The organism is Roseibium sediminicola, from assembly GCF_023156505.1.
GTDB classification, from domain to species: domain Bacteria; phylum Pseudomonadota; class Alphaproteobacteria; order Rhizobiales; family Stappiaceae; genus Roseibium; species Roseibium sediminicola.
Genome location: NZ_JALNMJ010000005.1, coordinates 1 through 55,031, shown reverse-complemented (window position 1 = coordinate 55,031; position 55,031 = coordinate 1). Strand labels below are relative to the sequence as shown.

56 protein-coding genes and 1 tRNA gene (1 of these 57 running past the window's edge) are annotated in these 55,031 nt (G+C 60.8%); 28 read left to right on the top strand and 29 right to left on the bottom strand.

The window, feature by feature from the left end:
- From M0H32_RS09055 to M0H32_RS09040, 4 genes are all read right to left on the bottom strand, one after another.
- Positions 1-878: the 5' portion of an ammonium transporter gene (locus M0H32_RS09055; RefSeq protein WP_248153254.1), read on the bottom strand. Its footprint begins 463 nt before the window's first position; only the first 878 of its 1,341 coding nucleotides appear in the window; the start codon lies at positions 876-878; its stop codon lies beyond the left edge, outside the window.
- 20 nt (positions 879-898) lie between these two features.
- Entirely contained in the window at positions 899-1,237 is a 339-nt protein-coding gene (locus M0H32_RS09050) for a P-II family nitrogen regulator (protein ID WP_248153253.1), read from the bottom strand.
- 508 nt (positions 1,238-1,745) lie between these two features.
- Positions 1,746-2,297 (bottom strand): DUF924 family protein, encoded by a 552-nt coding sequence (locus M0H32_RS09045; RefSeq protein ID WP_248153252.1) that lies wholly within the window; start codon positions 2,295-2,297, stop codon positions 1,746-1,748.
- 30 nt (positions 2,298-2,327) lie between these two features.
- A complete protein-coding gene (locus tag M0H32_RS09040; RefSeq protein ID WP_248153251.1) occupies positions 2,328-3,110 on the bottom strand; it encodes a substrate-binding periplasmic protein in 783 nt (260 codons plus the stop codon).
- A 265-nt stretch (positions 3,111-3,375) separates the two neighbouring features.
- Between M0H32_RS09040 and M0H32_RS09035 the strand changes: the two genes are divergently transcribed.
- Positions 3,376-3,633, top strand: coding sequence for a sulfurtransferase TusA family protein (locus M0H32_RS09035; RefSeq protein WP_425607307.1), 258 nt, complete (start codon positions 3,376-3,378; stop codon positions 3,631-3,633).
- A gap of 5 nt (positions 3,634-3,638) precedes the next feature.
- On the opposite strand, the gene M0H32_RS09030 is transcribed toward M0H32_RS09035, so the two are convergent.
- Positions 3,639-3,938: a 4a-hydroxytetrahydrobiopterin dehydratase gene (locus tag M0H32_RS09030; RefSeq protein ID WP_248153250.1), complete on the bottom strand. Its 300-nt coding sequence runs from the start codon at positions 3,936-3,938 to the stop codon at positions 3,639-3,641.
- A 153-nt stretch (positions 3,939-4,091) separates the two neighbouring features.
- On the opposite strand from M0H32_RS09030, the gene M0H32_RS09025 reads away from it, so the two are divergent.
- Together M0H32_RS09025 and M0H32_RS09020 are read left to right on the top strand one after the other, a co-directional pair.
- Positions 4,092-4,550 carry a low molecular weight protein-tyrosine-phosphatase gene (locus M0H32_RS09025; protein WP_248153249.1) on the top strand — a complete coding sequence of 153 codons (459 nt, stop codon included), beginning with the start codon at positions 4,092-4,094 and terminating at the stop codon, positions 4,548-4,550.
- Positions 4,551-4,640: 90 nt separating this feature from the next.
- Positions 4,641-4,901, top strand: a complete 261-nt coding sequence (locus tag M0H32_RS09020) for a hypothetical protein (protein WP_248153248.1) — start codon at positions 4,641-4,643, stop codon at positions 4,899-4,901.
- Positions 4,902-4,913: 12 nt separating this feature from the next.
- Here M0H32_RS09020 and M0H32_RS09015 read toward each other — a convergent pair whose 3' ends face one another.
- On the bottom strand, positions 4,914-5,693 hold the full coding sequence (locus M0H32_RS09015) for a phosphatase PAP2 family protein (RefSeq protein WP_248153247.1): 780 nt from the start codon (positions 5,691-5,693) through the stop codon (positions 4,914-4,916).
- 237 nt (positions 5,694-5,930) lie between these two features.
- Here M0H32_RS09015 and M0H32_RS09010 point away from each other — a divergent pair, with 237 nt between their 5' ends.
- Positions 5,931-6,548 (top strand): 2-hydroxychromene-2-carboxylate isomerase, encoded by a 618-nt coding sequence (locus M0H32_RS09010; protein ID WP_248153545.1) that lies wholly within the window; start codon positions 5,931-5,933, stop codon positions 6,546-6,548.
- A gap of 8 nt (positions 6,549-6,556) precedes the next feature.
- On the opposite strand, the gene M0H32_RS09005 is transcribed toward M0H32_RS09010, so the two are convergent.
- Positions 6,557-7,705 carry a hybrid sensor histidine kinase/response regulator gene (locus M0H32_RS09005; RefSeq protein WP_248153246.1) on the bottom strand — a complete coding sequence of 383 codons (1,149 nt, stop codon included), beginning with the start codon at positions 7,703-7,705 and terminating at the stop codon, positions 6,557-6,559.
- 190 nt (positions 7,706-7,895) lie between these two features.
- Between M0H32_RS09005 and M0H32_RS09000 the strand changes: the two genes are divergently transcribed.
- Positions 7,896-8,870, top strand: coding sequence for an AEC family transporter (locus M0H32_RS09000; RefSeq protein WP_248153245.1), 975 nt, complete (start codon positions 7,896-7,898; stop codon positions 8,868-8,870).
- Positions 8,871-8,886: 16 nt separating this feature from the next.
- Here M0H32_RS09000 and gluQRS read toward each other — a convergent pair whose 3' ends face one another.
- Positions 8,887-9,771 carry a tRNA glutamyl-Q(34) synthetase GluQRS gene (gene gluQRS / locus M0H32_RS08995; RefSeq protein ID WP_248153244.1) on the bottom strand — a complete coding sequence of 295 codons (885 nt, stop codon included), beginning with the start codon at positions 9,769-9,771 and terminating at the stop codon, positions 8,887-8,889.
- Positions 9,772-9,895: 124 nt separating this feature from the next.
- Between gluQRS and M0H32_RS08990 the strand changes: the two genes are divergently transcribed.
- The gene (locus M0H32_RS08990) at positions 9,896-10,537 is read left to right on the top strand and encodes a DNA-3-methyladenine glycosylase family protein (RefSeq protein WP_248153242.1); all 642 of its coding nucleotides are present in this window, start codon (positions 9,896-9,898) and stop codon (positions 10,535-10,537) included.
- Positions 10,538-10,546: 9 nt separating this feature from the next.
- Here the strand turns inward: M0H32_RS08990 and M0H32_RS08985 are convergent, their stop codons facing one another.
- Positions 10,547-11,320 carry an alpha/beta hydrolase gene (locus M0H32_RS08985; RefSeq protein ID WP_248153241.1) on the bottom strand — a complete coding sequence of 258 codons (774 nt, stop codon included), beginning with the start codon at positions 11,318-11,320 and terminating at the stop codon, positions 10,547-10,549.
- Positions 11,321-11,403: 83 nt separating this feature from the next.
- On the opposite strand from M0H32_RS08985, the gene M0H32_RS08980 reads away from it, so the two are divergent.
- On the top strand, positions 11,404-12,582 hold the full coding sequence (locus M0H32_RS08980; RefSeq protein ID WP_248153239.1) for a glycosyltransferase family 4 protein: 1,179 nt from the start codon (positions 11,404-11,406) through the stop codon (positions 12,580-12,582).
- On the opposite strand, the gene M0H32_RS08975 is transcribed toward M0H32_RS08980, so the two are convergent.
- Positions 12,579-14,543, bottom strand: coding sequence for a methyl-accepting chemotaxis protein (locus M0H32_RS08975; protein WP_248153238.1), 1,965 nt, complete (start codon positions 14,541-14,543; stop codon positions 12,579-12,581). The genes M0H32_RS08980 and M0H32_RS08975 overlap by 4 nt on opposite strands.
- Before the next feature lie 283 nt (positions 14,544-14,826).
- Between M0H32_RS08975 and M0H32_RS08970 the strand changes: the two genes are divergently transcribed.
- A complete protein-coding gene (locus M0H32_RS08970; RefSeq protein ID WP_248153237.1) occupies positions 14,827-15,510 on the top strand; it encodes a DUF922 domain-containing protein in 684 nt (227 codons plus the stop codon).
- A 4-nt stretch (positions 15,511-15,514) separates the two neighbouring features.
- Here the strand turns inward: M0H32_RS08970 and thpR are convergent, their stop codons facing one another.
- The 3 genes from thpR to M0H32_RS08955 all read right to left on the bottom strand — a co-directional run bounded on the left by thpR (position 15,515) and on the right by M0H32_RS08955 (position 18,275).
- Positions 15,515-16,051: an RNA 2',3'-cyclic phosphodiesterase gene (thpR, locus tag M0H32_RS08965; protein WP_248153236.1), complete on the bottom strand. Its 537-nt coding sequence runs from the start codon at positions 16,049-16,051 to the stop codon at positions 15,515-15,517.
- Between the two features lie 203 nt (positions 16,052-16,254).
- Complete coding sequence (locus tag M0H32_RS08960; protein ID WP_248153235.1) at positions 16,255-17,307, bottom strand: NADP(H)-dependent aldo-keto reductase; 1,053 nt, start codon at positions 17,305-17,307, stop codon at positions 16,255-16,257.
- Positions 17,308-17,636: 329 nt separating this feature from the next.
- The gene (locus M0H32_RS08955) at positions 17,637-18,275 is read right to left on the bottom strand and encodes an arylesterase (protein WP_248153234.1); all 639 of its coding nucleotides are present in this window, start codon (positions 18,273-18,275) and stop codon (positions 17,637-17,639) included.
- A 124-nt stretch (positions 18,276-18,399) separates the two neighbouring features.
- On the opposite strand from M0H32_RS08955, the gene M0H32_RS08950 reads away from it, so the two are divergent.
- The 4 genes from M0H32_RS08950 to M0H32_RS08935 all read left to right on the top strand — a co-directional run bounded on the left by M0H32_RS08950 (position 18,400) and on the right by M0H32_RS08935 (position 23,577).
- Positions 18,400-19,104, top strand: coding sequence for an ABC transporter ATP-binding protein (locus M0H32_RS08950; protein ID WP_248153232.1), 705 nt, complete (start codon positions 18,400-18,402; stop codon positions 19,102-19,104).
- Complete coding sequence (locus tag M0H32_RS08945) at positions 19,101-21,683, top strand: ABC transporter permease (RefSeq protein ID WP_248153231.1); 2,583 nt, start codon at positions 19,101-19,103, stop codon at positions 21,681-21,683. The genes M0H32_RS08950 and M0H32_RS08945 overlap by 4 nt, the downstream gene beginning before the upstream one ends.
- Before the next feature lie 166 nt (positions 21,684-21,849).
- Positions 21,850-22,623 (top strand): hypothetical protein, encoded by a 774-nt coding sequence (locus M0H32_RS08940; RefSeq protein WP_248153230.1) that lies wholly within the window; start codon positions 21,850-21,852, stop codon positions 22,621-22,623.
- Between the two features lie 171 nt (positions 22,624-22,794).
- Positions 22,795-23,577 (top strand): Bax inhibitor-1/YccA family protein, encoded by a 783-nt coding sequence (locus M0H32_RS08935; protein ID WP_248153229.1) that lies wholly within the window; start codon positions 22,795-22,797, stop codon positions 23,575-23,577.
- A 297-nt stretch (positions 23,578-23,874) separates the two neighbouring features.
- Here the strand turns inward: M0H32_RS08935 and M0H32_RS08930 are convergent, their stop codons facing one another.
- Entirely contained in the window at positions 23,875-24,264 is a 390-nt protein-coding gene (locus M0H32_RS08930) for a DUF2794 domain-containing protein (protein ID WP_248153228.1), read from the bottom strand.
- 526 nt (positions 24,265-24,790) lie between these two features.
- On the opposite strand from M0H32_RS08930, the gene M0H32_RS08925 reads away from it, so the two are divergent.
- A complete protein-coding gene (locus tag M0H32_RS08925; RefSeq protein WP_248153227.1) occupies positions 24,791-25,327 on the top strand; it encodes a GNAT family N-acetyltransferase in 537 nt (178 codons plus the stop codon).
- A 13-nt stretch (positions 25,328-25,340) separates the two neighbouring features.
- Here the strand turns inward: M0H32_RS08925 and M0H32_RS08920 are convergent, their stop codons facing one another.
- Entirely contained in the window at positions 25,341-25,919 is a 579-nt protein-coding gene (locus M0H32_RS08920; RefSeq protein ID WP_248153226.1) for a hypothetical protein, read from the bottom strand.
- A 134-nt stretch (positions 25,920-26,053) separates the two neighbouring features.
- On the opposite strand from M0H32_RS08920, the gene ppa reads away from it, so the two are divergent.
- Positions 26,054-26,593: an inorganic diphosphatase gene (gene ppa, locus M0H32_RS08915; protein WP_248153225.1), complete on the top strand. Its 540-nt coding sequence runs from the start codon at positions 26,054-26,056 to the stop codon at positions 26,591-26,593.
- Positions 26,594-26,631: 38 nt separating this feature from the next.
- On the opposite strand, the gene M0H32_RS08910 is transcribed toward ppa, so the two are convergent.
- Genes M0H32_RS08910 through M0H32_RS08895 form a run of 4 tightly spaced genes read right to left on the bottom strand, consistent with a single transcriptional unit; the run spans position 26,632 to position 28,465 of the window.
- Positions 26,632-27,066 carry a metallopeptidase family protein gene (locus M0H32_RS08910; RefSeq protein WP_248153223.1) on the bottom strand — a complete coding sequence of 145 codons (435 nt, stop codon included), beginning with the start codon at positions 27,064-27,066 and terminating at the stop codon, positions 26,632-26,634.
- 30 nt (positions 27,067-27,096) lie between these two features.
- On the bottom strand, positions 27,097-27,351 hold the full coding sequence (locus M0H32_RS08905; protein WP_248153222.1) for a hypothetical protein: 255 nt from the start codon (positions 27,349-27,351) through the stop codon (positions 27,097-27,099).
- Positions 27,348-27,872, bottom strand: a complete 525-nt coding sequence (locus tag M0H32_RS08900) for a disulfide bond formation protein B (protein WP_248153220.1) — start codon at positions 27,870-27,872, stop codon at positions 27,348-27,350. Before M0H32_RS08900 ends, M0H32_RS08905 begins: the two co-directional genes overlap by 4 nt.
- Before the next feature lie 14 nt (positions 27,873-27,886).
- The gene (locus tag M0H32_RS08895) at positions 27,887-28,465 is read right to left on the bottom strand and encodes a YqaA family protein (protein WP_248153219.1); all 579 of its coding nucleotides are present in this window, start codon (positions 28,463-28,465) and stop codon (positions 27,887-27,889) included.
- 208 nt (positions 28,466-28,673) lie between these two features.
- Between M0H32_RS08895 and M0H32_RS08890 the strand changes: the two genes are divergently transcribed.
- Positions 28,674-29,354, top strand: a complete 681-nt coding sequence (locus M0H32_RS08890; protein ID WP_248153218.1) for a hypothetical protein — start codon at positions 28,674-28,676, stop codon at positions 29,352-29,354.
- 166 nt (positions 29,355-29,520) lie between these two features.
- On the opposite strand, the gene M0H32_RS08885 is transcribed toward M0H32_RS08890, so the two are convergent.
- Positions 29,521-29,605: transfer RNA gene (locus M0H32_RS08885), tRNA-Leu, on the bottom strand.
- A gap of 266 nt (positions 29,606-29,871) precedes the next feature.
- Between M0H32_RS08885 and M0H32_RS08880 the strand changes: the two genes are divergently transcribed.
- Together M0H32_RS08880 and M0H32_RS08875 are read left to right on the top strand one after the other, a co-directional pair.
- Complete coding sequence (locus M0H32_RS08880; protein ID WP_248153217.1) at positions 29,872-30,363, top strand: cupin domain-containing protein; 492 nt, start codon at positions 29,872-29,874, stop codon at positions 30,361-30,363.
- Between the two features lie 115 nt (positions 30,364-30,478).
- On the top strand, positions 30,479-32,044 hold the full coding sequence (locus M0H32_RS08875; RefSeq protein WP_248153216.1) for a CYTH and CHAD domain-containing protein: 1,566 nt from the start codon (positions 30,479-30,481) through the stop codon (positions 32,042-32,044).
- Between the two features lie 3 nt (positions 32,045-32,047).
- Here the strand turns inward: M0H32_RS08875 and M0H32_RS08870 are convergent, their stop codons facing one another.
- The gene (locus M0H32_RS08870) at positions 32,048-32,788 is read right to left on the bottom strand and encodes a helix-turn-helix domain-containing protein (protein ID WP_248153215.1); all 741 of its coding nucleotides are present in this window, start codon (positions 32,786-32,788) and stop codon (positions 32,048-32,050) included.
- A 126-nt stretch (positions 32,789-32,914) separates the two neighbouring features.
- On the opposite strand from M0H32_RS08870, the gene M0H32_RS08865 reads away from it, so the two are divergent.
- Positions 32,915-33,760 (top strand): NHL repeat-containing protein, encoded by an 846-nt coding sequence (locus M0H32_RS08865; RefSeq protein ID WP_248153214.1) that lies wholly within the window; start codon positions 32,915-32,917, stop codon positions 33,758-33,760.
- Between the two features lie 92 nt (positions 33,761-33,852).
- On the opposite strand, the gene M0H32_RS08860 is transcribed toward M0H32_RS08865, so the two are convergent.
- Positions 33,853-34,734, bottom strand: coding sequence for a LysR family transcriptional regulator (locus M0H32_RS08860; RefSeq protein WP_248153213.1), 882 nt, complete (start codon positions 34,732-34,734; stop codon positions 33,853-33,855).
- A gap of 108 nt (positions 34,735-34,842) precedes the next feature.
- Between M0H32_RS08860 and M0H32_RS08855 the strand changes: the two genes are divergently transcribed.
- On the top strand, positions 34,843-36,405 hold the full coding sequence (locus M0H32_RS08855; RefSeq protein WP_248153212.1) for a proton-conducting transporter transmembrane domain-containing protein: 1,563 nt from the start codon (positions 34,843-34,845) through the stop codon (positions 36,403-36,405).
- Positions 36,406-36,419: 14 nt separating this feature from the next.
- Positions 36,420-38,795 carry a YbcC family protein gene (locus M0H32_RS08850; protein ID WP_248153211.1) on the top strand — a complete coding sequence of 792 codons (2,376 nt, stop codon included), beginning with the start codon at positions 36,420-36,422 and terminating at the stop codon, positions 38,793-38,795.
- 74 nt (positions 38,796-38,869) lie between these two features.
- On the opposite strand, the gene M0H32_RS08845 is transcribed toward M0H32_RS08850, so the two are convergent.
- Complete coding sequence (locus M0H32_RS08845) at positions 38,870-39,217, bottom strand: cupin domain-containing protein (protein ID WP_248153210.1); 348 nt, start codon at positions 39,215-39,217, stop codon at positions 38,870-38,872.
- 397 nt (positions 39,218-39,614) lie between these two features.
- Between M0H32_RS08845 and M0H32_RS08840 the strand changes: the two genes are divergently transcribed.
- Both M0H32_RS08840 and M0H32_RS08835 read left to right on the top strand, forming a co-directional pair.
- Positions 39,615-39,842 carry a hypothetical protein gene (locus M0H32_RS08840; protein WP_248153209.1) on the top strand — a complete coding sequence of 76 codons (228 nt, stop codon included), beginning with the start codon at positions 39,615-39,617 and terminating at the stop codon, positions 39,840-39,842.
- A gap of 6 nt (positions 39,843-39,848) precedes the next feature.
- Positions 39,849-40,319 carry a class I SAM-dependent methyltransferase gene (locus M0H32_RS08835; protein ID WP_345779325.1) on the top strand — a complete coding sequence of 157 codons (471 nt, stop codon included), beginning with the start codon at positions 39,849-39,851 and terminating at the stop codon, positions 40,317-40,319.
- A gap of 137 nt (positions 40,320-40,456) precedes the next feature.
- Here the strand turns inward: M0H32_RS08835 and M0H32_RS08830 are convergent, their stop codons facing one another.
- The 5 genes from M0H32_RS08830 to goxA all read right to left on the bottom strand — a co-directional run bounded on the left by M0H32_RS08830 (position 40,457) and on the right by goxA (position 48,199).
- The gene (locus tag M0H32_RS08830; RefSeq protein WP_248153207.1) at positions 40,457-40,939 is read right to left on the bottom strand and encodes a hypothetical protein; all 483 of its coding nucleotides are present in this window, start codon (positions 40,937-40,939) and stop codon (positions 40,457-40,459) included.
- A 49-nt stretch (positions 40,940-40,988) separates the two neighbouring features.
- On the bottom strand, positions 40,989-44,408 hold the full coding sequence (locus M0H32_RS08825; RefSeq protein ID WP_248153206.1) for a S8 family serine peptidase: 3,420 nt from the start codon (positions 44,406-44,408) through the stop codon (positions 40,989-40,991).
- A gap of 168 nt (positions 44,409-44,576) precedes the next feature.
- A complete protein-coding gene (locus tag M0H32_RS08820) occupies positions 44,577-45,047 on the bottom strand; it encodes a RidA family protein (RefSeq protein WP_248153205.1) in 471 nt (156 codons plus the stop codon).
- Between the two features lie 33 nt (positions 45,048-45,080).
- Positions 45,081-46,172, bottom strand: coding sequence for a glycine oxidase maturase GoxB (gene goxB, locus M0H32_RS08815; protein WP_248153204.1), 1,092 nt, complete (start codon positions 46,170-46,172; stop codon positions 45,081-45,083).
- A gap of 20 nt (positions 46,173-46,192) precedes the next feature.
- A complete protein-coding gene (gene goxA, locus M0H32_RS08810; protein WP_248153203.1) occupies positions 46,193-48,199 on the bottom strand; it encodes a CTQ-dependent glycine oxidase GoxA in 2,007 nt (668 codons plus the stop codon).
- A gap of 427 nt (positions 48,200-48,626) precedes the next feature.
- On the opposite strand from goxA, the gene M0H32_RS08805 reads away from it, so the two are divergent.
- Positions 48,627-49,424: an ABC transporter ATP-binding protein gene (locus tag M0H32_RS08805; protein ID WP_248153202.1), complete on the top strand. Its 798-nt coding sequence runs from the start codon at positions 48,627-48,629 to the stop codon at positions 49,422-49,424.
- Positions 49,421-50,965, top strand: coding sequence for a permease (locus tag M0H32_RS08800; protein WP_248153201.1), 1,545 nt, complete (start codon positions 49,421-49,423; stop codon positions 50,963-50,965). Before M0H32_RS08805 ends, M0H32_RS08800 begins: the two co-directional genes overlap by 4 nt.
- A gap of 410 nt (positions 50,966-51,375) precedes the next feature.
- On the opposite strand, the gene M0H32_RS08795 is transcribed toward M0H32_RS08800, so the two are convergent.
- Positions 51,376-51,741, bottom strand: a complete 366-nt coding sequence (locus M0H32_RS08795; protein ID WP_248153200.1) for a GNAT family N-acetyltransferase — start codon at positions 51,739-51,741, stop codon at positions 51,376-51,378.
- 370 nt (positions 51,742-52,111) lie between these two features.
- On the opposite strand from M0H32_RS08795, the gene M0H32_RS08790 reads away from it, so the two are divergent.
- From M0H32_RS08790 to M0H32_RS08775, 4 genes are read left to right on the top strand one after another with little or no spacing between them, the layout of a single operon-like run.
- Positions 52,112-52,438, top strand: a complete 327-nt coding sequence (locus tag M0H32_RS08790) for a hypothetical protein (RefSeq protein ID WP_248153199.1) — start codon at positions 52,112-52,114, stop codon at positions 52,436-52,438.
- Positions 52,423-53,034: a hypothetical protein gene (locus tag M0H32_RS08785; protein WP_248153198.1), complete on the top strand. Its 612-nt coding sequence runs from the start codon at positions 52,423-52,425 to the stop codon at positions 53,032-53,034. The genes M0H32_RS08790 and M0H32_RS08785 overlap by 16 nt, the downstream gene beginning before the upstream one ends.
- On the top strand, positions 53,024-53,512 hold the full coding sequence (locus tag M0H32_RS08780; protein WP_248153197.1) for a hypothetical protein: 489 nt from the start codon (positions 53,024-53,026) through the stop codon (positions 53,510-53,512). Before M0H32_RS08785 ends, M0H32_RS08780 begins: the two co-directional genes overlap by 11 nt.
- On the top strand, positions 53,505-54,935 hold the full coding sequence (locus M0H32_RS08775) for an ATP-binding protein (RefSeq protein WP_248153196.1): 1,431 nt from the start codon (positions 53,505-53,507) through the stop codon (positions 54,933-54,935). The genes M0H32_RS08780 and M0H32_RS08775 overlap by 8 nt, the downstream gene beginning before the upstream one ends.
- Positions 54,936-55,031 lie beyond the last annotated feature (96 nt).

Below are 55,031 nucleotides of genomic sequence, written 5' to 3'. Positions count from 1 at the left end.
ACGGCGACGACAACACCGGCAGCGGCAGCCATATTGGTGTTGGCGAAGATGCGGGAGATGTCGGAGACGTCACCGATCGTGCCCATGGCAAGCTGCGACGCACCGTTGAAGCCGAACCAGCCGAGCCACAGGATGAAGGTGCCCAGCGTTGCCAGCGGCATCGAGGAGCCCGGGAACGGATGAACGGTACCGTCCGCGCCGTATTTGCCCTTACGCGCGCCCAGGATGATGGCACCGGCAAGAGCGGCCCAGCCACCGACGGAGTGCACCAGCGTCGAACCGGCGAAGTCGGAGAAGCCCATTTCGGACAGCCAGCCCGCACCCCACTGCCAGGAGCCGGCAATCGGGTAGATGAAGCCGGTCAGGACGACGGTGAAGATCAGGAAGGGCCACAGCTTGATGCGCTCGGCCAGCGTGCCGGAGACGATCGAGGCCGTTGTGGCGCAGAACACCATCTGGAAGAACCAGTCGGACGCGGTGGAATAGCCGGTGTCGAGAGCGTTGCCGCCGACAGCGTCAAAGGAATACGGTCCGAAGGAGCCGATGAAACCGCCGTCTACGCCGGTATACATCAGGTTGTAACCGGTGATCCAGAACATGATGCCGGCGACCGAGTAGAGCGTGATGTTCTTCAGGCACTGCATCGACACGTTCTTGGAACGGACCAGGCCGGCTTCCAGCATGGCGAAGCCCGCGGCCATCCACATGACCAGGAAACCGCCGATCAGGAACAGCAGCGTATTGAAGATGTAAGCGACTTCCGGAGACACGGCCGGAGCGGCTTCCGGAGCCGCAGCAGTGTCCTGGGCAAGCACCGGCAGAGCCGTGAGGCTGAGCAAGGCCAGCGTCGTCGCGCCCTTAGCGACAAGTTTTTTCATGATACGTTTCCTTACCTAAATCAGAGAGCTTCGGCGTCGGCTTCGCCGGTACGAATGCGCACGACCTGATCGATCGAATGGACGAAGATCTTGCCGTCCCCGATCTGACCGGTCTTGGCGGCGCCAGAAATCACCTCGACAACCTTGTCGACAGAGGCAGCGTCCACAGCGACCTCGATCTTCAGCTTCGGCAGGAAGCTGACGGCATATTCCGTGCCGCGATAGATTTCGGTGTGCCCCTTCTGGCGGCCATAGCCCTTCACTTCCGTCACCGTCAGCCCCTGGATGCCGATGCTGGTCAGCGCATCGCGCACTTCGTCGAGCTTGAACGGCTTGATGATGGCCATCACTATTTTCATTGCTCGTTCCATTCCCCTTGCTTAACGCCTCTTCCCGTCGAAGAAGCTCGGCCTACCAGCCCGGATTGCGTGCCTGTTTGCGTTCCCCTCTGGAAGGATCGTCTCAGGTCTTTGACTCAACCACATGCGTGGCCCCGGGCCGGTGTCGGCGCTTACTAATCAAGGACCGTGCCAACTTGGTATTTTTTGCGAAGGGATGGCGGAATCCTGCCGTTTTGCACCGCAACAGAACCGTTAACGGGACATAGACCAACGTAGCGCTGATGGCTTTTCAGGCAGATTTTTTGCCTATTTTTGCATCACGCCCAAATTTGACGCCAAAAAAATAGGCAATCAAGGCGCATCCGCCAATCCCGCTCAAAAATGCGGCAATTATCTCTGTTTCAGGTGCGATGCAGCATTAGCGCATGCCACGATCGGCGCCTGCCGGGCAAGCGCCTGGCAAAGCCCAATGGACGGGGCCTCGCCTATTATGACTGGAGTGCCGGGATATGCTTTGCGTATAGGCTCAGGCTGAAAAACCGCCGCTTTCCAGATAGGCGATTTCATCCGGCGTGGAGTCCCGGCCAAGCACTGCATTGCGGTGCGGAAACCGTCCGAACCGCCGGATGACATCCATATGCACCAGGGCGTAGTGATAATACTCCTGATCGCCCAGCACCCGGAACAGATCGACCGAGCGAGCCTGGTCGCTCATGTTTTCCGAATGTTCAAAGGGCAGATAGAAGAAGGCCCGGCCATCCTTGGGGAAGGCGCGATCATACCCCTTTGCAAGAGCTTTCTCGGCTATGTCGACCGCCTTTTTGTCCGCACTGAACACGGCCGGTGTGCCGCGATAGACATTGCGCGGCATCTGATCGAGCAACAACACCAGCGCCAGCGCGCCATCGGCGGTCTCCAGCCAATGGTCCAGGTCGCCTTTGGCGGCAGCCTCAATCGCCGCCAGAAATGTCTGTCTGCAGCGCTTGTCGAACTTGTCGTCCTTGGCAAACCATTTCGCGGCGCCCGCCTGCCACCAGAAATCAAGCACATCCAAAGGAGACAAAGTCTGCTTGCTCATAATTCCGGGATCCAAATCGATAAAGAGAAACTACTTGCCGGCCGTGACGGCACCACAGGCCAGCGTTTGCCAGTTGGCCTGATGCTCCTGGATCTGCGCCTCCAGAAAGCCCTCGTCCTTCAACGCCGCCATTTCCGTCCGGAACGCATCGACCAGGTCCGGATTCGTGCCCTTGCTGAACACCGCCCAGAGCGGCTTGGCCAGGGCTTCGACAAAAATCACCGGCCGCAACTGGCTGCCGTCATAGCCCTGCTTGCAGGCGCTGGCCTCCGCCAGGAAGCCGGTCAGGGGCAACAGGTCGATCCGGCCAAGGTAGAGCATTTCAATGCCCTGATGGAAGTCCGTGATCGGCACAAGCGTGCCCGATCCCTCAAAGCCCAGGCCTTTCAGATAAGCCAGCAGATTGCTGCCATCCTGAACGCCGATCTTGATATTCAGATCGCGCAGCTCCTCGATGCGCTCGACCTCGATGTTCGGCTGTGTCGCCAACTGGTAGAAATTCTGGCCGTAGGGCGACACCTCGTCCAACCAGAGAAACTTGTCTTCCCGTTCAGGTGTACGGGACAGCGAAAAGAACATCACATTGGGAACGGACTCGGCCATCAGCATGGCCCGCTTCCAGGGCAGGAATTCAAAAGCACTGACGGTAACGGGAACGGTTTGATTGACCCGCTCGGCGGCTTCGAGAAGAAAGGCGGTGACATAACCGTCGGGCCGGCCGTCATTGTCCCACTGCAACGGGGCGAAACTCTGGGTCACGAGCTTGATTTCGGCCGGTTCGGCTTTGGTCGCGTTGCCGTGTAACACCAGCATTAAAGTCGCAAGACATACGACTTTCAAAAGACCCGTTCTCATTTAGACACTCTGCCTCTGCCGCAGGACGACCCGGACGCTGATGCCAGCCTATTCTAGGCCGCTGTCGATTGCCCTTTTTGGATTCCTCCCCGCCGAACGTCATCCCGCAGCGGTGCGCACTCCATAGACCCGCTCCGAATTTTGCCGGAACGCACGAAAACAACCTAGTTTTGACTTCCTAATCTTGTATGAATGCAGATCGCGCTGCAAAGTTGTGATCTTAATGCTTTTTGGGCTGGAGTTAAGACGCGTGTCGACGGAAACAATGCTTGATCTGAAGGGACTGAAATGCCCCTTGCCGGTTCTCAAAACCCGCAAAGCCCTGACACGTCTGAGCAATGGCGACCGCTTGACCGTGCTCACCACCGACCCGATGGCCGAGATCGACATCCCGCATTTCTGCAGCGAGAACGGCCATACCCTCGTTGAGGCCGAACGCCTTGACGGTGGTCATCGTTTTGTCCTCACCAAGGGGAACTGACCGCTTCAAGCGTAGCGGCCCGCGATCTTGTCGATCGTCGCGGCCAGTTTCAGATCCAGATCGCTCAGCCCGCCGACATCATGAGTCGACAGGGTAATATCAACGCTGCGATAGACATTCGACCACTCCGGATGATGGTTCATCTTTTCCGCCACCAGCGCGATCTGCGTCATGAAGGCAAAAGCCTCGCGGAAGTCGCGAAACCTGAAGGCCTTTGAAATCGCCTCCCTGCCCTCGCACATATGCCAATCCGGCAGAGCATTGAGGCCTGCGGCCCGGTCTTCCGGTTTCAGTCGTTCTGCCATCTGGTCCTCCTGATCGGTGTCGCCTGTAACCAAGCTTGCCCCCAACCGCTACCTTACCCGCATGACAGGCCGAAGGCGACGATGCTGTGCCGCCTGTTTGCAATGACGCTTCGAACAAGGCAGGTTCTTGCCGGATCTGAGAAAGGAAAGTCTTTGGATCACGCGGTTCTGTTTGTCTGCCTCGGCAATATCTGTCGCTCGCCTCTGGCGGAGGGCATTTTCCGGGCCCTTGTGGAGCAATCGGGTCTGACCGGCCGGTACACAATCGATTCCGCCGGCACCGGCGCCTGGCATGCGGGCAATCCGCCCGATCCGCGCTCGATCGACATCGCCGCCAGAAACGGGATCGACATCAGCATGCAACGCGCCCGACAGGTTCGCAAACAGGATTTCCAGACCTTCCGCACGATCGTGGCGATGGACAGGGATAATCTCGCGACGTTGCGCACCCGCGCTGGCGGCGAACAGGCGCGGCTGCGCCTGCTGCTGGAGACACCGGACCGGGACGTGCCGGATCCCTATTACGGCGGCGCGGACGGGTTCGAGCTGGTGTTTCGGCTGGTGCGCAGCGGTTGCGCCGATCTGCTGACTTCCCTGGAAGGAAAGACTTGACCGCGTCTCAAGCGTCCGCGGTGCCTTCATAAATTCGACGTAAAGACAGCTATATTGGAAGCTGTCCTGGTTCCTTCCCTGGCATGACTGATGAAACTTCTGTGGTGGTCCCTTGCGGCGGTCCTGATCCTTGCCGGCCTGGCAACGGTGTGGTTGCCGATTCCGACCGGCGTCCCGCTGCTGGCGCTCGGCATGATCGTTATTGTCGGCACGAGCCGGAATGCCGCGCGCATGCTGCGCAGCCGGCGCCGCAAGACTCAACCTTTGAACCATGCGATCACCTGGGTCGAGGACCGGTCTCCTCTGCAATTTGCCCGGATCCTGAAGCGCACCCGGCCGCGCAAGAAATAGCGCGCGCCACGTTTATCTGTCCACGAACATTCTGACAGCCCCACGCATGAGCCGCCGGCCCCGGATCAACACCCGTTGCACGGTCCGCTGAAGCGTTCGCCCCCGCTTTGTGAACCATTCGTCCAATTCTTGGTCGGAGACCAGCGGCGGGGTCTTGCGGTAGAGCAGGTAATGGACGCCTAGAATGACCAGCAGAGTCAGCCCCCAGGAGATCAGCGTGTCCGACAGAAAATGCCCACCGAAGGCAACCCGGTTGACCGACAGGATCAGCCCGAGAGGCACCAAAAACCCCAGCGCGGCCCTGCGCCAGCTTGCCGGCAGCAAAAACACCGTCGCCAGCAGCCACATGGCCGCCGACGCCTCGCCGGACACAAAGGAACAATTGCTGTCGCAGTGATCGGTGATCTTCCACACCGGCTGAAACGGCAGGTCGCCACCGAACTCCTCGACGGAGCGCGGCCTCGGCCGGCCCCAATTGTTCTTCAGGACCAGGTTCACCAGAACCCCCGGCCCCAGGATCAGCGTTGACAGCAGAAACAAGGGCTGGCGCAGCGGCAGGATTGGAGCACGCCCCGGCACAAGCAGTTTCAAAAGCAGAACCGCCACACAGGTCACCGCAATCACACGGACGAGAAACGGCCCGAGATGGCGGACATCGCGCAGAAAAGCGTTGTCCTGCGCGGCAAAGCCTTGTTCGCCGAAATAAAACAGCCCGCTCGCCCAGGGGTCAACCGCCGGAAACGCCAGGAAAAACAGCGATACAACAGCGACGAGCCCAGCGACCGCCGGCATCGGGTGAGCCAGGCACCACTTGGCTGTTTTACCAAGAGACAACTTCAGATTATGATTAACGGGTCGGGTCGGCTTCATGGCTGCTCTTTAGCGCATCCGGCTGCCCTATCCAATCCCCCGCTGCGGGGCCGCCGGGTCGCGGGTCCGCGCCTTGGCCCGGACCCTGGAATCTCGGAGTATCGGAAGGTGCCTAAATATCCGCGGCCCCCGCTGCCTTCAGGCACGAATATCCTGTCATTGCCCCGGCAGGCGCTTCCAAGGCTCGAGTTCTGGTACGAGTTCGCCTCCACTTACAGCTACCTCTCTGCCATGCGGATCGAGACCCTGGCGCGCGACTGCCAGCTCGAGATCGTCTGGCGGCCGTTTTTGCTCGGGCCGATTTTCAAGAAACTCGGCTGGCCGACCTCGCCGTTCAATCTGTACCCGAGCAAGGGCAGCTATATGCGGCGCGACCTAGAGCGGCTGTGCGAGGCCTACGGACTGCCGTTCACGCTGCCTGTGCCGTTCCCGCAGCAAAGCCTGCTGGCGGCCCGCATTGCCCATGCCGGTCGCAACCAGCCCTGGATCGGCGCTTTCACCCGGGCGGTCTTTGTCGCCGAATTCGGACAGGGATTGGACATCTCCGACGAAGGCCTGATGGCCGATCTCCTCCTGGAAACCGGGGCACCGGCGAAGGACATGCTTGATGCCGCACAGACGCGGGAAACCAAGATCGGCCTGCGCGCGGCGGTCTGCGACGCGGAAAATCGTGGCATTTTCGGCGCGCCGAGCTTTGTCGTTGAAACGGGTGATCTGTTCTGGGGCGATGACCGGCTGGAAGCCGCGCTGGAAGCCGCCGCCAAGGAGGCCTCCTGAGAGACTCCCTATAGACCAGGTTGCTTCAACCGGCGCGCCAGGTCCATGGCGTCATAGAGCGCGGCAGGCGACAGCGGCTTGGTCAGCATGTCCTGAAAGCCGGCATCCCGAAGCTGATGGTCACCGACCGCCTCAAGCGCGGCCGTGACCGCAATCAGGGGCAGTTCGGTTTCTCCGCGCAGGGCCCGCAACCGTTCAGCGGTTTCAACGCCGCTCATGTCAGGCATGTGCAGATCCAGAAGGGCGGCGTCATAGCCACGCTGCCGGACCAGGTCGATCGCCTGTTCCCCCGAGCGGGCGACATCCGTCGTAATGCCAAATGATTCCAGAAGAGCCGACAGCAGCCGGCAATTGGTTTCGTTGTCATCGACCACAAGCGCATGCATCGGTGCAAGACCCTTGGTCTCAGTCGGTCCGGGCAACACATTGGCTTCCACCGGCAGGTGCTCGCCATCCGTTCCGGCCGGGAATTCGACGATGAACCGGCTGCCGCCCTCCTCAGGCCGTTCCAGATAGAGGCGCCCCTGCATGTCCTGCATCATCAGTTCCGTACCCCAGAGCCCAAGACCGCTGCCGGCGCCTGTCTCGCGTCCATGGCGTCCACGAACAAAGGGCCGGAAAAGACGCGCTCCTTCCTCCGGGTCGATGCCGGGCCCGCTGTCGGTCACGGACAGCCGCACCATGACCTGGGCAGAGTCCTTGCCGTCCTCCACCCGCTGTGCCGTCAAAGCAACCTTGATGCCGCCTTCGCTCGTGTATTTGACCGCGTTGTCCAGAAGGGTTGTCACGACCCGCCGCAGCGAAGCTGTCCTGGAGGTCCAGAGGTCTTGGGCGGCGGTTTCGACCGAAACGTCGAGAGACAATCCTTTGGCGTTGGCGGCGACCTGAAACAGGTCGGTAACCTCCCGGACAATTCCATCAACCCGGCAAGGCGCACCTTCCGTCACCTTTCCGGGACCGGCTTCGGCGACGAGATCGCCGGTCATCTGCGTCAAGGCGTCGATGGACCGGATCAGGATCGAAAGCTGCTCCGTCTGGGTGGCATTCAGCGGACCCGTGCCGATGAGTTCGGCGGTCAGCCGCATGGCCGCAAGCGGCGTTCTCAGGTCATGGGCCAGCAGCGCGAGTTTGACACTGTCCTCGTCCTGATCCGCCATGCAGCCCGGGTCCTTCACGTCCGTTGACCATCAACAGGACTTGCCAGGCGGGCGCCAAAAAGCCAAGTTGACCAATACCGTGCTTACCCCGATGACCGGCTTGTGTCTATCCGGTCGCGCTCCGGTTGTCCCTGACACCCACCCCGTTCCGTTTCAGACCCTTCGAAATACGGCCAAAGGCTGACGCTTCATGCTTGGACAAACCTTCACCATCGTTGCCCCGGTATTTGTGCTCATCGGCATCGGCTACGCGCTCGCGAAATTTCACGTGCTCAAGGAAAGCGCCAGTGAGGCACTCGGCCAGTTCGTCTATGTGGTCGCTATTCCGATCCTGGTGTTCCGCACCCTGATCGGGGCAGACCTGTCCACCGGTTTGCCGGTTGCGCTCTGGGCAACCTATTTTCTCGGCGTCGGTGTTGCCTTCACCCTCGGCATGCTGGTCATCCGCAAGGGCTTCGGCCGGGACGCCCGGGCCGGTGCCATCGGCGGCATTTCCGCCGCCTTTGCCAACACGATCATGGTCGGCCTGCCGCTGAGCTCGGCGGTCTATGGCGATGAAGGCCTTGTGCCGGTGCTCCTGATCATTTCGATCCATCTCGCCGTCATGACTGTCGGGATGGCTGTCATCATGGAACGGGCGGCCGCGGTCGACAACGGCACGCCCACGCCGCCCTTGATGCAGATGGCCTTCGGCGCGCTGCGCAGTGTTTTCAAGAATCCGCTTGTCATCACCATCATCATCGCCTTCCTATGGCGCATGACCGGGCTTGATCTTCCGGAGATCGGCACGGATGTCCTCAACCGCATCGCCGCGACGGCGCTGCCGCTTGCTCTTCTGTCGCTCGGCATGAGCCTGGTGCAATACGGCATGCGCGGCAATGTCGTGCCTGGTCTCCTGCTCAGCGTGATCAAGATTTTGCTGATGCCGGCCACCGTCTTTGTCGCAGGTGCCTTTGTGTTCCAGTTGCCGCCGCTCTGGACCGCCGTTGCCACCCTGACGGCCAGCTGCCCGACCGGGGTCAACGCCTATATCTTCGCCAACCGCTACGGCACCGGCCACGCCATGTCCGCCAACGCGATCACGACAACGACCCTGATCGCGATCATGACCACCAGCCTCTGGATCTGGTTCCTGGACCTGTGGTTCGGCCTGAGCCTGCGCTGACGCCTGGATCCAGCCTTCAAAGCCCGATGCGCTTGCGCAGCTCCGCGTGGCTCATACCGGCCGCGCGCAGGGCGCGGATGCTGGTGTCCCTGTTCGACTTCGACAGCTTGCGGCCGTCTTCGCCAAGAATCAGCCGGTGATGGCGGTAAACAGGCTCGGGAAGACCAAGCAACTCCTGCAGGAGCCGGTGGACACCGGTAGCATGATAGAGGTCCCGGCCTCTCAGCACATCGGTGATATTCTGGCGGGCATCGTCCACCACCACAGACAGGTGATAGCTCGTCGGCGTGTCCTTGCGCGCCAGCACAACATCGCCCCAGGCCGCCGGATCGGCGACAACAGCAACCGGCGGCGCGAACAATGCCTCGCCTTCCGCGCCCGCTTCCTGCCAGCACAGCGGCCCGCCGATCCGCTCCAGGGCCTTGACCATGTCGAGGCGCAAGGCGAAGGGCGCGTCGCTACCGGACCGCGCCGTAATCTCCTGAGCAGAAAGAACAGCAGCATCCCCTGGATAGAGCGGCGCGCCATCGGGATCGCGCGGCCAGGCTTTGCCGCCTGTTTCAAACGCGGCGACAAAGGCCTTGATCTCCGCCCGGGTCAGATAGGCCGGATAGACAAGCCCCATGTCCTGCAGCCGCTCCAGCGCGTCCCTGTACCGGGGAAAACTTTCCGACTGCCGCAACACAGGTTCATCGAGCGGCAGGCCGAGCCAGGCGAGATCCTCAAACATCTCCTGTTCAAGTTCCGGTGTGCAACGCGTCTGGTCGATATCCTCCACCCGCACAAGAAACCGGCCGCTCAGGGCAACGGCGGCCCGGGCGTTCAAAAGCGCGGAGAGCGCATGTCCGAGATGCAGATGGCCATTGGGGGAAGGCGCAAAGCGGAAAACGGGTTTGGTCATGAAAGAGGCTGTGCCGGGTTGACGCGGTCGTTTGGATCATTCAGGTCCTTGGGACCTGACCCTACCTATCATTCCGGCTTCTCCGTGCAAGGGGGCCTTTTCGCAAACTCTGCGGACCAACACCATGACACCGATCGTAACAGATGAGGACATTCAAGACGGTCTTGCCCGACTGATTGCTTTGGACGGCCGTCTTGCAGAGATTGCAGCCATAGCCGGTCCGGTGCCGTTGCGCCGCCGTGCCGCGGATTTCGAAGGTCTTGCCCAGATCATTACCGGACAACAGGTTTCGGTTGCCAGTGCCGCCGCGATTTTCGCGCGGCTGCAGGCCCTGGTCTCGCCGTTGAGCGCGGACCAGCTGGACCTTTTTTCCGACGAGGACCTGGCCGGCGTTGGCCTCTCCCGTCCCAAGATCCGCACCTTGCGCGCAGTTTCCGCCGCCTGCGCAGACGGTCTTGATCTTGCGCATCTGGCGAGCGCGCCGGCGGAGGAAGCCCATGCGCGGCTCTGCCGCGTCAAGGGAATCGGCCGCTGGACAGCCGATATCTTCCTGCTGTTCTGTGCCGGCCATCCGGATATTTTTCCGAGCGGCGACCTCGCCCTGCAGATCGCCGTCCGCGACGCGCTCGGGCTTGCGGAAAAGCCCGCCCCGAAGGAGCTCGACGCGCTTGCCGAAATCTGGGCACCGCACCGCGCGGTCGCGGCCCGCCTGTTCTGGGCCTGGTACCGGGTCAAGAAACAGGGCAAGGAAACGATGCCGGTTTAAGCGCTTCGCTTACCGGTCCACCATGTCTGCGACCGCCCGCAGCAGCAGGTCGATGTCCTGAGGCCGCGACAGGCGGTGGTCGCCGTCGGGCACGAGGGTGAAGGTGACGTCGTCCCGCGGCAGCGCCTCGACCAGCCTTTGGGCATGGATTGCCGGCACATCCGGATCCTCGGCGCCCTGCAGGATGGTCACCTGGCAGCCCAGATGGAGCGGATTGCCGAACAGGAGATGGTTGCGCCCGTCCTCGATCAGCTTGCGCGTGATCACATACGGATCGTCGGAATAGGCCGAGGGCTGCTCCCAGCGCCCGTTTTCAAGGATTGCGCTCCGGATCTCGTCGGTAAACCGCTGCTTCCACATCAGCTCTTCGGTGAAATCCACCGCCGGAGCGATCAGGACCAGGCCCTTGATCTTGTTCGTGCTCTTCCGGCTCAAGGCCAGCAGCAGGGCCAGCCAGCCACCCATGGAAGACCCGACCAGAACGGTCTCAGCGGAACAGAAGGTATCAAAGACAGCCGCGGCCTCTTCCAGCCAATCCGAGACGCAGGCGTTTTCGAAATCGCCACCAGAGAGGCCATGACCGGAATAGTCGAACCGCACGACTTCATGGCCCTGTTCCAAACCAAATTCCGCCAGGGCCGCTGCTTTGGTGCCGTTCATGTCGGATTTGAACCCCGACAGCCACAGCACACACGGCGCATCACCGGCTTGCTTCTGCACCGCGATCCGGCGGGCTTCCGCGTTTTTTCCGATGCTGATGAATTGCGGTTCCGGCGTCCCCATATTATGGCTCTCTTACTGATCAGATTTTCAGCTAAGCCTTTGACACAGACGTTCTGTCTTGAAAAGTTTTCCGGAGACCCCACGTGCCGCCGCTGCCCTCACAGACCACGATCCTCCAGGTGATCCCGGACCTTAATTCCGGCGGCGCGGAACGCACAACCCTGGATGTGGCAAAGGCAATTGTCGCGGCCGGCGGCACCGCGCTCGTGGTCAGCCAGGGCGGCCAGATGGTATCGGACCTGACCGCGTCGGGCGCCGAACACATCGTGATGCCCGTCAAGTCGAAGAACCCGCTGACCCTCTGGAAGAATGCCGGCCGGCTCGCCGAGCTGATCCGCACGCGCGACGTCAACGTCATCCACGCCAGGAGCCGGGCCCCTGCCTGGTCGTCCCTCTGGGCTGCGCGGCGCACCAACACGCCTTTCGTGACCACCTATCACGGCACCTATAACCAGAACAACGCGCTGAAGGCCTGGTACAACTCGGTGATGGCCAGGGGCGATGCGGTGATCGCCAATTCCCATTTCATTGCCGGCCTTGTGGCCGACCGGCACCCCTTTGCAAAAGACCGGATCGCCGTGATCCAGCGCGGCTCCGATCTGAAGGGGCTGGACCCGGCCAATGTCAGCGCCCTGCGCCGGCAAGCCTTAAAGGACCAATGGGGCATTCCCTCCGGCCATCCGGTTATCGTCAACATGGCGCGCCTGACCGCCTGGAAAGGCCAGAAGGTTCTGATCGAGGCAATGGCGCATCTGATGGACGCCGAACTCGGCAAACCGCTGGCAATCCTGGCGGGCGATGCCCAGGGTCGTGACGGATATGTGGCTGAACTGAAAAATCTTATCGCGGAGCACGACCTTCAGGACCGCGTCCGCCTGGTCGGCCATTGCGCCGACGTGCCGGCGGCCATGGCGCTGGCCGACCTCGCCGTTGTCGCTTCGACGGAGCCGGAAGCCTTCGGCCGGGCCGCCGTTGAAGCCCAGGCAGCCTCCGTTCCGGTGATCGTCTCCGATCTCGGCGCGGTTCCGGAAACCGTGCTGGCCCCACCCCAGGTCGGCGAAGAGGATCGCACCGGCTGGCGCGTGCCGCCGGGCGATGCCGCCGCGCTGGCCACCGCCATCCGGCAGGCCTTGCAGCAAGCCCCCGAGTGGAAAAAACAAATGACGGACAGGGCGCTGGCCCATGTCCGTCAGAATTTTTCCGTCGAGACCATGTGCGCAAAGACGCTCGAGGTCTATGAGGGTTTGCTCGCAACGGCCTAGCCGTTGCGGACCCGCATCAGGAAATTGTCGACTTCCCGCCGCAGTTCCTGGGCATTGCCCGTGAGGGCTCCGGAGGCAGCCTGCAACTCTTCCGCAGCGCGGCCGGTCTCGGTCGCCGCCTGGCTGACGCCGGCAATGTTGTGGGTGACATCCTGCGTGCCGGTGGAAGCTTCCTGTACGTTGCGGGCGATTTCCGCGGTGGCCGCTCCCTGCTCCTCGACAGAAGACGCAATCCCCGAAGCGATTTCGTTGATTTCGAAAATCGTCTTGGTGATGCCATCAATGGCGGAGACGGCATCCTGCGTTGCGGACTGAATGCCGGAGATCTGCTGTGAGATCTCCTCGGTTGCCTTTGTCGTCTGGCTGGCCAGTTCCTTCACTTCGGCGGCAACCACGGCAAAGCCTCTGCCAGCCTCGCCGGCCCGTGCCGCCTCGATGGTCGCATTCAGCGCAAGCAGGTTGGTCTGTTCGGCAATATCGGAAATGAGCTTGATCACATCGCCGATACGTGAGGCGGCTTCCGCGAGGCCCTGAACCTGATCGTTCGTTCGCTGAGCTTCGGAGGACGCGGATTCGGCAACCTGCGACGACTGCTGGACCTGACGGGAGATCTCGGTCACGGTCGAGGACAGCTCCTCGGCCGCGGAGGCCACGGTCTGAACATTCGCGGAGGCCTGTTCCGCCGCAGCCGCCACCGTGGAGGACTGCTGCTGGGTCTGTTCGGCAGTCGTGCTCATGCTGCCGGCATTCTCTTCCAGCTTCGCCGAGGACGTGCTCACTGCCTCGACGATCCTGCCGACGGAGTTCTCGAAACTGTCGGCCAGTTCCATCATGGCGCGTTTCTTCTCTGCTTCTGCTCTTTCTGACTGCTCGCGTTGCTCCGCTTCCAGCTCCCGTGTCCGGATCGCGTTGGTCTTGAAGACCTCCACCGCACGGGCCATGCTGCCGATCTCGCTCTTGCGGTCGGTAAAGCGGACGTCGACATCGAGGGATCCGTCCGCAAGCGTTTCCATCGTTCCGGTCAGCGACTTGATCGGACCGGTGATACTGCGCCCGATCAGCCAGGCGAGCCCAATTGAGAGCATCAGGGCGATTGCAGACACCGTCAGGAATGTTCGTTGGGACGATACACGTGCCCTCTCCAGCGCTGCCGCTGCAGCCTCCTTGCCCTGGTAGGCTGCCTCGGAAACCGCCGACCATTCTGGGCTGACCTGCTGGAAGATTTCCGTGAGCGTGACGAGCTCGCGTTCAATTTCCTGCGCTTTCGCAGCATAGACCTTGAAGGCAGCCTGATAGACATCGAGCAGCTCGCTGATTTCCTTCTGTTCACTGTCCGACAACCCGCTTGCAGGCAATAGTTCGGCGAACTCCGCACGCCTTTCGTCGATACGGCCAACATATTTCTCGGCACCCCGGAGCATGAAGTCCTTCTCATGCCTGCGCATCATCAGCATCTTGACCGTAAGAGCGTCGAGGCTCGCCGCCTTCAGCTTTTCTTCGACATTGCGGACTGCCGCACGCAACTCGCCTTCCAGCCCACTGTTCTCGTCAAGTCCCATTTCGGTCATTGCTTTGACCAGTTTATCAAATTCGACTCGGTGCGCTTCAAGGATCTCGCGCAACTTGGATAGGTTTTCCTTGATGGGGGCCGATTGAGGCTTGGCATCGACATTGTCGACGTTGGCATGTGCTTTCTCGAATTCGCCGCGGTATTCCTCGACAAATGCCGGGTCCTTTTCCAGCATGAAGTCTTTCTGGCTTCGGCGCATATTCTGCGCATGGGCCTGAACCTGGGACACGTAATAGTCCATCTGGGAATACTCGGCCAAGTTATCGGTTTCCGTTGATACGATGTTCTGACTGTAGAACGACGTTCCGACGAGGACACCGATAGCGATAATAGCGATGGCTGATAACGCGCCGACACGGATTGCGATGGGCAGGTCTGAAAGAAGCTTCATGGGGCAACTCGATTGCTTTTGTTTGGTTTGCCCGTTTGCCGGGCTGCACAGTGCGCCCAGAAGAGCGAAAAGCGATTAAGATTCCTTTACGACACCTGAAGCCAGGGACGGAAATCTTACTAAATCAGAGATTATTTCTAGGGGCAAATGCACTTTTTACGAGAAGAGGTTGCGTTTTTCTTTAGTCGGAAAACAAAATTACACTTGTACTTCAATCGACTGGAGCAAATCCGGTGCAATGTGTTACCTTGTCCGTCTCAGTCGCAGAAAAAGACAGGCACCGATGTTTTCGCGCCGGATGACGTTCCTCATCGTCATGCTGGTCCCGATCCTCGGATCGGGGGACCATGCACGCGCTGAAATACGCTCGGACCTCAAGGAAAAAAGCTACCTCGTCAGCGGCACATCGGCCATGGCCGTGGCCGCCTTCATGCGCCGCAGGCCGTTTCGCGGCGACTACGGCCCGGCAATCGCCAATATCAGGCCGCGCTACACCCACACCTTCAAGACCGATCAACGCAAAGACCATTGCCGCGTGACGGACTTTCGGCTCTCGATCGATTTCACCATGACCCTGCCCAAGGCCCGGAACCGGCAGGCGTTCGACCGGCGAACCTTAAGTGCATGGCGCAGCCTGCGCGGCTTCACCAGACGGCATGAACTGGTTCATCGGAAAATCTATCTGGGCTGCGCCAAGCGCATGGAGTGGGCGGTCCTGAAACTGCGCCCCAGATATTGCGGCGGCATAGGCCGGCAGATCCGCATGATCCTGAACGAGGAGAAAAAGGCCTGCAAGGAACGCCATCTCGCCTTTGACCGACGCGAGATCAACAGGCTGAAATATCATCGCTTCTTCGAGCTCGCCCGGCGTCAGCGGGAGAGCGAGCGCGCCAGGCTGTCCCGGCGCATCCCGCTCGGTCAGGGGGCCGCGCGAAACGGCCGCTTGCTGTTCTTCGTCGCGGAGTGACCGCTCAGGCTGCCAGTGGGTAGGCTTCTTCCACGAGGTAAGGACCGCCGCCGACGCTGGCCTTGGCCGAAAACAGCACAAACCTCCCGGCAATAAATGGCGGCGCCTGGAAATTGCCGCGCTCGCTCAACCACTTGGCGACATCCTCGTTGGTCGAGGTCTTGCAGCGCGCAACCGTGACATGGGGGATGTATTTACGCCGCTCGGCAGGCAGATGCAGGCGCTGCAGGATGCGCTCCTGCTCGGCCTGCAGCTCCGCCAGCTGCGGGCTCGGCTCGACCCGGGCCCAGACCGCATGCGGCTTGCCGTTGCCGAAGGAGCCAAGGCCGGTCAGCCGGATCTCGATCGGGTCCCGGCGGATCCGGTCGAGCGCGGCCACGACCTCGTCGGCGGTGCGGTCATCGATGTCGCCGATGAAACGCAGGGTCAGGTGATAGTTTTCCGGATCGATCCAGCGGGCGCCCCGAAGGCCTCCCCGGAGCATTGAAAGCATGAGGCCCGTCTCTGACGGAATCTCAAGGCCTGTAAATAGGCGCGGCATGGGTGTTCCCTCCGCTGTCGCTGATAAAACCCATGAGGAATCAACTTCATGAAAAGCGCAAGACAAAAAACTAAGTTTTTGACCCGCCATTAAAAATCCGCACAAACCAGACGCAAATGCCGGACCTGTTCATCGCAGACCCGGCATTCGCATATGATTTGATTCTGTTGAAAACCGTTACCGGTCAGCCCGTTGGCTTTCGGTCACGGCGCCGGATTGCCGAATTCCTGATGCAGGGCGTCGATCTTTTCAAGGACATCGCTGCTCAGGGTCAAGTCGGCGGCGGCAATATCCGTCTCCAGCTGCTCCATCCTGGTGGCGCCCAGGATGACGGACGTCACGAAGGACCGCGACATCGCGAAGGCAAGCGCCATTTGCGCGGGATCCAGCCCAGCGTCTTTGGCCAGGTCCAGATAGGCATTGACGGCTTCGATGGTGCGCGGATGCTCGTAGCGCTGCAGCCGGTTGAACAGGGTCTTGCGGGCCCCAGCCGGCAGCGCTCCGTCCCGGTATTTGCCGGTGAGATACCCCTGGGCGAGCGCGGAATAAGCGAGCAGCCCGACATCCTCGCGCCGGGCAACCTCGGCCAGACCGGTCTCGAAGGTCCGGTTGACCAGGGAATAGGCGTTCTGGATCGAGACCACCCGCGGTACGTCGTAAAGTTCTGACGCGGTGACGTAGCGCATGGTGCCCCAGGCGCTTTCGTTGGAAACGCCGATATGGCGCACCTTGCCCGATTTCACCAGGTCACCAAGCACTTCCAGGGTCGACTGGATGCTGTTTTCCTCTTCGGCCTGGTCCACATCCACCCAGCGGGTCGGATTGGAACCGAAGCCGGAAACGTTCCGGTCCGGCCAGTGGATCTGGTAGAGGTCGATATAATCTGTCTGCAGGTTTTTCAGGCTCCGGTCGACCGCAAACTCGATCTGGGCCCGGGTCAGCTGACCCTTTTCACCGTTCTCGCGGAACCAGTCCATGTCGGTCCGGCCGACAACTTTCGTTGCCATGACGACCTTGTCGCGGTTGCCGGTGGTCTTGAACCAGGACCCGATGATGCGTTCGGTCCGTCCCTGCGTCTCCTTTTTCGGCGGGATCGGGTAGAGTTCGGCCGCGTCAAAGAAATTGATGCCCTTCTCCAGCGCGTAGTCCATCTGGGCATGGCCTTCGGCTTCCGAATTTTGCTCGCCAAAGGTCATGGTTCCGAGGCAAAGGGCGCTCACTTCAATATCCGTACGGCCAAGTCGGCGCTGTTCCATAAGGCAATCCTTCTGGGTTAAAACGAAGAAAACCGGAGCGGTCTCTAGGGTCTGTGGACAATTAGGTTTCGGTCTTGGCGCTTGTCGGATTTCGGTCTTCGAGCAGAAGGAAAGTTCGCAGTGGTGCTGCCCACCACAAGAACTTTCCGACGCACACGAAACCGAAATCCGCTGCGTCCCCCCCAGATATCGGGAATGGAGGACTTGATGCAAATGGCTCATCTCGGCGTCGCAAAGGCTTGAAAGGGCTGGCCCTTCCTGCACTTTTGCTTCTTGAACTTGAGCCATTTGCATTCAAACCAAGACCAAATCCTAATTGTCCACAAACTCTAGGAATCGTTGCTTGATTGAACTCTGGCCAGAAGCGCTTCGACTTCCGGCAGGATTTTTTCGACGATGACCTCGACCCCTTGGGAGTTCGGATGCATGCCGTCGGCCAGATTGAGATCGGGATCCAGGGCAACGCCGTCGAGAAAGAAGGGATAAAGCAGGGCATCATGCGCCTTGGCGACATCCGCGTAGATGGGATCGAAGGCTTCCGCATAATCGGGCCCTAGATTACGTGGCGCCAGCATGCCGGCGAGCAGAACCTCGATGCCACGGTCGCGCAGCCGGCGTGTGATCTCCTCGATATTCTGGCGGGTCCCCTCCGGCGACAGGCCCCGGAGTGCGTCATTGGCGCCCAGCTCCACGATCACCGCGTCCGTGTCCGGCCCGACCGACCAGTCCAGCCGAGACAGGCCGCCGGTGGAGGTGTCGCCCGAAACGCCCGCATTGACGACCTCGACCGAATGCCCCTTTTCGGTCAGCGCAGCTTGCAGCTTTTCCGGGAATCCGTCGCCCGCGGGCAACTGGTAACCGGCCACCAGACTGTCCCCCAGCACCACGAGCTTCAGCGTCTCGGACCGGGCCGGGACACTGGTAAAGCCAATGAACAACAAGGCGAGGCAGGCAAGAAACCGGTTCACGGGAACTCTCTTTCAGGACTGGAAGACGCGTCACATCAGGCCCATATGGTCGCAGAGCGTTCCAAAGTCGAGGGCATGCATCTCTTCAGGAAGACGATCATGCGCCCGTTGTAAAGGTCATATGATGACAAAGTCACCTGCCATCACCCTCAAAGATGTCCACCTGACCCTCGGCGAGGGCGCCGGCCGGGTGCATATCCTAAAAGGGATCGACCTGGAGATCGAAAAAGGCACCTCTGTTGGTCTTGTCGGCCCCTCCGGATCCGGCAAGTCGACGCTTTTGATGGTCATGGCCGGCCTGGAGCGCGCCGACGCTGGCGCGGTCATTGTGGCCGGTTCCGAACTCGGCCCCCTGTCGGAAGACCAGCTGGCGCAGTTTCGAGGCCGCAATGTCGGCATCATTTTCCAGTCCTTCCATCTCGTTCCCAACATGACGGCTCTGGAAAATGTCGCCGTGCCCCTTGAACTCGCCGGCGATCCTGCCGCCTTCGACAAGGCCCGGGCCGAGCTTGAGGCCGTCGGGCTCGGTCATCGCCTGTCCCATTACCCGGCACAGCTTTCGGGCGGCGAACAGCAGCGAGTCGCCGTTGCCCGCGCGCTGGTGGTCGAACCGGAAATCCTGATCGCGGACGAGCCGACCGGCAATCTCGACGACGACACCGGCGCGCAGATCGTCGAACTGATGTTTGCCGCCCAGAAGGCCCGCAAGACGACGCTGGTGCTGGTCACCCACGATCCGGGCCTGGCGGCCCGCTGCGCGCGCATGATCCGCGTCCGGTCCGGCGAAATCGAGGAAGCCGTGGCCGATCGAACGGGCGTCTCGGCATGAGCGGTTTCGTGGCAGGAACCGGCCGAGCGGGCCAGCAGACCTTCCGACTTGCCGCCCGCTTTGCCCTCAGGGAACTGCGCGGCGGTCTCAGGGGCTTTTATATCTTCATTGCCTGTATCGCCCTCGGCGTTGCCGCCATTGCCGGCGTCACGTCCGTGTCGCGCGCACTGACGGAAGGCATTTCGCGGGAAGGACAGGCCATTCTCGGCGGTGACCTGTCGTTCCGGCTGATCCACCGGGAGGCCGACGAAGATGAGCTCACCTATCTTCAGGACCTCGGCTCCGTTTCCCGCGTTGCCACCATGCGCGCCATGGCCCGCCTTCCGGAAGCAGGTGACCAGGCGCTGGTCGAGCTCAAAGCCGTCGATGGCGCCTACCCGCTTTACGGCACGGTCGATCTGACGAGCGGCATGTCCCTTGAGGACGCCCTGGCTCAAAAGCACGGGCTCTGGGGCGCGGTGGCCGACCCAGCGTTGCTGGCAAGACTGGATCTTGCCGTTGGCGACACGGTGTCGCTCGGCCGCGGCACCGTCAGGATTGCCGACACGATCGCCGTAGAACCGGACAAGCTGGCCGGCGGCATGGAATTCGGTCCGCGGCTGATGATCTCCGATGCCGCCCTGCCCTCGACCGATCTCGTTCAGCCCGGCAGCCTGGTGCGCTGGCATTACCGGGTCCGAATGGATCCGGCGCCGTCACTCGAGCGCCTTGAAGGCGTGGTCGAAGACGCCCGCGGCGCCCAGCCGGATGCCGGCTGGCGTGTGCGCTCGCGCGCCAATGCCTCTCCGGGCCTGCAACGCAGCATCGACCGCTTTGCCCAGTTTCTGACCCTGGTTGGCCTGACCGCCCTCGTCGTCGGCGGTGTTGGCGTGGCTAATGCCATCCGCGCCTATCTGGAAACCAAGCGCGAGGTCATTGCCAGTTTCAAATGCATGGGCGCTACCGGGGGCTTTGTCTTCCAGGTCTATCTGGTGCAGATGCTGATCCTGGCCCTGATCGGTATCGCCATAGGCCTTGCCGTCGGCGCGCTGATCCCGTTTGCCGCCGCCGCGGCGCTTGCCGGTGTTCTGCCTGTGAAACTGGCCGCCAGCATCTATCCGGGCGAACTCGCCCTCGGCCTCGTCTACGGCCTCCTGACCGCGCTCGCCTTCGCGCTCTGGCCTCTCGGCCGGGCTCATGACGTGCCGCCGACGGCGCTCTTCCGCGACATCGTCACCGGCGGCACCAAACTGCCGCGCAAACGCTATCTGGCCGCCACCGCGGTGACCGTTGCCGTTCTCGCTGCGATTGCGGTGACGCTTGCCCATGACACACGCATGGCCGGCATCTACATCGCCGCCTCGGCCGGCGCATTTGTGCTACTGGTGCTGGTGGCCCGCCTGATCATGGCGGTCGCCCGGCGCCTGCCCACGGTGCGTTCCACGGAACTCAGGCTTGCGATCGCCAACATCCACCGCCCGGGAGCGCTCACGCCTTCCGTGGTGCTGTCGCTCGGTCTCGGCCTGTCCCTGCTGGTCGCGCTCGCCCTGATCGACGGCAATCTGCGCCGCGAGCTGACCGCAACCATCGCAGACAAGGCCCCGAGCTTCTTCTTTGTCGATATCCAGAGCCACGAGCGCGACGCCTTCGAAGCCCTGCTCAAGGCCGAAGCGGCCGATGCCGAGTTGCAAAGCGTGCCGATGCTGCGCGGCCGGATTGTCAGCCTGAACGGCATCGCTTCGGAAGATTTTGTACCTGCGCAGGAAGGCTCCGGCTGGGTCCTGCGCGGCGACCGCGGCATCACCTATGACGCCAGCCTGCCGAAGAATTCCAAGCTGGTGGAGGGGGACTGGTGGCCGCAGGATTATGCCGGTGTGCCGCTGGTCTCCTTTGACGCGGAAGCGGCGACGGATCTGGGCCTGACAATCGGCGACGAAATCACGGTCAATGTGCTCGGCCGGGAAATCACGGCGGAAATCGCCAATCTGCGCGATGTCGAATGGCAGTCGCTGGCCATCAATTTCGTCATGGTGTTTTCGCCCAACACCTTTGCGGGCGCGCCCCATGCCCACCTGATGACGCTCGGCTGGGCGGAGGACGTACCGGCGGAGTCCGAGCTGGCGCTCCTGAAGACCGTCTCAAATTCCTACCCGACGGTGACCGCCATCCGGGTGAAAGACGCCATTTCCCAGGTCAACGACCTTGTGGCTCAGCTTGCCTGGGCGATCCGGGGAGCCAGCTCGATCACGCTGATCGCCAGCGTGCTGGTGCTTGCCGGCGCGCTTGCCGCCGGGCACCGCAGCCGGATCTATGACGCCGTCATCCTGAAAACCCTGGGCGCGACCCGCACCCGCCTTATCCTGGCCTATGGTCTGGAATACGCCATCCTGGGTCTGACCACCGCCCTGTTCGCGCTGGTCGCGGGCGGTCTCGCGGCCTGGTACGTCGTCACCCAGATCATGGACGGCAGCTTTGTGCTGATGCCGGTAACGGCCGCCGGCGCCGCACTGGTCGCCCTGGTTCTGACGGTCGGCTTCGGCCTGATCGGCACCTGGCGCATCCTGGGCGAAAAACCAGCGCCGGTATTACGAAACCTCTGACAGGATGTATTCCTGGCGGGCGATGTCATATCGACAGGGCCTGTCAGGGAAAATTCATCTGGCGCAAGCAGTTTCCGTCAAACTTCAGCCCCGCGCAACTTGCATACTGAATTAATCTTGGCTATCCGGTTTGGGTCCGGACAAGATTGTTAAAGGGGCTTAGTTCATGTTCGATTTCACCCAAGGTTCTCGGTTGAAGAACTTTGCAAAAGCTGCGGTCGTTGCCGCGGCGGCCATTGTGTCGTTTGCGCCAGCCGCGACCGCCGAAAGCCCGTTTCATACCGGCGTCTGGCAACTGAACACGCCGGAAGGCACCCGCGGCCTGGTGGTCAGCGACTGGCTGGTCTTCGAGGACGGTCTTCCGAAGCGCTGGCTCTATCGCCGGGCCGGCACCAACGACGCCAACCAGTTCGACTTCTTCACCCGCACGATCAACGACAGCGGCTACACGCCGGTCGGCATCCGGGTCTATCGCACCGGCGACAATTCGATGAAATACACGCTGGCGCCGAAGGGCGAGGACCCGATCGAGATCACCGCCGAGCGCCTGTCGATCCCGAATTTCGAGAATTCCTGCCTCTCGGTCGAGAAAAAAGGCAAGCGCTTCTACGGCAACTGGACCGGCACGTCCGGTTCCAAGCTGAAGAAGCTGAATGTGCAGAAGTCGCGCCTGACGATCGACGGCGAGGCACGCAAGGTTGCCATCGAGGAAGTCCGCGTCGGCCGCATGGGCATCACGGAAGACGGCAAGCCGCTTGCCTTCCTGACCGATGCCGGCGGCGACTACGCTGTCCTGCAATGGTTCAAGCCGGGCGTGACGGTCGAGCAGATGCGCGACAAGGACACGGAAATCCTGGATTTCGCATCCGAGGAGATCGTGCGTAACCCGGGCGGCACCTGCGATCGCCAGATCGAATCCCGCCTGAAAGCGATGAAATAAGCGTGCTCTCTTAAGCTTGTTGGCATAAAATACGGCTCCAGGCCGCAAGATTACGAAATTTTCAGGTTTCGCATCTTGAGCTTGGGACCGTATTTTCCCATATGTTGAGGGAATTGTGTTGCAAGTGATGTCACCTGCAATATGTGGTTCAAGAAGGGGATTACCACGACCATGTCGACCTTTGACCGTCAATCTCAAGGCGTCTATCAGGCCGCCGGCACACGCGCCGAGGCCGGCATTGATCAGGGCCTTCGCTCTTATATGCTGGGCGTCTACAACTACATGACCATCGGCCTCGCGCTGACCGGTTTCCTGGCACTGGCAACCGCCATGCTGGCAACAACCACCGATCCGAACGCGGCTGCCGCAAGCCTCGGCAACGGTCAGATGCTGACCCAGCTCGGTGTCACGCTCTATGGCAGCCCGCTGAAATGGGTTGTGATGCTCGGACCGCTCGGAATGGTGATGTGGCTGTCCTTCCGCATCCAGTCCATGAGCGCCGGCTCCGCACGGACCATGTTCCTGGTCTATTCGGCCGTCATGGGCATCTCCCTGTCCTCGATCTTCCTGGTCTATACCGGCGGATCGATTGCTCGGGTGTTCTTCATCACGGCGGCTTCCTTCGGTGCGCTGAGCCTCTTCGGCTACACCACCAAGAAAGACCTGTCCGGTTGGGGTTCGTTCCTGTTCATGGGCCTGATCGGCATTATTATCGCTTCGATCGTGAACATCTTCATGGCGTCTTCCGCCCTGCAGTTCGCGATCTCCGTGATCGGCGTCCTGGTGTTTGCCGGCCTGACCGCCTACGACACTCAGCAGATCAAGGAAATGTACTATGAAGGCGACAGCAGCGAAGTCGCCACCAAGAAGTCCGTGATGGGCGCCCTGCGCCTCTATCTCGACTTCATCAACATGTTCCTGATGCTGCTGCAGCTGTTCGGCAACCGCGACTAAGCGCAGTTCTCAGAACACTCGAAAAGCCCGGCTCTGCCGGGCTTTTTTTTCGCCGGATATCGAAAACCCATCCGCGGTCATCCCGGCCAGGCGCAGCGCGAGCTGGGACCGGGGCACCAATGGCTTCTCGATTTGGAGTTTTTCAGACAGACCCCGGCTCTCCGGTCCCGGATCTCCGCTTCGCGTCGTCCGGGATGACGAGAGATAGGTTTGTTTAGGGAAACACAATAGAGCCCGCGGCCTGGCGGGTCGCGTCGCCGAACGCCACCTTCTCTTTGCGGGCAACTGCCTAGTCTCTCACACCTCGACGAGGCGCAGGTGCTTCTTTTTTTCCAGGACCCGCAACACCTGTGCGAGATCATGACCGCGCTTCAGGATCATGCCGCCTGCGGCGACCACCGAATAGGCGCCCTGGCGCCTGCCCAGTTTCGGATCCTTTTCAATCCGGTAAAGCGGCATTTCGGAGGAACGCCGGAACACGGAAAACACCGCCCGGTCCCTCAGGAGATCGATGGCATAGTCGCGCCACTCGCCGTCGGCGACCATGCGGCCATAAAGCCGCAGGATGGTATCGAGTTCACGCCGGTTGAAGGCAACGACAGGTTTGGAAGGGGGAGCCGGTTGGTGCTGCGGCGCCGGGCCCGTGCCCGCGCCGCGCTGAAACGCGCTCTCATCGGCTTCGCTCATTCCGCCTCCATTCCGTTTGCGGTTTCGCAGGAGGTGAGGGAATCGGAGCTGGCGATGCCTGTCACCTCCCTTTCATCTTGCGTTGTCTTTGGGGCAGATGGCAAGCCCACAGGCCGAGATTGGCACAGAGGTCCCCCGCGACCCGGCAATTTTGCGCATGAACGAACGGCGAAAAACGCAAAAAATGTACGTAACGGCACTTTGCCCCGAAACAATGACCAAATTTCCTTGATTTTGCCGCATTCCAGCCCTTGGCCAGCCATTTTGGGCACCCATATTAAGATCATACCCTGATGGGTACGACCCGATGATGCTTCGGAATGCATTAGCCCCCCAGCCCCCCGGGGCGTCACCAGGTCGGCCAGATTTAGTGAGTCAAACATCAGGGCAACTGAAGGGCCGGCACCACGCCGGCCCTTTTCATTTGCGGTTGTATGCGCCTCTGTATTTCTCGCAGGCCCTTATAGACGAAACGTCATTTTTCATCTGTGCAGCCGCGATTGCCTCTTCCCCAACCGGGGACTTGATGTATCCTTTTTCAAGGATGACTACGGACCTGATCGACCTGCGCGCGGCAAGATCCGCGGATTGCGACGCCCTAGCCGGCATTCACAGCGAAGCCTGGCTCGGTGCCTATCGAGGTGTATTGCACGGTGTCGACCTTCAGAAAATGATCAGCCGGCGCGGCAGCAGCTGGTGGCAGGGCGCCTTGGCGCGCGGCGTCGACATCAAGATCCTCAGCATCGCCAATATCCCTGCCGGCTACGCCACCTACGGCCCCTGCCGACTGCGCGGCACCGGCATGGAAGGCGAGATCTACGAGCTCTATCTGAAGCCGGAATATCAGGGACTCGGCTTTGGCCGCGCCCTGTTCGACCATGTCCGCGAGACCCTTCGCAACCGGAACATGCCCGGCCTCGCCGTGCAGGTCCTGAGCGACAACGAGCCCGCCCGCGCCTTCTACAAGGCCGTCGGCGGCCGGCTGGCCGCGAAATCCTGGTACCGTCTTGGTGGACGCCGGCTGGAATTGTCGATCTATGCCTGGCCGGGACCAGGCTCCTAGACGACGCGACCCGTCACCATTGCAAAGCGCCTGGATTGCCAAGGATCTGCGCCGGCTGGGAACAGTCGAAATTGCCCGCCATGGTGTCGGCGGCCTGACGGGCCAGAACATTGGCGTTGCTGTTGGCCTGGGCATCCACCCGGGCGATCTGGCAGGTGCCGCCACCCGGCTGCAGCTGGGTCACAATCAGGATGCTGCCGGTGCGCGCGCCGTCATCCAGGCTCGGAAACCAGCGCAGGATCGTGGCAAAGGGCACGCCGCCCCTGAGACGCCATTCAAGCGTCTCGTTGACCGTGTTGAAATTCGGCAGGGTTTGGCTGGCCGCTGGCTCGTCCGCCGCGAAAGGGCCGAAGGAGATGAACATGCGCAGGTCGCCCTCGGCAACATAAACCACCTGGTCCTTGTAGCCAGGGCATTGCCAGGCACCGGCAAAGGTGCCCTCATCGGACGCCGTTTCGACCTGGGTGCAATTCTGCAGCTGGATCTTGGTGTAGGCGCTGTCGATCCCGGCAGCGGCCGCGCTCGTGGCACATGGCAGAACTGCCAAGCCCGCGCTGGAAAGAAACGTCAGAGCCTTTGCGAACCAATTCATGCCTGTCTCTCCCTTTGCCGGCACCCGTGCAAAGAAGCCACGTTAATCAATTAGGTGCAACGCAATAATTAAGGGCTTGAACTTCCCGGTCGGGATTGCGATAGACGCTGCAACGAGCAACAGGAGTTTTTCAGATGCGTATCGACGCAGTGCCGATTGGCAAGAACCCGCCGGAAGACATCAACGTCATCATCGAGGTGTCTGTCGGCGGCGAGCCGATCAAATACGAAATGGATAAGGACGCCGGCGCGATGTATGTCGACCGCTTCCTCTATACCCCGATGCGCTACCCGGGCAACTACGGTTTCGTGCCGCACACGCTGTGCGGCGACGGCGACCCGATCGACGTCATCGTGGTCAACCAGCGGCCGATCGTGCCGGGTGCGATCATGAGTTGCCGTCCGATCGGCGTTCTCCTGATGGAAGACGAATCCGGCCAGGATGAGAAAATCATCGCGGTGCCCTCGCACAAGTTGAGCAAGCGCTACGACAACATCAACGACATCACCGACATCCCGGATATCACCATTGCCCAGGTGAAGCACTTCTTTGAACACTACAAGGATCTGGAACCGGGCAAATGGGTCAAGATCACCGGTGTCGAGGGTGTTGACGCCGCCAAGCGGCTGATCTCGGAATCGATCGTCCGCGCGCAGAAAGAAGCCGCCGAGTAAGCGCTTCTCTTGAAAGTTCCTGATTGAGGCCGTGGCCGCTATCTGTCGGCCGCGGCCTCAATGCGTTCCATGTCGTGATCCGACAGGCCGAAGTGATGGCCGATCTCATGGATCAGCACATGGGCGACCACGTCGCCCAGGGTCTCGTCCATGGCCGCCCAGTAATCCAGGATCGGCCTGCGGAACAGCCAGATCCGGTTCGGCATCTGCCCGGTCATGCGAACATCCTCGCCTTCCGTCAGGCCTTCGCCCTCGAACAGGCCCAGCAGATCGTGCGGATCCTCGATGCCGAGCGCGTCCAGGACATCGTCCGGCGCATAATCGGCCAGGCTGATCTGCAGATGGCCGCAGCGCAGCAGCAGGTCGTCCGGAAGACCGGCCAGGACCTCACTGGCCATGGCTTCGAAATCTTCCAGATCCGGTGCTTTGCGATCGGACCAGCCGCTGTGGCTGACCGGCCGGACGGATGCCATCCTGTTTCCCTTTTGCTTGATACCCTGAGCCTACAGGTAGGTGACGACGAGGTAAATCACTAGTCCAACGGCGAAAACAGCGCCAAGGCCACGGCCGATCCTTGTGCCCCAGACCTCGATTTTGTCGTCTTCATCCTTGTCGGCAGCGGCCATGTGGTTCTTGGCCCGGTCGGCCATGCGCACGAAAGTGGAACCGACAACAGTTTCGCTTTCCGCCTCCACGCGGCTAAGCGCGTGAAGGGCGTCCTGCCGCTGCTTCTCCTTGGGATGGTCCGGTTTGCTCATGCTTCGACAGTGACCTGTTTGTTGCCCTGTTTCAACTGGAGCGCGGCGATCAGCGCCAAACCGGCCAGCCCGGCGGAGGCAACGGCGTTCCAGCCGGCAAAGGACAGGCCGAACATGCGCCAGCTGGCTTCGGTGCAGCTGACCAGGCGAGTCGATTGCAGGGCCTGCAGCATGTTCGCCGCCGAGGTCGGTGCGCCGCCGCCGCCGCCGCAATCGGTCGGTCCCTGCCAGAAGTCCCATTCGGCGCCGGCCTGATAGACGCCAAGGCCCGAGCCATAGGCAAAGACGGCCGCAACGGCCAAAAGCACAAGCAGTGCCAGTCCGCTTCGGCTCATTGTCATGAGGATCAGCGCCAGCGCGGTCAGCGGCAGGCCGACATAATACGGCACCCGCTGTTCCAGGCACAGCTCACACGGCGTGTAACCGCCGATCAGCTGGAACCCCCAGGCGGTTGCGATCACCGCCAGTCCACCCACCAGCGCCAGACCCGTTGCGCTCTTCGCCATGCGATCAGGAGACATCAAATCCTCACTTCTCAAAGATATTTCAAAAGAACAAAACCGCCGACCAGCAACACCACAAATAGGGTGAACATGAGACCAAGCCGCTTCTCGATGAAATCCTTGATCGGCGGCCCGAAGAAGTAGAGCAGTCCGGAGACCACGCAGAAGCGAATGCCGCGCGAAATGACACTTGCCATGATGAACACCGGCAGACTGAGACCAAGCGCGCCCGAGGCAATGGTGATCACCTTATAGGGAAACGGCGTCAGGCCGGCGATGAACACAAACCACCAGCCATATTCGTGAAAAATCGCCTTGAACTCTTCGACGAACGCCATCTTGCCGTAAAAGGTCAGGATCGGCACAGCCACCTGCTCGAACAGGAACATGCCGATCAGATAGCCCAGAATGCCGCCGGCGACAGAGGTCAGCGTGCACAAAAACGCATACCACCAGGCCTTGTCACGCCGTGCGATCACCATCGGGATCAGCAGAATGTCGGGCGGGATCGGAAAGACCGAGCTTTCGACAAAGGAAACGGTGCCCAGCGCGGCAGGCGCGCGCGGTCCGGCGGCAAGGGACAGGGTCCAGTCGTAGAGGCGTCTCAACATGGCGCATCCCATAGCCGCTGCGCCGCAAAAAGTCATCCGTGGAATTCGGCGACATGCCGGTAAAGTGAACGGGAGCGCCAAGAACGCGCCAGCTCCGGCCGGGGCGGGTCACCCGACCTCAGGCCCGCATTCCCCCAGGGCAGATTTTCCGGCAGCATCTGTTACCATCCTCCTTGCGCCTGTCGTGGGCACACAACGGGAGGGAAAGATGAGCACCACCAGTCTGGCAATTGCGGTCACGGCACTGACCCTGATCGCGGCAGCACCCCAGGCAGCCCGCGCTCAGGAAATCGAGGCCGGAGGATCGATCAAGGTGACCCCGTTCGAGGCCCGCGGCATCAAGTTCTCGACCATCTATACGGTCGACGCGGATTTTGGCCAAAAGCACGGTGTTCCCGTGCCCGCCGCCTTCACCCTCGCCGCACCGCGCCGCGAGGCCCAGCAAATTCTTGCCCAGGCGAGGCCCTCCGGAGGTGGTCCGATCAAGATCTATTTCACCACCGACGACGCCGAAAAGCGCATTTTTTCCTCGCTCCAGATAGTCACCTTCACTCTGAAAACCGACGATCCGCAAAAACGGCTCGAGGTCGGCGACTATTTCGCCGTTGAGCTCTTGAAGAAGCTCGGCACCAACCCCGACACCACGCGGCTGAATGTCCGACGCAAGGTTATGATCGGCGATCTGCCGGCGGCCGAGATTGTCGGCAATTTTGTGAATGCGGACGGCGACCAGCTGCTTGTCCGCCTTGTCGCCCTGGCAAGACCGGACACGCGGGACGGCATCATCGGCATCGCCGTCGGCCACCCGCGCCAGGGCAGGATCAAGAAGGTGGAGGACATTTTCGAGACCAGCGCCTCGCTGGCTTTTGATACGGTGACGTTCAAATAGACGGACGCATCACGCGGCTTGAGGCCACCCATGCAAAGATGGCGGGCCGAACGGCCTGCAATGCCCGACAGTCACATTGGAATTTGTGCGGAAGATGCAGGTAAGAGGCAAAACTCCAGCCTGTCTGGCGCTCAAGCAGCCCGAAGGGCGGTAGCTCAAACGAAAGTGGTGCCCCCCGCCGGAATCGAACCGGCACTCCCGAAGGAACGGGATTTTGAATCCCGCGCGTCTACCAGTTCCGCCAGAGGGGCAACTGACACCGGAGAGGGTGCCTATCACGGGGCCTTGTCCGATGCAAGCGGATAGAGACGGGCGATCCGCACAGCCCGGCATTCGCACGCAGCCCCGCGTCGGCGTGACGTCTAAAAACTGCAAAACCAAATTCAGCTTCCCTTAACCCTAGACGGTAAAACCCTGCGCATTCTGGCCGGATCCAGCCGAAACCCGCCTAGATTTAAGAGCTTTGCAAGTCCTGCGCCGCCATGACCAAGGCAGGTAGAAATCGGGGAGACTCTTCATGTCACTGACAGACACGTCCGCACAGGTGAAACAGGCCAAACCGGCCGCTCGGGCAGATGGCGGGCAAGGACCGCTCTTTGTCATCGATCAGGTCGAGAAATCCCAGCTGGAACCGGCACCGATCCGCCCCGAATGGGTCCTGGAAGGCACTCCCCAGGCCATGTGCAAGCAGCTGTCCGGTCACAAGTTCGGCTGGGGCGATGCCTGTCACTGGTCCTGCACGGCCGGCAAGTTCCGTTGGCATTACGGCTGGGACGAAACAGTGATGTTCCTCGAGGGCGAGGTCACCATCACCGACGACAATGGCAATGTCTATCAGGGCAAACCCGGGACGTCACTGTTCTTTCCGGCCGGCACTTCCGCCGTCTGGGAGATCCCGGTCTATATCCGCAAGCTGGCCTTCAACCAGAAACCGGTGCCCTGGTACCTGCATTACCAGTCCCGGATCATCGAACGTTTGAAGGGCCTCGCTCAGAAGGTCACGGGCTGAGCCCAAACCGGGCCATGCACTTTCGCACGCCGATGAAATTGCTTAGTCGGCGAACAAAGGCGCAAATTGTGCGCGTTTTCTGGACAAGCCGATTTGGCTTGGCTAGAAATTCCGGATGAGCAAATCAGGACGAGAAATCGAGCTCAAGCTCGAACTGGACCCGACCGCCCAGGACGCCATCAAGCGTGCCGGCACCATTGCCGGCTTCACCGCCAGCCGGTCGGTCACCAAGACCCTGCAGTCGATCTATTTCGACACGCCGGACCAGACCTTGCGCAAGGCGAAGATTTCCCTGCGCGTGCGCAAAGTCGGCCGCAGCTGGGTGCAGACCGCGAAGCTCGGCACCGGCGTCATGGGCGGCCTGTCTTCGCCAGTGGAAGCGGAGCATCCCGTCCAGGGCCGGGCGCTCGATTTTTCCGTCATCGAGGACCCTGCGGTGCGCGACAAACTGGCCGAAGCTATCGGCGACGCACCTCTGTCGGAATGTTTCGAGACGGTGATGAAACGCACCACGCGGCAACTGACCCGCGAAAGCGACGGCGCCGATATCGAGCTTGCGTTCGACACCGGCAACATTCTGGCCGGCGCTGGCACGCAGCCGCTGGTCGAACTGGAAATGGAGCTGAAAGCCGGTCCGAGCCTTGCTCTCTACGAGGCGGCCAAGGCCCTGCTCGGCGACACGCCTTTCCGGTTCTCGCCCTATTCCAAAGCCGAGCGCGGTTACCGCTTTGCCGAAGGTCAGGCGCCGGAAGAACGCGCGCCCTATTTCGCCGATGACATCCGTTTTTCCGCCGGCCTCAGCACCGAGCTCGCCTTTCGCGACGTCCTGCGGTCCTGCCTGACCCAGATTTCGGAAAACCGGCTGGCGGTGCTCGCCTCCGAGGATCCGGAAGGCCCGCATCAGCTCCGGGTCGGCCTGCGCCGGTTGCGCAGCGCCTTCCGCCTGTTCAGGCCTGTGATCAATCCGGCGAGCATGGCGCCGCTCGACGCAACGGCCCGCACCATTGCGAATGAAGCCGGCGCCCTGCGCGACCTAGACGTACTGCTGGACGAGATCGTTGTGCCGCTGGTCGACAAGGCCCCGCCGAGCCTTTCCTTCGACACCCTGCTCGCGCATTTGAACGCGCAGCGCGATCAGGACACACGGACAGTGCTGACCGATCATCTGAAATCGGCCGAGGTCAACGAATTCCTGCTGAACTTGGCTGCCTACACCGAAGGCCGCGGCTGGCTCGATCCGGAGAATTTCGGCCAGACGGCGCTTTTGGCCCAGCCGATCGAGAGCTATGCCGGCAAGGCACTCGCCAAGCAGTGGAAGAAGGTGCTCGGCCACGGCAAGCGGCTGGAGGAACTGAGCATCCCGGAGCGCCACGACATGCGCAAGGCGATGAAGAAGATGCGCTATGGCATCGAATTCTTCGGCTGCCTCTACCCTGCGGACACGGTCAAGCCGTTTCTGAAACGCATGAAGAAACTGCAGGACATTTTCGGCTATCTCAACGACGTCGCCATGGCCGAGACCCTGCCGGACAAATGCCGTGCACTGGAAAAGAAATCCATCGAAGCCACCCAGGCGATCGGCTTTGTGATCGGCTGGCACGAGGCTCAGTGCCAGGCCATGTGGCAGCACGCCAAGGGCTATTGGGATGCCACCCGCCAGACGCCGAAATTCTGGACGTGAGCCCTAGGGTTTTGATTCAATCGTCAGAATATCCGGAAATGAGACCGGCGCGAAGGCGCCGGTCAGCTTGAAGGTGGTCAGGTCCTCGTCGCGCGAGACCATCTGATCCTGCCGGGCCAGCTCCGCGATGGTTTCCTTCAAGCTTTCGATCTCCCGCAGGATAAAGGCACCCGTATCGGGCAGCATGCGCCGGGAGAGTGTGAAGAAGGCGCCCTGATTGCTGCCCCTTGCCTCGATCACCTGGCCCAGGAAACGGGTGTTGATCTCTTTCAGAAGCGGAATCAACGGGCCGTCCGGCCGGAAACGCACCGGAGCCGTCCAGGTGATGCGGATGCGGTTGCCCGGATGCACCTCCGCCAGGCCCAGCGCCTCCAGCGCTCGGCCGAGCCGGAACATGTCCTCGCTCGAGAGAGCGAAACGCCGTTCGATCTCCTGCTGCGGGATCGGCTCGCGCAGCAGGATGAACAGGTAAAACAGCGACGGATCCGCGGCGAGCCGGGCCTCGGTCGCGACTGGAAACAGGCTGGTCTCTTCCGCAGTGCGTTCCGCCCGGTGCAGCACATCGGCGAGCGGCACCTCCAAAATCTCGCAGATCTCCAAAAGCCGGCTCAGCTTGCAGTCGTGGCCGGCAAAGATCCGTTTCACGGTTGGCTCGGAGACATCCATCCGCTCGGCCAGATCCGCGTAGGTCATGCCGCGTGCCTTCAGGACTCCCTGCAGAATTTTGAACGTATCGCCACGCATCGGCTGATTTGATCCTTCTCGATCCCGTTTCGTATCGTTTTTTGATACCAGTTTTTCATTAATTGCAAGCCTGGTTCGATTTCTGCATTGAGGAGCCAGTTTCAACGCTTCCTGAAAGGATCTTCGATGCGTATTCGCGCTTCCCTGGCTGCAGCCCTTGTCGCCGGCCTCACCGCAACCTCGGCGCAGGCCGGCTCCCTCTGGTCGACCGAGGGTTTCGACATGCCCGAATCCGTTCTGTATGACGCCGCCCATGACCGGCTTGTCGTCAGTGTGATGCAGGGCGCGCCGAACGCGGTTGACGGCAACGGCCATCTGGCGCTGCTGTCGCCGGGCGGCACGGTGATCGATGCCAGTTGGGCAACGGGCATGGACGCTCCCAAGGGCCTCGCCCTGATGGACGGCAAGATCTTCGCCGCCGACCTGACCCAACTTCGGATCGTCGATGCCGCCACAGGCGCACTGCTGGCCTCAATGCCGGCCGAAGGTGCCGTCTTCCTCAATGACGTCACCACCAACGGCAAAGACGTCTTTGTCTCCGACATGATGACCGACACGATCTGGCACTATGCGGACGGGACGTTTGACAAGTGGCTGGAAACGCCGGAACTCTCGCATCCGAACGGTCTCCTGTGGGACGACGGCCGTCTCCTGGTCGGCTCCTGGGGCAAGGGTCTGAAGGAGGATTTCACCACGGAAGCTCCGGGCAACCTGCTCAGCATCGACCCGGACACAAAAACAATCTCCGTTGTCGCCAGCGACATCGGCAATATCGACGGCATCGTGCGCCTGAACGGCAAGATCGTCCTCAATGACTGGATCAACGGCAAGGCGTTCGAGATCACCGAAGGCGGAGACGTCACCGAGATCCTGGCCGAACCGGCCGGGCTTGCGGATATCGGTACCGCAAAGGGCGTGCTCTACCTGCCGCATATGCTGGAAGGTCGCATCGAAGCCGTGACGCTGGATTAAGCGTCTCACCAATGCCCGCCGCCATGGTCCATGGCGGCGGGCGATCGCAATAGCCTTGGAGGTTCGCTCCGAGCCCCTGGCGTTGGTTGTCCCTACAAGTCCTCCATTCGGAACGCCTCCAGAAGTTCGGCCACAAGCGGGTTGGGAAAGCGCCGCTGCAGGGTCACGGCAAAAAAACCTTCGGTGAGACCCTTAAGTCTTGCCAGTTCGACAAGAGCGCCGGACGCCAGCTCGTCGCGCACGACGATCGGCGGGATCACGGCGAGCCCCGCGCCGGCCCGGGCCAACAGACGCAGCATGGCCATGTCATCGGCTTCCGCGGCAATCCGGGGCACCACTTTCAGCGAATCCACCAGGGCGTCGAACGACGCCCGCAGGGCCGATTCCGGCGTCGGCAGGATCAGCGGCTCCGAAGCCAGAAGATCAGCGACGGATCTTCCTTGCAGACCGGTGTCCGTTCCGCCGATCAGACTGATGGGCTGTTCCGCCAGGCTGTGGATCAGGTACCGGCTGGCGGCGTCGCGCGCCGGCACCAGGTTGGTCAGAACGATGTCGAGCGACAGTGCCTCCAGCGCCCGCAGCAAATCGGTCTGCGATCCGGAACGCAGCACCACCTCGACATCCGGCCGGCCGATCAGCGGCGCCAGCAACCCGATCTGGAAGTTGCGTGACAGCGTCGCAAGCGCGCCGACCCTCAGGGCTCGCCGGACCGTTCCGGTATTTTTCAAGGTGGCCGTCAGATCCTCAGCCGTCTTGAAGATCGCCTCGGCGTGATCGAGCGCGATCCGGCCGGCTTCGGTCAGAACCAGGCCGCGGCCGCGCCGTTCGAAGAGATCGTGCCCGAGCGCCGCCTCCAGCGTCCTGATCTGCGAGGACAGGGCCGATTGCGACAGGTTCAAGGCACGCGCGGCTCCGGTCAGGGTGCCGTCCCGGGCAACCGCGCGGAACAGTCGAAGGTGATGCAGGTTGAGCAAGGCAACACTTCCAAAAAATAGAATGATTTTGCAGATAATATGTAATTTTTTGAATGAAAACCAGACGGTATATGCGGAGGCGATCCCAGACCCGACCGGAGTTCAGTCATGTCGTCCCTTGCCTTGTTGCCCTCCCTTGCGCCTCTCCTGCTTCTGGCAGGCGCCGCTCTTTTGCATGTGAGGCAAGGCACTCGCCCACTGGCCGTCCGCCCGCTTGGCGAACGGCTTTCGCTGGCCGCCCTGCTGCTGGCTGTTGCAGGCACCGCGCAGCTGATCCTGGCCGGACCTGGCCAGCTCACCCTGCTGGACGGGACCTTTGCGCTGATCCTGCGTCTCGATGCGATCAGCGTCACGATGACGGTGCTGGTTGCCTTTGTCGGCTGGGTCGTGATGCGCTACGCGCGCACCTATCTCGCCGGCGATCCGGGCGAGAAGAATTTCCAGGGCCTGATGCTCACAACCCTGGCCGCGGTTCTGGTGCTGGTCCAGGCGGGCAGCCTGCCGGTTCTTGTCCTGGCCTTTGCCGGTATTGGCCTGTGCTTGCGCAAGCTGCTCCTCTTTTACGCCGACCGGCCGGCCGCGCGGCGCGCCGCGACGAAATTCACGCTTGTCTGGCATGCGGGCGACCTGGCCCTTTTTCTGAGTTCCGTCCTGTTTCTCCTTGGCACCGGGACAGTCGACATCGCGCGGCTGCCCATCATGGCCGGAACCGACCTGAGCTTCACGACCCATCTGGCTGTCGCCTTCCTCGTGCTTGCTGCGCTTTTGAAAACCGCCGCGTTTCCTCTGCATGGCTGGCTGACAGAGGTCATGGAAGCGCCGACACCGGTCTCCGCCCTGCTTCATGCCGGCATCATCAACGCGGGCGGCTTCCTCTTGATCCGTACCGCCGACCTCGTCCAGGCCAGCCCCGGCGCCATGGGAACGCTCGTCGCCCTTGGCGGGTTGACCGCCCTGTTCGGTGCCGTGGTGATGCTGACCCAAAGCGCGGTCAAGACCGCCCTGGCCTGGTCGACGATTTCCCAGATGGGCTTCATGCTGCTGCAATGCGGCCTCGGCCTCTGGCCGCTCGCGCTTCTGCACATCATCGCCCATTCGCTCTACAAGGCCCATGCGTTTCTTTCCTCGGGCGGCGCGGTCGCGGCCGTCGCCCGGATCCGCAGGCCGGGTCTGATCGCCGTTCCCGGCTTCGGCGCGGTCGCCAAGTCCTTCGCGGTGGCGCTCCTGCTCTATGCGGTGGTCTCGCTGGTGTTCACCCTGGTTGCCGGACCCAAGACGCCGCAGGCGCTCGCCATCGGCGCCATGCTGATCTTCGGCGTCGCCTATCTCGTCGCCCAGGGCTTCGCCGATGCCGCACCGGCTGAGCTGACCCGCCGCACGGGTGTCTCCGCCGTCCTGGTCGCGCTGGCCTATTTCCTCTTCCAGCTCGTCTCCCACGCACTTTGGGGGCACGCAGTGCCGGCCGTTCCGACCGCCGGACCGCTGGAATGGGCGCTGATCGTTCTGGCCGTCTTTTCCTTCGGGCTTGTCGCCCTGGCACAGACCCTCTTTCCGCTCTGGAGCCATCACCCGGCAGCAACCGGCCTCAGGGTTCATGTGGCCAACGGATTTTACATCAACGCCCTGCTCGACCGGATGACCGGCGGGTATCGGGCAGGCACCCCTCAGTAAGCGAGGCCGTCGACATGTTCATCAAGCACACGCAATTCACCTCCGCCCGGGTCTCCGGCATCCTCACTGCCGCGGAAGCGGCTGTCCGGGCGATCCCGCCGGCCTTTCCGCTTTCCGCCACCGTCGCCGTCAACCCGTTCCTCGGCCAGACCGGCGAAGACCTTGCCGCCACCTCCGCCCGGCTGCACCGGGTGGCCGGCATCCGGGTGACCCGCGACCGGTCGGACTATGCCGGCCAAATCGCGGATGGCAGCATCACCGATGCCGATCTTGCCGCCGCGTTGCAGGCTTCGACCTCACCGCTGAAGCCGAAGGATGTAGCCGCCCTCAAGACACTCGCCCTTCAGGACGAGGCCCCGGCGGCGGCCCTGCCGACGATCGCGGATCTGGCCACCGACATCACCGGAACCGACTGGTCCGCCGTGATTGAAAAGGCATTCGGCCTCTGGGCCGCCGGCCATTTCGACCGGGGACAGGCGCTCTGGTCTCCCGGATCGGGGACACGGGCCTACGCGGCCTGGCTCGCCTGGGCCTGCCGTGACCTGGCACCGGAGATTGCCGGGCTCACCGGATTCTGTGCCCATGCCGCCGCTGCCCCCGACACATCCGAACGCGCGATCCTGCAGGCAGCTGAAAAGCTTGGCTTGAGCGAGGCCGCTGCGGAAACCGTCTTTCACCGGCTGCTGATCGATCTCGGCGGCTGGTCACAGCACGCCCGCTGGCTGCTCTGGCAGGCGGAACTTTCCGGCAACACCGACAGCACGCTTGCCGACCTGCTGGCGATCCGGTTGATCTTCGAGGAAGCGTTGCTCAAGCTCGACCCCAGGATCGCCGAAAAATGGCGGGACGTGGTCGAAGCCCACGAAAACCCAGTCGAGGCTTCGGCCGACCAGATCGCCAACGCCATCCTGCAGGAGGCGTCCGAGCTGGCCCATCAGCGCCAGCTCGATGACAAACTTGGCGCACTGGAAAGCCCGGCAAACCGCCCCGCGCTCCAGGCCGCGTTCTGTATCGATGTGCGCTCCGAAGTCTTCAGGCGTGCGCTCGAGGCCCAGAGCCCTGGCATCGAAACCATTGGCTTTGCCGGCTTTTTCGGCCTGCCGGTGTCACACCGGGCGCATGGTTCGGACGAAGTCGAAAGCCATCTGCCGGTTCTTTTGAAGCCTGCGCTGACATCCACCAGCCAGACCGAAGGTTCCGCCGAGACCAACGTCCGGATCCGGGCCCGGGCCGTGAGAGCCCTCGATCGGTTCCGGCAGGCCGCGGTATCCTCGTTTGCGTTTGTCGAGGCCGCCGGGCCGCTTTACGCGCTGAAGCTCGTGCGCGATGCGCTCGGTCTTGCAGGCACCGGCCAAAAGGCCGAGCCGACGCCAAGGCTCGACCCGGCCTTGTCGCCCGAGGACAAGACGGCGACCGCCGCCGCCGTGCTGAGGGCGATGAGCCTCACCAAGGGCTTTGCTCCGGTGGTGCTCCTGCTCGGCCATGGCGCGCAGGTCACCAACAATCCCCATGAAAGCGCCTATCATTGCGGCGCTTGCGGCGGTCATTCGGGTGAGGTGTCCGCGCGCCTGCTCGCTGGTCTTCTGAACGATCCCGAAACCCGCAAGGGCCTCGCCGAAACAGGCATCGACATTCCAGCCGACACGCTTTTTGTGGCCGGCCTGCACGACACGACAACGGACCGGATCACGCTTTACGAAAGCGACCAGACCAGGAAGCTGCCGGAGGCGGACCTGCTGCGGCGCTGGCTCGACCGGGCCGGAAAGCAGGCGAGGCTGGAACGGGCGCAACGTCTTCCCGGCGCAAGCGCCGCCACCATCGCGCGGCGGGCGCTCAACTGGGCCGAAATCCGGCCCGAATGGGGACTTGCCGGCTGTTCCGCGTTCATTGCCGCTCCAATATCCGTCACCTCCGCGGGCAATCTTCAGGGACGGACTTTCCTGCACAGCTACGACTGGAAGGCCGATACGGATTTCAAGACCCTGGAACTGATCCTGACCGCGCCGGTCGTGGTCGCCAGCTGGATCAGCCTGCAATATTACGGTTCGAGCACGGCCCCGGAGATCTTCGGCTGTGGCAACAAGCTGATCCACAATGTCGTCGGCGGTTTCGGCGTGGTCGAGGGCAATGGCGGCAAGCTGCGCGCCGGCCTGCCCTGGCAGGCTGTGCATGACGGCAGGGACCTGGTGCACACGCCCCTGCGGCTGACGGTTCTGCTCGAAGCGCCCCGGGAGGCCATTTCCGGGATCCTCGACCGGCATCCGGAGGTCAAGGCCCTGTTTGACAATGGCTGGCTGCATCTGATCGCGCTGAAAGACGGCCGGATGGCCGCCCGCTACCATCGCGGCGGCGGCTGGTCGGACGCTGTCGCGACGGACCTCGCCGCCTGACCGGACGATCCTGATCCGATTGATCCGCACCAACACCCCGGCGCGGCAACTATGCCGCGCCATCGGCTCGGGCCCTAGAGCCGGATGACAAACAGCTTGCGGGTCGTCTCCAGAACCTCCCAGGTGCCCTCAAAACCCGGCTGCAAGACAAAGTGGTCCCCCGGTCCAATCTCTTGCACCGAACCGTCCCTGTCTGTCAGGCGCGACCTGCCGGACAGGATCGAGCAGAATTCCCATTCGTCATAGGAAATCCGCCAGGCGCCGGGCGTGGCTTCCCAGACACCGGTGAAAAGCGTGTCCTCGTCCCGGGCCTCGACCAGCCAGGTGGTGAATTGCGGATCGCCGGAAATCACCTTCTCCGGGGCCGGGGCCTCGTGTTCGGGCGTGATGTCGTCAAGGTTGAAGGGCAGAAAGGCGTGCATCGAAGTCTCCACTGGCGCTGGTTTCGGCGGATCGGACCGGATGCTATCCGTCAATGCCCGAATGTCCAGTCCCGGCCGGCACAGGTGTTTCTGAATCACAGCATCCCATCTCTTGCGCAAACGCGGCGGCACTCGAACTGCGTTTCGCCCTGCCAGCAAACCTGCTTCGCGTGACCGGCCATCTGATCGGCAGCCTGGCCGCCTTCCGGGTCCTTGAGCGGATTGCGGCCTTTTGAACCGGCAGAAATCCTTCCGATTTGAAAAATCGCCGCACATCCGTTCTACTCGGCCCGCGACAACCGGCATCCAGGGGATGCGGGAACCATCGAATGATCTGAAATCACAGCAAACATTCCCACGTGAACGTAGCCAAAAATCAATTTCAGAAGTGGTTCCCATGAGTCAAAGCAGCATTCTTCCAAGACGCATTCGACGGTTGAACCGCAAAGTCGGGACTTTGCTCAACAGGCCCGGCCGCGACAGCGGGAAACTCGACGGCTCCGCTGTTCTTGCCGCCTATGCCCGCTGGGCGCCGGTCTACGATCTCGTCTTCAGCGGCCCCCTCTATTGGGGACGGCGCGCCGCCGTAAAACACGTCAACGCGCTCAGCGGACATGTCCTGTAAGCCGGCGTGGGCACCGGCATGTCCCTGCCGCTTTATTCGGACAATCTGCGCATCAGCGGCATCGACCTCTCAGAGGACATGCTCAAGCGGGCAAGGAAAAAATACGGCGGCCGAAACAATATGGACGACCTCCAGGTGATGGATGCGGGCGAGCTTTCCTATCCGGACAATCATTTCGACGTGGTCGTCGCCATGTTCGTGATGACCGTGGTGCCCGATCCGGACAAGGTGACCCGGGAGCTGGAACGCGTGACCAGACCGGGCGGCACCGTCATTCTGGTCAATCACTTCTCCGCCGACACCGGCCTGCGCGCGGCGCCGGAACGGGGGTTGAAGCTGTTCGGCCACCGGCTCGGCTGGAACCCCGAGTTCCCGAAATCCTGCGTGCTCGGCCGGACCTTTCTGACCCTTGAGGGCGAGGAAACCCTGGCCCCGTTCAAACTGTTCACCCTGCTGCGGTTGAAAAAGGCGGACTGAACCTCAAACGTCATCTGCGACCACCATAGCAATGAGCGGCGGTGCAGCCCGCACAGCCTCAATCGCCGGTCACGACTGCGCTCCGCGCCGACGGTTTCGAAGACAACCGCAACCGCCGGCCTTCAGGTCGAGGGGCCTTATCGTCGCACGATGATGAATCGGACATCGTCCTTTGTGCTGCCAGGCACACGGTCCTGGAAAGAGTTGGCCGAAAGCTCGATCGAACCAATGTTCGGCGACGCAATACCCGAGAGGATGATCGTACTGCCCTTGCGTTCCCACTTGGTAATTCGACTGACGCCATTCAGGCCTCCCAGACCTTCGACCTGGTTGCATGCAAAGGTGCTGACGCTTCCTTTTCCACCACCGAACGAACTGGCCTTGAAATCCATGGTACAGCTTCGCTTCGTCGGTCCGATTGCCGGAAAAACATCCCACTTTCCGACAATGGAATCCTTTTCTTTCTTCGAACTGACCGGTGTCACGTAAATTGGTGTTCCGTAACTTGTGGTGCTTGGCATCTGAGCGACAGTCGGCGAGCATGCGACGAGACCCGCCATCAGAATGGAGGCCCCGCCGATTTTCAGGTGAAGCCCTGATTTGTTATGGTTGCGTTTCATAATATCCAGCTCCTTCTGGTTCCCTCACAAAAAACCGGCAGATGCGGCGCTAGAAGCGCAGCCGCGCCGCCAGCGAAAAGACGTGACTGTCGAGGTTGTCCCTGATCTCCGCCTGATAGGCTGCCTCGAAGGAATGGCGCTCCGTCGCAATTGCAGTCAGTGAGAGCCGGCCAAGAAACGCATCATTGCCGATCTCGGCTCCCTCGACATCAAAGTCGCTTCCGAGGAGACCAACCGGAACCGATCGTGCCGTGTCTGTGAAATCGTGCCGCCAGCCAACGCTGAGCAACGGAGCGAGCTGGACGCCGTTCTTCAACGAAACACGCGTCGACAGAGCCAGTCCGAGCGTGGTCTGGAGGTCCTCGAAAGCGGCGCTCGGCACCGAAAGCCCGAAGACACTGCCCTCTTCGTTCATGTCATCGCGATGGAATGCCCTGTATCCAAGCGAAACGGACGGGGTGAGCGTCACGTTTTGCGTTTCGAAGGCACGGAAGGCCGAAGCCTCGACAAAACCGCCCACACCGTGACCATCAGCGGTCGCGATGGCTTGGTAGCTGCCCAGAGACGTTGTGCGGCGCGTGGACAAGCTCCCATAGGAAAGGCCTGCCCGTGCAGACAGGTCGACCACCCCGGTCTCAAACGTTGTGTAGAGCGCGCCCTGATAGGTCTCAGCACGGCCGGACCCGGTTGACACGGCAGAGACATCCGCGTGTTCATAGGAACCCGCAATACCAGCTGTCCCGTCGCTGAAATTCCAGTCAATCCCGAAAGCCACGCTGTTGGTCTTGGCATCGAAGCCTTCGACACCGCCCTTGGAGCCGACATTCGTCAGACCTGAAGTGCCGATCAACCAGGCTGTACCTGTTCCATAAGGCGTGGATCCGGGAGCAATCCAGCCGACAACCTGTTGCAACTGCCGCTCGCCGAGTGTGTCAGCGAACCGTCCGACCGCACGCACCGCCGTGGTTCCCATCTCCGCATGGATCTGCCCGGTCAGCGTTTGCAGGCCTGAGGAAAGGTCTGCAATGCTGGCGGCGTAGAGGACGTTGTAGGCGTCCGTGTAAGCGGCACCCGGCCGCACGCCAGCCGCAGGCCGCCCAGCATCGAGCGCGCGCGCGAGTGCTACGACATTGCCCGACAAGGTAATGCCATGAGCGCCGAGATCCGCATAGCTTGTCGGCGTGGTCGCCAGGGACAGGGAACTTGTTCCATAAAGCACATCGAAACGCGTTCCGTCTGCAAGACCGTCCGTTGGCTGAACCAGACTGTCGAAGCTCCCTGCCACGCTCCCGTCTGACACCTGCACGAAGGTGAACACGTCTCCGACATCCGGGGTGAAGCTGTTGGTGGCCGACCCGGATATGCCGCGCAAGACCGGTGTTATCGTTCCGTCAGCGGTGAAAACGGACCCTGTTCCGGTCACAAGGATCCGGTCGAAGTTTCCGGCACCGTTCTCGGTCCCCGTCCCATCGACATCGATTTCGGTGTTTGCCGTGCTGGAAAGCGTCACGTCACCCGTCACCGTCAGTGTTCCCGGTGAGTTTCCCGGAGCAAGCGTTCCGAAAATCTCCACATCGCCCGTTACGGTGCCACTGCCGCCGAGTGTTCCGTTCGCACCGACCGTCAAGGTCGGCACGGTCAGCGAACTGTTGACGCTCAGGAGACCGCCCGTCACGCTTGCGGGACCGTTGAACGTGGCCGCGCCTTGAAGCGCAAGTGTACCGGATCCCTGCTTGTCGAGACCGCCTTCGCTCTCGAACGAAGCAATCCAGGTCGTGTCGGTGCCATCCGCACCGACGACATATATGCCGCTGCCGGTGATGTCGACCGAACGGATGGTAAGCGCGCGATCGAGGCGGGGCAGACCCCATCCATAGACCTCGTCGACGCCTTTCGCGCCCAGGTCTTCAGCGGTCAGGAAAAGGGCCTCCAGTATCTCGGCCGGAGTGAATGCCGGATAGGCTTCAATGAGAACGGCGATGGCCCCCGAGACATTCGGAGCTGCCATCGAGGTTCCATTTTCGGATGCATAGCTTCCCTGATCTTCGGGGAAGGTCGAATAGATGCCAGAATCCGTGGTCAGGCCGCCGCCCGGGGCAGCCAGGCACCACTCCTTGGCGACGCCGCAGCGGTTGGAATAGGGCGCGATCTGGCTGTTGGCATCGAGAGCAACAACGACGACGACCCGCCCACGGTCAATCCCGTCCGCCTGTTCCGCAGCCGAAAGCACATCGGCTGACGTGGTACTCAGATCCAGTCCGGTCCCATCATCGTCATAGATCAGTTCACCGGAGGAATTCGTCGTGTCCTGATTGCCGGGCTGAATGAAGGGAAACAGCCCGTTACCAATCGGGTTTTCCGCGACAATGGGTGCCTGAAGATATTCGTTCCCGGCCGCCATGACGATGATCTGGCCGGCATCCAGGCTCTCGCGCATGGCCGTGGCGTCGGCCAGGAGCTGATCCTGTTCATCCTCAGGCAGGTCCCAGGTTTGCGCCCCGTCCTCGATGTAAGGCCCAAAGCTGCCATTGATGACCTTGACGTCAGAGAACTGCGCCAGATAGGAGAACCCCGCCGTGTCCGGCACCACGGCGCCAGTGACAGGATCGCAGATCCCGTTCAGAAAGTCCTTGCCGCACAACTGCAGATCATCGATGTCCATCTCGACGCCGTTGACGGTCACCGCTCCTTCGGCACCGGCAATCGCGGCAACGGACAAGAAGGTTACGCCCGGCGCGACCCCCTCCATTCCAAATCCGTTCCGCCCGGCGCCTACAATCCCGGCCACATGCGTTCCGTGACCGTCCAGATCGAACGTGTCCGAAGCCCCTTGCTGGAAAGCGGCTTCGAATTCGGCAACCGTGAGGGTGTCGCCGTCAAGAGAAGTGTCGAACCAGTGCAGGTAGCTTGTGGAACGTGGATCAACACGGCCTTCGAATTCGGGATGAGCCGTGCCATTGGGCCGCCGGTCAATACCGCTGTCGATGATGCCGACAACAACGCCGCTGCCGGAATAGCCGAGATCCCGCGCGGCCTCCACGTGCATCATATCAAGCGAATAGTTGCGCTGAAATTCGCTCAGGTCGCTTTTGTCGATGCTCGGATCGCCACCTGGGAAAAGAAAACCGATCGAATTCGGCCTTTTTTTCTCGAAGCCGAACCGGGACTGCGGCATCGCCCGAAGCGATGCGCCGGGATAAAGCTCGGCCAGCCGGTTTCCGGTGTCCACGGCGCGCGCAATCGATTTGGAAAGATCGGGTCGCAGCTGGGAGGCCAGGCGCTCAATCGCATCGGCGCGCCCGGGGGTCAGCCGTGTGTTTTCGACGATGCTGGCAAGCAGCGAGGTATTCCCATGGCTATTCGCCGTTTCAAGTGCCGATTGCAGCGCCTCGAAAGCCAGGGCAGCTGAAATTCTGGCGGCAGCTTCCTCCGACAGGGCGAGCGCCGCAGGTGCCTGCGCCAAGAGCATGGCCGAAGTCAGCAGTGAAACTGCTGTCCACCTTAAGGACAAAGAAAACCGTCTGTGAGATTTTCCGACCATGAGACCTTCCGAAATGAATGCCGTGACCGCGGCGGCTTGGCGTCGGCAAACCTGCCCGCCAAACCGCCGCCCAATCTTTCACGGGACTTTGCTTCCTCAGTCCTTTGCAACCGCGGTGCAGTCGATTTCCATGGCCGCACCGAGGGGTATCTCGGGCACGATGATGGTCGAGCGGGTCGGCGGATTGCTGGGAAAGAACTCTCGAAAGACGCCGTTCATCTGCGGGAAATAGTCGATGTCCGAGAGCAGCACGATGCATTTCACGGTCTGGTCGAGCGACGTGCCCGCCAGTTCCATCATGTCCTTGACATGATTGAGGGCATGTCTGGTCTCGTCTTCAATGCCGCCGGCCACCAGTTCCGTGGTTCCGGGCGCCGTGCCGAGCACGCCGCCGACATAGACCATGCCTTGCGCCTTCACGACACCGGAATAGGGCAGACCGTCCACGGCCGTCGACGGGTAGGCCGTTATGCCTTCCGCCCGTGTCGAGGAGGGCGCGATCGAGAGCAACAGCACGGATGCAGCTGCAAGAGACAAGAACCTGAACCTGAACCTGGACATTTTCATTTTCGTTTCCCCTCTGTTGTGAAACCGGATGTGTTATGCCGCGATCGCGTGGCGCCGCTTCCAGAAGACGCAGTCCGGGAAACGGCGCTCGCCCCTGTAAATCTGCGCCCGATCCGATGTGTATCTGGAAATGCCGCCGGCAACGCGTTCCTGATATCGGATCAGCGCGCCTGGCAATCCGGACAGCGACCTTGCCGCGGCCTCGGCTCCCTCGATCCCCGTCCACAGCGCCGACGTCATGCCGTGTGACGACAAGGGATCGAACGCGGCGGCCGCGTCGCCGACGGCAATCCAACCGGGTCCCGCCGGCGTCGACAAAAATGTCGTCCCGGCGCTAGTCACGGAAGGTGGATCGCCGATCAGGAACCCGCCGGTCTCAATCCAGCGGCTGACATACCGGCTGTTGCCGATAAGGGTTTTCCAGGCCTCGACGTCGTGCCCCAGCCCCTTGGGCATGAGGTCCGGATCGGAATAGTAGTTGAGTGCGAGGCGCCCGTCCTGAAGCAGCGTCGCATACCACCATCCCCCCGGAACGGCCTCGACCAGCGTTGCCGGTGTCGGCTCCACGTCGTCATCGCCCTGGACCAGAAAATCATAGGCTGCCGCAAGTTTGTCCTGCCGGTGCAAGGTGGCATATTGCCGGCCGACAACCGACTGGCGGCCAGTGCCGTCGATCAGGAAATCCGCCTCGAGATCCAGACCATTGTCCGTTCTGACGCGCCAATGGTTCTCATGCCTTTCCGCGGAGACGACAGCACCGGAACAACAATCGATTTCCGGTCTTGTGTTCACCTCCTCGGAGAACCTGACCTCGAATTCCGCCCGGTCGATGACGTAACCCATCTCGTGGGCAAGACCCGCCCGGTTCCGTTCGACCAGGTTGTTCGTCCCCCAGCTCGAAAAAAGCACTTCGACCTTTCGATGCCCGGGCGCCTTGAGAAGGCTTTCCAGCCCGAGTCTTTCCAGAAGGGGAATGGCCGCCGAAGCGAGGCTTTCTCCCGGCTTGGTTTTGACGCGCGCCTCAGGCGCTATCCAGAGTGCCGGCACGCCCGCGTCTGCAAGCGTCAGGCAAGCGGCCATGGCGGACAGGCCGCCGCCTACGACAATGACGCGGGATCGTTCCATTGGCGACATCTTCGGATCCATCAGGGCAACTGGCCGTCGGACGGCTGCCAGTCGTAGCGGTTTTCCGTGTTCCCCCGATCGACCTCGACAAACACGGTTTCCGGAATACCGGACACGCTCTGGCCTTCGGCGGGCCCGGGCCTGGAGACGACGAATCCCATTTCCTGCCAGATCCTGATCATGTTCTGGATGCCGTCCCAGTAGCTGGCGTTGGCGTGATAGCCAATTCCCGGAACGCCCCGCGCCCACCACTCGCGATTGTTGAAGAACTTGAGGCGTTCTTCGGCCGACAGATCCTCGCGCATCGCCTGTTCGTAGCTGTGCTCTGGCAACACATCCACCGGCAGCAACGCAGGCCACCAGACAGGCACCGGAAAGTCATCCTGCATCGCAACCCGCTGGCAGCTGAAGGCATCCGGCTGCCAGGGCAACCCCATCCAGCGTGTCAGGTCGCCCGGCATTTGCGGACCGATGGCGGGCGTATCGCCGGACGTGGCCGCTCCGAAATCAAGCAAGAGCCCCAGATCCTGTACCAGCGACGGGCGGTTCCCCCGCGCGATCCTGAAAGGTTCGGCGCCCTGGTCGGTGTGCCGCTGATAAAGCGGCGCCAGCCGCAGGTAATAGGAAAGCTCGACACCCGGATGGAAGGCACCGCCGGAACAGGGCTCCAGCGCGGCTTCCGTGAGCGCATGCGGGCGGGCTTCTACCGGCAGGTCGTCGAGGTCGCGAATGTCGTCGAGCGACGGATCTTCGAAGTCGTTGACAAAATCACCTGCCGCCCAGCTGTTCAGCATCTCGTATTGCAGTTGCGGGAACTGGAACCACGTCAACGGGCTGCTGTTGAAATTGACCCCGTCTCCCGGCATCAGCGGTATCTTGAGGTGCTGATCAATGAAGGCCGTCGGCGAGTGATCCGACGGATCGCGGAAGTTTTCGAGCACCGATTGCCGGAACGCCGCATTTGCGTCACTCGGATCGGCCAGTTGCTTCAGATAGTCCGGGTCCGAGAAATCGCCGATATCGAGCCAGCCCTTGCGCAGGTTTGCCGCCGCCGACACCCATTCCATCAGCGCGGCACGGCGGAAGGTCGGATAGACGTCCCGGCGGAACGACACGGGCTTTTCGGGATCGGCAATCCAGCCCTGCTCCCAGTTCATGCTCTCAATGACATCATACAAGGAGCTGATGGGCGGAATTTCGGGAGCAAAATTGGGTCCCACGCACGCAACCCACGAACCGTCCGCCGTCAGGGTCCGGCCATCCGGAAGGGTGACGGTTGCGTCCACGGGCCCGTCGCACCAATCGTCGTACCAGCCGTCATTATCCGCAAAACTGGTGATCTCCGCCCCGCGGGGACTTGCGGAAACCCCGTCCGGCGGGACCACAAGCAGGCGCCCGGCCTCGTCGGTCCGCAGCTGGCCCAGCGAGACGTCGACACTTTGCCAGAACCGGCCCGTCATGCCGTATTCCGGCCTGTCTCCCTCCCAGTTCTCCCGGGCACCGGAAATGGTCACAGGGCCGGGATCGATAACCAGCATCCGTTCCCGTTTTTCCTGTGATTGCAGGAACTGGTTGCGCTTCTGGGTCGGCAGGCCGGGAGCGCTTTGCCCGTTATCTAGCGGATTGTTGAAGCCGTACCAGGCAGCCTTGGTGTTCGCCAGGTGCACCCGCCATACGATCCTGGCGGTCTTTTCGGTCAGCTCGGAAATCACCCGGCCTTCACTGTCAAAGGCAAAGACCCGAAACCGCTGCACCTGTTTCTTGATCTTGCTGGTGCCGTCCTTGAAGCCGCCCTCCGGATTTGCCGGCACGCCCGGCAGCTCTGGCGCATAGAACCACTTCTGACTGCCGCCAACGCGGCAAATGCCGATGGCCGGATAGATACCGACCCGGGCGATTTCCGCGTCCGGATCCGCCGCTTCCAGCTTCGGCGCGGAGGCCAGTGCCAGTTTTGGCAGGAACGGCAGGTTGGCAACAGAAAGTCCAAGACCAACGCCGACGGAGGACAGAAAATCACGCCGCTTCATAAACGTTCACTCCAGGGTTGGGATTGATTCCAGGCAGGCATTCAGAGGCAAGCAAAAACAAGGAAATCTCGAAACATAAATAATATTAAATTTCTAATTACCTAACTGAGCCGCCCTAATCTGAATGAACTCCAAAAACCACCTTGCTAACATTACGTTTTTTTTCAGAATATGTGTGATTTTTTTATCCGCAATTGAGAAAAATGACACCACAGAATAGCCATAACTCCCTCATAGAGGGCCATCAACGGCAGAAATGTTGGAATATTTGGTCAAATATTGACAAATACCCTAGAGGAATTTTTTGAAACAGTGCCGTCTCCGGCAACAGATCTGATTGGTCCGGAAAAGGCGATTGCCCCGGTTTTACCGGACCGAAAGGTCCCCGACGTAAGCTCCCCTGCAACCTTGTCCAAACGAGTAACCGATGCCGACCGACAGCCCAGCTGCCCTCGAAATCCGCAATCTTCACAAGCGCTTCAAGGACCCCGCTGTGAACGATCTGTCGCTGCGGGTGAAGGCAGGCGAGTTCTATGCCCTGCTCGGGCCGAACGGCGCGGGCAAGACGACGACGCTCCGGATGGTCTCCGGGCTGCTCGAGGCCGATGCGGGGTCTGTCAGCGTCTGCGGCATCGATGCCTTCCAGGATCCCGTTGCCGCCAAGCGGATCCTGGCCTGGGTTCCGGACGAACCGATGGTCTATGACAAGCTGACGCCGCTGGAATATCTTGAATTCGTCGCCGGTCTCTGGAGCATGGAGGCGGATTACGCGCAAGCCAAGGCCGACGGCCTGCTCGAGGCCTTCGGGCTCGGCCCTCATGCGGGTGAGCGCTGCGGCGGCTTCTCCAAGGGCATGCGCCAGAAGGTGGCGCTGGCCGGCGCGCTGATCCACGAGCCGCGGCTGATCATTCTCGACGAACCACTGACCGGTCTCGACGCGGGCTCCGCCCGGCAGGTGAAACAGGTGCTGACCGATCTCGTCTCGAAGGGCGTCACCGTCATCATGACGACGCATATCCTGGAGGTCGCCGAGCGCATGGCCGACCGGATCGGCATCATAGCGCAAGGCCGGCTTGTTGCCGAAGGCACGCTGAACGAGCTGCGCACGCGCGCAAGCGCCGAGGGCCATTCCCTGGAGGATATTTTCCTGAAAATCGTCGGCGGCGGTGCGACAAGCGAAGCGCTGACGGAAGACACTCTGAAAATCGGTGAGAAAGTCGCATGAGCGGAGCCCTGGCGCCGTCAGCTATTCTACGCTTTTCAAGGCATGAATTGCGGCTGGCCTGGCGCGACTGGGCCTGGATCTTTTCCGGCTGGCGCAACACCAGCCTCAGGCGCACGCTGATCGGCATGGGGCTTGTCTACGCGGTGCTGCATCTGATCGCCTATGCGGTGCTCAGCCCCCAGTTCGCCGGAGGGTTCCAGCTCGACCAGACCGCGCTGGCGGTGATTTCGGTCTCGGTGCTGCTGAGCACCACCATGATGCTGTCCCAGGCGATCGAGTCGGTCACCCGCGCCTTTTATGCCCGCGACGACCTCGACCTGATCCTGTCCTCGCCCGCGCCCTCCCGGGACCTCTTCCTGGTGCGCATCGCCATGATGGCGGTGACCAGCTGGCTGATGTCCGCGCTGGTGCTCTCGCCCTTCCTGAACGTGGCGGCCAGCCTCGGCGGCAGCCACTGGCTTGCCGGCTATCTGGTCATCCTCGCCGCCTCCCTGACCGCGACCGGCGCGGGCGTGCTGATCACGCTTGCACTTTTCCGGACCTTGGGGCCGCGGCGCACAAGGCTCGCCGCGCAGATCCTCGCCGCGGTCGTCGGCGCCGCCTTCCTGATCGGCCTGCAGGTGGTCGCGATCCTCTCCTTCGGCACGATGTCGCGGTTTGCGCTTCTGGAGGCGGAGTTCCTGAGCCTGCATGTCCCGGCCGCAAGCTCGCTCTGGTGGTTTCCCGCCCGCGCGGTCGCCGGTCAACTGAACGTCCTCACCCTGATGCTTGGCGGGTCCCTGGCCTTTTTTGCTGTGGGCGCCGGGTTGGGCGCGGTCCAGTTCCGCCAAAGTGTCGTCAGAGCGCTCGGCGTTGCCGAGACAAGCCCGAAAAAACGCGCGGCAACACGGGCCTTCCGCGGCCGCTCGCCCCTCGGTGCGCTGGTCTCCAAGGAACTGAAGCTGATCGCCCGCGATCCCTGGCTGGTCTCCCAGACGCTGATGCAGGTGCTTTACCTGGTCCCGCCCGCCGTGATGCTCTGGGTCAGTTTCGGCGAAAACACGGAGATTTCCGTGCTGGTCGCCCCCGTGATCGTCATGGCCACCGGACAGCTCGCCGGCGGTCTCGCCTGGCTGACGATCTCGGGCGAGGACGCGCCCGATCTCATCGCAACGGCCCCGATCTCCCCCGCAACGCGCCTCTGGGCAAAGGTCCTGGCGGCGCAAGCGCTGATCGTCGCCGTGCTGCTGCCGATCACCCTCACCCTCGCCGCCCTGTCGGTCTGGGGCGCGCTCATCACCTTCCTTGGCGCCATGATCGCTGCGGCTTGCGCGATCCTGATCCAGCTCTGGTTCCGCGCCCAGGCCAGCCGCACCACTTTCCGCCGCCGCCAGGTCGCCTCCAAGGCCTCGACCTTGGCAGAAGCCGGCGCCTCCATCTCCTGCGCGGGCGCGACGGCGCTTGTTGCGGCGGGGAGTGCGCTGGCGGTGCTGCCGGTTGTGTTGTTGGTGATTGTGCTAGGAAGTGCGTGGGGGGTGAGGCCGAGGGGGAGGGCGGTCTGAGGCGTTTGGGTGCCTGGAAGCCATTGCATAAGGTGGAGCTTGGCTCCCGCTCCCATTGGGAGAGGTTAGACTGCTGACAGACCCTCGCCTCCGTCTTTCCGGACAAGTGCAGCGATGCTGCACGCTGATCCGGAATCCAGCATGTCAGCGCGAGCGAAAGCGAGCACAGATCCAAACAAGCATCTGAATTTATTGAACAAGGCGCACCTGCGGCGCGAATTATCCGCTGGATTCCGGATCTGGCCATGCAGCTGCGCTGCAGACCGTCCGGAATGACGCCGTGAGTTTGTCAACAGTCTGCCCATTCCCAACGGGAGAGATAACTTTGGCAGCTGCGAACAGATCGTCTGCCATTTGCACTGGCACCGGGGCACGCAGGGATTGCCGGACAAGCCATCAACTTGGTCCCTTCAGGCAGGCTCCGCCTCGAAGCGTTTTTCCAGCAGCACCACGTCGATCTGCGGCAAGGGCGCCGTGCGGCCGGGAAAGACCCCGCGGCCGGTTTCCCGAAAGCCCCATTTTTCATAAAAAGAGACGGCATTCAGCGTCGCGTCGATCCGCACCAGATCCACGCCCCCGGCCCGCGCATCGGCAAGCGCCCGCTCCATCAGCCCCGCCCCGGCGCCCAAGCCGACCGCCGCCGCGTCGACAAACAGCCGTTTGACCTCCCCGGGCACCCCTTGCGCAAAGCCGACGGCCTTGCCGCCGCTCTCCACCACCCAGATCGCGCCTGACGCGCACTCCGCCCGGTAATCCTCCACATGACGGCCGGACATCCAGGTGTCGACCACTCCTTGAGGTTAAGGCTCGGGCGCCAGCCGGCACACGGAGGCGCTGACAAGGGCAAAGACGGTCTCGGCGTCGGCTGCGGTGGAGCGGCGGTAGTGGAGGGGCACGGGGAGGCCTGCCTGACAAACGAAAGAAGTAAGTTGATAGAGCAAACTACATTCCATTTTCGAGAATTTCGAACCAAAACAGATGCCATGTCTTGGCCCCCAAATAATCATCACTCGCCCTGTGCGCCTCGTAAAATGCGAACAATTCCAACAAGAAAACCTTACCATTGGTTGATTTGAAAATCAGTTTTGACCTAAAGTAGAGCCTCGATACGATTATGACGAAATTAGTTAGTTTTGAGGTCAGCCCTTGGGATACAAGTATAGGAGAGACTGGGAAGGCAAAGAATGGCAACGCTTTTCCAAACAACTCGTCCAAGTGCGGCATGGAGCCCAGAACGTACAAGACGTGCCTGACAAAGTTCATGGTGACGCAGGCCTTGAGTTTATTACGACTGATGGGACATGCTATCAGAGCTATGCGCCAGAAGAGGTTTCCGACATCGCAAAAGCCGCAAGTGCTATGAAAAACAAAGGCGCGCGCGATTTAAGAAAACTTATTAAAATAAAGAAAAAGTTGCAAAAATACTCGGAGACAGAAAGATATCAAATTGGATTTTATTGTGTCCATTTTTAGATAATAAAGATGTAATTTCTCGAATTCAAGAAGTAGCCAAAGAATTAAAGTCAGAAAATCTAAATTTCATTGCGGATAATTTTTGCGCGATTGTACAAAGTCAGGAAGATTTCGAGACGGAATTCGCGCAGCTAAGAATAAAGTCGGTTGGACCAAATGTATTTATTAGAAAGCCGAGTGCCGAACAGCTTGACGCCGTGCATAGCAGGTTAGATCAGCGCGTCGAGGAGAAGCTAAAAAGGGCATTCCCCTTCGACAAGCATGAAAAAACTATTAGCAGGAAGACCCAGTTCATTTACTCTCATGTTGAACGAGAGAATGTATTATCTGACTTAAGGGAAGCATTCCCGGATTTTTGGGAGGCTTCCACTGAATGCATCGCTGCCGAGGAACGCAGACTCGAAATGGCTGGAGCTGAGGGGGACACCGCTCCTCAACAGATCAGCTCCTCTATGGACAAAGTTGCACACGCTCTAAGAACTCAAGTGCCAAGCCTAACTGAGAAGCAAATTTCTGCGATATCGCAGGGAGTTGTTGGCACTTGGTTGATCGAATGTCCATTAGATTTTCAAGAATCGAGCGAAAATGAATTTTGATTTCCCAGCCGAACGCCGCATTTCGTTCAAGCGCAAACCTTCGCCAGTCCCTGGCGATCTTAGGATCGGTTGGCGATTGTCGCTTACACTTCTTATGCTGTTTACGTCGCGTGGAAAGAAGGCTTCACTTGCTAAACTGAATTTGCTCAATGACGCGCTCCGGTCGGAAGCTTCTCGTGACAAGTTGGCGAAAATATTACGCGGAGAAGTATCAAGTATAGAATGGAGATTGAGGGTCGAACCCGCATTTGGCCGCAACATTGACTTGCTGATAGGTGCAGGATTGGCGAATTGGGTAATCGCTGATGGGAAAGCAGCGCTTCGCTTAACCGAACAGGGAACTCAAGTAGCAAAACTGCTTTCAACAAACAAAGAAATTTTTGTAGAAGAATTATCTTTCCTAAATAAATTCTCGAGCCATATGACAGAAGCTTTCGTCAAACAAGTTCTGTCTGCGAATAGAGAAAATAATGCTTAATATTTCTAAATTAAACCTCCGCTCAATCACTGCAGAAACAATCTTTGGAGTGGATTTAGACTTCCAATCCGGCCTAAATATCGTACAAGCAGATAATACCTCTGGAAAGTCCACTTGCTTGCAAGCAATTATCTACGTTCTTGGTTTAGAACGCTCTCTCGGTACCAATCTCTCAGTCCCACTTCCTTTCGCAATGAGGGAGCGGATTCAAGAGTCTGAAACTTCCAACTACGAAGAAGTCCTTCAGTCATATGTGGAAATTCAGTTAGAAAACGAAGATGGTCACCTACTTTACGCAAAACGGTCGATTGTGGGTGGCTCAGATCCCAAATTGATTTCAACAAAGTTTTCAGAAAAAAAACTCAATGACATTCCTATTTGGAATACGCCAAAGGATTTTTTCATCCACGACGCGGGCTCCGCAACGAGAGAAAGTGGATTTCATTATTATCTAGCGGAATTCATCGGTTGGCAGTTGCCTACCGTTCCAAAATTCGATGGCACCGAGTGCCCACTTTATTTGGAAACTCTTTTCCCGATGTTCTTTGTTGAACAAAAGCGAGGTTGGTCAACCGTACAAGGGCCGTTGCCCTCTCAGTTTCGGATCCAAGACATCAACAGGAGAGTGCTTGAATTTGTATTGAATCTCGATGCCGGAAAAATTCGTAGAGAACGTGCTGAACTTAACAAGAGAATTAGTTTGCTGGAGGCAGATTGGGTTGAGAAGAGAAAATCACTAGAGCGAGGAGGAGTTGATCTTATTCGTTTCGTTGGCGTACCCAAAACTCCAACCGCCGAATTTTCTCACAAAGCAAGAATCTCGTTAGAAGTCTTTTTGGAAGGCGACTGGGTGCAGCTTGAAAGTGCTGTTCACGAGCTTCAACGTCAAGTCGATGAAATAAACCAGATGGAACTGGTCTCCACAGAAGAAGCAGAAGCGAGCATACGAGAGGCACTTCAAACGGCCCAAAAAAGGTACGAAGAGCTTAGCTCAATACTTGAGGTTACTAAAACCGAGTTCCGTTCAACTCTAGAAGAAAACAAATCGCTCAAAAAGCGCTTAAGCGCATTAGACATAGACCTTAAGCGGCATCAGGACACAAAGAAACTATTCTCTCTTGGTTCAACAGTCAGCAACGCTGTGACCTTCGAAAACTGTCCTACATGCCACCAGCATTTAGACCAGGAGTTACTACCTGCGAGTTCATCCGGCGCTATGGCCCTTGATGAAAACATTGCATTCATTAAATCTCAACAAGTAATGTATCGCTCAGCACTGTCAGCCACAGAAGATAGATTATCTGATCTACTATTACGTGGACGTGCGATTGAGCAGGACTATAGAGATGCTCAGAGTGAGCTACGTAGCTTGAAACGAGCTCTTGTGCGACCATCAACTAGCCCGCATTTCTCAAAGCATTAGGTGCATCGGCCCCAAGAATCTGAGAACATTCTTTTGCAACAGAGAGTTATCAGGTTCTGATGCGGGGTCCGATGCCAACACACTGTATCTGCGAAC

What these genes read in the sequence shown, in the direction of transcription:
- M0H32_RS09050 (WP_248153253.1), bottom strand. Translation starts at nt 1,237, where the DNA reads ATGAAAATAGTGATGGCCATCATCAAGCCGTTCAAGCTCGACGAAGTG.
- M0H32_RS09045 (WP_248153252.1), bottom strand. Translation starts at nt 2,297, where the DNA reads ATGAGCAAGCAGACTTTGTCTCCTTTGGATGTGCTTGATTTCTGGTGG.
- M0H32_RS09040 (WP_248153251.1), bottom strand. Translation starts at nt 3,110, where the DNA reads ATGCTGGTGTTACACGGCAACGCGACCAAAGCCGAACCGGCCGAAATC.
- M0H32_RS09035 (WP_425607307.1), top strand. Translation starts at nt 3,376, where the DNA reads ATGCTTTTTGGGCTGGAGTTAAGACGCGTGTCGACGGAAACAATGCTT.
- M0H32_RS09030 (WP_248153250.1), bottom strand. Translation starts at nt 3,938, where the DNA reads ATGGCAGAACGACTGAAACCGGAAGACCGGGCCGCAGGCCTCAATGCT.
- M0H32_RS09020 (WP_248153248.1), top strand. Translation starts at nt 4,641, where the DNA reads ATGAAACTTCTGTGGTGGTCCCTTGCGGCGGTCCTGATCCTTGCCGGC.
- M0H32_RS09015 (WP_248153247.1), bottom strand. Translation starts at nt 5,693, where the DNA reads ATGCCGGCGGTCGCTGGGCTCGTCGCTGTTGTATCGCTGTTTTTCCTG.
- M0H32_RS09005 (WP_248153246.1), bottom strand. Translation starts at nt 7,705, where the DNA reads ATGGCGGATCAGGACGAGGACAGTGTCAAACTCGCGCTGCTGGCCCAT.
- M0H32_RS09000 (WP_248153245.1), top strand. Translation starts at nt 7,896, where the DNA reads ATGCTTGGACAAACCTTCACCATCGTTGCCCCGGTATTTGTGCTCATC.
- gluQRS (WP_248153244.1), bottom strand. Translation starts at nt 9,771, where the DNA reads ATGACCAAACCCGTTTTCCGCTTTGCGCCTTCCCCCAATGGCCATCTG.
- M0H32_RS08990 (WP_248153242.1), top strand. Translation starts at nt 9,896, where the DNA reads ATGACACCGATCGTAACAGATGAGGACATTCAAGACGGTCTTGCCCGA.
- M0H32_RS08985 (WP_248153241.1), bottom strand. Translation starts at nt 11,320, where the DNA reads ATGGGGACGCCGGAACCGCAATTCATCAGCATCGGAAAAAACGCGGAA.
- M0H32_RS08975 (WP_248153238.1), bottom strand. Translation starts at nt 14,543, where the DNA reads ATGAAGCTTCTTTCAGACCTGCCCATCGCAATCCGTGTCGGCGCGTTA.
- M0H32_RS08970 (WP_248153237.1), top strand. Translation starts at nt 14,827, where the DNA reads ATGTTTTCGCGCCGGATGACGTTCCTCATCGTCATGCTGGTCCCGATC.
- thpR (WP_248153236.1), bottom strand. Translation starts at nt 16,051, where the DNA reads ATGCCGCGCCTATTTACAGGCCTTGAGATTCCGTCAGAGACGGGCCTC.
- M0H32_RS08960 (WP_248153235.1), bottom strand. Translation starts at nt 17,307, where the DNA reads ATGGAACAGCGCCGACTTGGCCGTACGGATATTGAAGTGAGCGCCCTT.
- M0H32_RS08950 (WP_248153232.1), top strand. Translation starts at nt 18,400, where the DNA reads ATGACAAAGTCACCTGCCATCACCCTCAAAGATGTCCACCTGACCCTC.
- M0H32_RS08945 (WP_248153231.1), top strand. Translation starts at nt 19,101, where the DNA reads ATGAGCGGTTTCGTGGCAGGAACCGGCCGAGCGGGCCAGCAGACCTTC.
- M0H32_RS08940 (WP_248153230.1), top strand. Translation starts at nt 21,850, where the DNA reads ATGTTCGATTTCACCCAAGGTTCTCGGTTGAAGAACTTTGCAAAAGCT.
- M0H32_RS08935 (WP_248153229.1), top strand. Translation starts at nt 22,795, where the DNA reads ATGTCGACCTTTGACCGTCAATCTCAAGGCGTCTATCAGGCCGCCGGC.
- M0H32_RS08930 (WP_248153228.1), bottom strand. Translation starts at nt 24,264, where the DNA reads ATGAGCGAAGCCGATGAGAGCGCGTTTCAGCGCGGCGCGGGCACGGGC.
- M0H32_RS08925 (WP_248153227.1), top strand. Translation starts at nt 24,791, where the DNA reads ATGTATCCTTTTTCAAGGATGACTACGGACCTGATCGACCTGCGCGCG.
- M0H32_RS08920 (WP_248153226.1), bottom strand. Translation starts at nt 25,919, where the DNA reads ATGAATTGGTTCGCAAAGGCTCTGACGTTTCTTTCCAGCGCGGGCTTG.
- ppa (WP_248153225.1), top strand. Translation starts at nt 26,054, where the DNA reads ATGCGTATCGACGCAGTGCCGATTGGCAAGAACCCGCCGGAAGACATC.
- M0H32_RS08910 (WP_248153223.1), bottom strand. Translation starts at nt 27,066, where the DNA reads ATGGCATCCGTCCGGCCGGTCAGCCACAGCGGCTGGTCCGATCGCAAA.
- M0H32_RS08905 (WP_248153222.1), bottom strand. Translation starts at nt 27,351, where the DNA reads ATGAGCAAACCGGACCATCCCAAGGAGAAGCAGCGGCAGGACGCCCTT.
- M0H32_RS08900 (WP_248153220.1), bottom strand. Translation starts at nt 27,872, where the DNA reads ATGTCTCCTGATCGCATGGCGAAGAGCGCAACGGGTCTGGCGCTGGTG.
- M0H32_RS08895 (WP_248153219.1), bottom strand. Translation starts at nt 28,465, where the DNA reads ATGTTGAGACGCCTCTACGACTGGACCCTGTCCCTTGCCGCCGGACCG.
- M0H32_RS08890 (WP_248153218.1), top strand. Translation starts at nt 28,674, where the DNA reads ATGAGCACCACCAGTCTGGCAATTGCGGTCACGGCACTGACCCTGATC.
- M0H32_RS08880 (WP_248153217.1), top strand. Translation starts at nt 29,872, where the DNA reads ATGTCACTGACAGACACGTCCGCACAGGTGAAACAGGCCAAACCGGCC.
- M0H32_RS08875 (WP_248153216.1), top strand. Translation starts at nt 30,479, where the DNA reads ATGAGCAAATCAGGACGAGAAATCGAGCTCAAGCTCGAACTGGACCCG.
- M0H32_RS08870 (WP_248153215.1), bottom strand. Translation starts at nt 32,788, where the DNA reads ATGCGTGGCGATACGTTCAAAATTCTGCAGGGAGTCCTGAAGGCACGC.
- M0H32_RS08865 (WP_248153214.1), top strand. Translation starts at nt 32,915, where the DNA reads ATGCGTATTCGCGCTTCCCTGGCTGCAGCCCTTGTCGCCGGCCTCACC.
- M0H32_RS08855 (WP_248153212.1), top strand. Translation starts at nt 34,843, where the DNA reads ATGTCGTCCCTTGCCTTGTTGCCCTCCCTTGCGCCTCTCCTGCTTCTG.
- M0H32_RS08850 (WP_248153211.1), top strand. Translation starts at nt 36,420, where the DNA reads ATGTTCATCAAGCACACGCAATTCACCTCCGCCCGGGTCTCCGGCATC.
- M0H32_RS08845 (WP_248153210.1), bottom strand. Translation starts at nt 39,217, where the DNA reads ATGCACGCCTTTCTGCCCTTCAACCTTGACGACATCACGCCCGAACAC.
- M0H32_RS08840 (WP_248153209.1), top strand. Translation starts at nt 39,615, where the DNA reads ATGAGTCAAAGCAGCATTCTTCCAAGACGCATTCGACGGTTGAACCGC.
- M0H32_RS08830 (WP_248153207.1), bottom strand. Translation starts at nt 40,939, where the DNA reads ATGAAACGCAACCATAACAAATCAGGGCTTCACCTGAAAATCGGCGGG.
- M0H32_RS08825 (WP_248153206.1), bottom strand. Translation starts at nt 44,408, where the DNA reads ATGCTCTTGGCGCAGGCACCTGCGGCGCTCGCCCTGTCGGAGGAAGCT.
- M0H32_RS08820 (WP_248153205.1), bottom strand. Translation starts at nt 45,047, where the DNA reads ATGAAAATGTCCAGGTTCAGGTTCAGGTTCTTGTCTCTTGCAGCTGCA.
- goxB (WP_248153204.1), bottom strand. Translation starts at nt 46,172, where the DNA reads ATGGAACGATCCCGCGTCATTGTCGTAGGCGGCGGCCTGTCCGCCATG.
- goxA (WP_248153203.1), bottom strand. Translation starts at nt 48,199, where the DNA reads ATGAAGCGGCGTGATTTTCTGTCCTCCGTCGGCGTTGGTCTTGGACTT.
- M0H32_RS08805 (WP_248153202.1), top strand. Translation starts at nt 48,627, where the DNA reads ATGCCGACCGACAGCCCAGCTGCCCTCGAAATCCGCAATCTTCACAAG.
- M0H32_RS08800 (WP_248153201.1), top strand. Translation starts at nt 49,421, where the DNA reads ATGAGCGGAGCCCTGGCGCCGTCAGCTATTCTACGCTTTTCAAGGCAT.
- M0H32_RS08795 (WP_248153200.1), bottom strand. Translation starts at nt 51,741, where the DNA reads ATGTCCGGCCGTCATGTGGAGGATTACCGGGCGGAGTGCGCGTCAGGC.
- M0H32_RS08780 (WP_248153197.1), top strand. Translation starts at nt 53,024, where the DNA reads ATGAATTTTGATTTCCCAGCCGAACGCCGCATTTCGTTCAAGCGCAAA.
- M0H32_RS08775 (WP_248153196.1), top strand. Translation starts at nt 53,505, where the DNA reads ATGCTTAATATTTCTAAATTAAACCTCCGCTCAATCACTGCAGAAACA.